The 57,671-nt window shown below is 39.5% G+C and carries 48 protein-coding genes (2 of these 48 running past the window's edge); 23 read left to right on the top strand and 25 right to left on the bottom strand.

The genetic code is table 11. The annotated features are described in order from the left end of the window. Together QQK09_RS11575 and QQK09_RS11570 are read right to left on the bottom strand one after the other, a co-directional pair. Positions 1-363 carry the 5' portion of an MATE family efflux transporter gene (locus QQK09_RS11575; RefSeq protein WP_284204303.1) on the bottom strand. Its footprint begins 981 nt before the window's first position, so the window shows 363 of its 1,344 coding nt (coding positions 1-363); the start codon lies at positions 361-363; the stop codon falls past the left edge of the window. Between the two features lie 199 nt (positions 364-562). Further along, positions 563-1,963 (bottom strand): MATE family efflux transporter, encoded by a 1,401-nt coding sequence (locus QQK09_RS11570; RefSeq protein WP_284204302.1) that lies wholly within the window; start codon positions 1,961-1,963, stop codon positions 563-565. 191 nt (positions 1,964-2,154) lie between these two features. Between QQK09_RS11570 and QQK09_RS11565 the strand changes: the two genes are divergently transcribed. After that, the gene (locus QQK09_RS11565; protein WP_284204301.1) at positions 2,155-3,021 is read left to right on the top strand and encodes a LysR substrate-binding domain-containing protein; all 867 of its coding nucleotides are present in this window, start codon (positions 2,155-2,157) and stop codon (positions 3,019-3,021) included. A gap of 79 nt (positions 3,022-3,100) precedes the next feature. Here QQK09_RS11565 and QQK09_RS11560 read toward each other — a convergent pair whose 3' ends face one another. Then, the gene (locus QQK09_RS11560) at positions 3,101-3,712 is read right to left on the bottom strand and encodes a MarC family protein (RefSeq protein WP_284204300.1); all 612 of its coding nucleotides are present in this window, start codon (positions 3,710-3,712) and stop codon (positions 3,101-3,103) included. A gap of 396 nt (positions 3,713-4,108) precedes the next feature. Between QQK09_RS11560 and QQK09_RS11555 the strand changes: the two genes are divergently transcribed. After that, positions 4,109-4,978 carry an SMP-30/gluconolactonase/LRE family protein gene (locus QQK09_RS11555; RefSeq protein WP_284204299.1) on the top strand — a complete coding sequence of 290 codons (870 nt, stop codon included), beginning with the start codon at positions 4,109-4,111 and terminating at the stop codon, positions 4,976-4,978. A 111-nt stretch (positions 4,979-5,089) separates the two neighbouring features. Here the strand turns inward: QQK09_RS11555 and QQK09_RS11550 are convergent, their stop codons facing one another. The 4 genes from QQK09_RS11550 to QQK09_RS11535 all read right to left on the bottom strand — a co-directional run bounded on the left by QQK09_RS11550 (position 5,090) and on the right by QQK09_RS11535 (position 9,554). Continuing rightward, positions 5,090-6,121 (bottom strand): HlyD family secretion protein, encoded by a 1,032-nt coding sequence (locus QQK09_RS11550; protein WP_284204298.1) that lies wholly within the window; start codon positions 6,119-6,121, stop codon positions 5,090-5,092. Beyond that, a complete protein-coding gene (locus tag QQK09_RS11545; protein WP_284204297.1) occupies positions 6,118-6,615 on the bottom strand; it encodes a magnesium transporter in 498 nt (165 codons plus the stop codon). The genes QQK09_RS11550 and QQK09_RS11545 overlap by 4 nt, the downstream gene beginning before the upstream one ends. A gap of 20 nt (positions 6,616-6,635) precedes the next feature. After that, the gene (locus QQK09_RS11540; RefSeq protein ID WP_284204296.1) at positions 6,636-7,730 is read right to left on the bottom strand and encodes an OmpP1/FadL family transporter; all 1,095 of its coding nucleotides are present in this window, start codon (positions 7,728-7,730) and stop codon (positions 6,636-6,638) included. Positions 7,731-7,982: 252 nt separating this feature from the next. Continuing rightward, positions 7,983-9,554 carry an arylsulfatase gene (locus QQK09_RS11535; RefSeq protein ID WP_284204295.1) on the bottom strand — a complete coding sequence of 524 codons (1,572 nt, stop codon included), beginning with the start codon at positions 9,552-9,554 and terminating at the stop codon, positions 7,983-7,985. A gap of 194 nt (positions 9,555-9,748) precedes the next feature. On the opposite strand from QQK09_RS11535, the gene QQK09_RS11530 reads away from it, so the two are divergent. The 7 genes from QQK09_RS11530 (at position 9,749) to QQK09_RS11500 (ending at position 17,474) form a co-directional block, all read left to right on the top strand. Further along, entirely contained in the window at positions 9,749-10,729 is a 981-nt protein-coding gene (locus tag QQK09_RS11530; RefSeq protein ID WP_284204294.1) for an AAA family ATPase, read from the top strand. A 6-nt stretch (positions 10,730-10,735) separates the two neighbouring features. Further along, positions 10,736-11,683, top strand: a complete 948-nt coding sequence (locus tag QQK09_RS11525) for a DUF58 domain-containing protein (protein ID WP_284204293.1) — start codon at positions 10,736-10,738, stop codon at positions 11,681-11,683. 2 nt (positions 11,684-11,685) lie between these two features. Then, the gene (locus tag QQK09_RS11520; RefSeq protein WP_284204292.1) at positions 11,686-12,246 is read left to right on the top strand and encodes a DUF4381 domain-containing protein; all 561 of its coding nucleotides are present in this window, start codon (positions 11,686-11,688) and stop codon (positions 12,244-12,246) included. A gap of 1 nt (position 12,247) precedes the next feature. After that, entirely contained in the window at positions 12,248-13,291 is a 1,044-nt protein-coding gene (locus QQK09_RS11515; RefSeq protein ID WP_284204291.1) for a vWA domain-containing protein, read from the top strand. Next, a complete protein-coding gene (locus QQK09_RS11510; protein ID WP_284204290.1) occupies positions 13,284-15,014 on the top strand; it encodes a VWA domain-containing protein in 1,731 nt (576 codons plus the stop codon). Before QQK09_RS11515 ends, QQK09_RS11510 begins: the two co-directional genes overlap by 8 nt. 1 nt (position 15,015) lies before the next feature. Then, on the top strand, positions 15,016-16,398 hold the full coding sequence (locus QQK09_RS11505; RefSeq protein ID WP_284204289.1) for a hypothetical protein: 1,383 nt from the start codon (positions 15,016-15,018) through the stop codon (positions 16,396-16,398). 164 nt (positions 16,399-16,562) lie between these two features. Continuing rightward, positions 16,563-17,474, top strand: coding sequence for a LysR substrate-binding domain-containing protein (locus QQK09_RS11500; protein ID WP_284204288.1), 912 nt, complete (start codon positions 16,563-16,565; stop codon positions 17,472-17,474). A gap of 53 nt (positions 17,475-17,527) precedes the next feature. Here QQK09_RS11500 and QQK09_RS11495 read toward each other — a convergent pair whose 3' ends face one another. Both QQK09_RS11495 and QQK09_RS11490 read right to left on the bottom strand, forming a co-directional pair. Further along, positions 17,528-18,544, bottom strand: coding sequence for a tetratricopeptide repeat protein (locus tag QQK09_RS11495; protein WP_284204287.1), 1,017 nt, complete (start codon positions 18,542-18,544; stop codon positions 17,528-17,530). Positions 18,545-18,632: 88 nt separating this feature from the next. Next, complete coding sequence (locus tag QQK09_RS11490) at positions 18,633-19,931, bottom strand: anaerobic sulfatase maturase (protein WP_284204286.1); 1,299 nt, start codon at positions 19,929-19,931, stop codon at positions 18,633-18,635. 204 nt (positions 19,932-20,135) lie between these two features. Here QQK09_RS11490 and QQK09_RS11485 point away from each other — a divergent pair, with 204 nt between their 5' ends. The 3 genes from QQK09_RS11485 (at position 20,136) to QQK09_RS11475 (ending at position 23,419) form a co-directional block, all read left to right on the top strand. Continuing rightward, positions 20,136-20,984, top strand: a complete 849-nt coding sequence (locus QQK09_RS11485) for a formylglycine-generating enzyme family protein (RefSeq protein WP_284204285.1) — start codon at positions 20,136-20,138, stop codon at positions 20,982-20,984. 77 nt (positions 20,985-21,061) lie between these two features. After that, on the top strand, positions 21,062-22,759 hold the full coding sequence (locus tag QQK09_RS11480; protein WP_284204284.1) for an alkaline phosphatase family protein: 1,698 nt from the start codon (positions 21,062-21,064) through the stop codon (positions 22,757-22,759). A 174-nt stretch (positions 22,760-22,933) separates the two neighbouring features. Next, positions 22,934-23,419 (top strand): VOC family protein, encoded by a 486-nt coding sequence (locus QQK09_RS11475; protein ID WP_284204283.1) that lies wholly within the window; start codon positions 22,934-22,936, stop codon positions 23,417-23,419. A 197-nt stretch (positions 23,420-23,616) separates the two neighbouring features. Here QQK09_RS11475 and yghU read toward each other — a convergent pair whose 3' ends face one another. The 4 genes from yghU to QQK09_RS11455 all read right to left on the bottom strand — a co-directional run bounded on the left by yghU (position 23,617) and on the right by QQK09_RS11455 (position 29,523). Further along, positions 23,617-24,483, bottom strand: coding sequence for a glutathione-dependent disulfide-bond oxidoreductase (yghU, locus tag QQK09_RS11470; protein ID WP_284204282.1), 867 nt, complete (start codon positions 24,481-24,483; stop codon positions 23,617-23,619). A gap of 48 nt (positions 24,484-24,531) precedes the next feature. Next, positions 24,532-25,209 (bottom strand): glutathione S-transferase family protein, encoded by a 678-nt coding sequence (locus tag QQK09_RS11465; protein ID WP_284204281.1) that lies wholly within the window; start codon positions 25,207-25,209, stop codon positions 24,532-24,534. 401 nt (positions 25,210-25,610) lie between these two features. Further along, positions 25,611-27,194: an isocitrate lyase gene (locus tag QQK09_RS11460; protein ID WP_284204280.1), complete on the bottom strand. Its 1,584-nt coding sequence runs from the start codon at positions 27,192-27,194 to the stop codon at positions 25,611-25,613. 139 nt (positions 27,195-27,333) lie between these two features. Further along, entirely contained in the window at positions 27,334-29,523 is a 2,190-nt protein-coding gene (locus QQK09_RS11455; RefSeq protein WP_284204279.1) for a malate synthase G, read from the bottom strand. A 169-nt stretch (positions 29,524-29,692) separates the two neighbouring features. On the opposite strand from QQK09_RS11455, the gene QQK09_RS11450 reads away from it, so the two are divergent. The 3 genes from QQK09_RS11450 to fbp (QQK09_RS11440) all read left to right on the top strand — a co-directional run bounded on the left by QQK09_RS11450 (position 29,693) and on the right by fbp (QQK09_RS11440) (position 33,656). Next, complete coding sequence (locus QQK09_RS11450; protein ID WP_284204278.1) at positions 29,693-31,201, top strand: DUF3612 domain-containing protein; 1,509 nt, start codon at positions 29,693-29,695, stop codon at positions 31,199-31,201. Positions 31,202-31,210: 9 nt separating this feature from the next. Then, positions 31,211-32,215: a class 1 fructose-bisphosphatase gene (gene fbp / locus QQK09_RS11445; protein ID WP_284204277.1), complete on the top strand. Its 1,005-nt coding sequence runs from the start codon at positions 31,211-31,213 to the stop codon at positions 32,213-32,215. A gap of 421 nt (positions 32,216-32,636) precedes the next feature. Continuing rightward, positions 32,637-33,656: a class 1 fructose-bisphosphatase gene (gene fbp, locus QQK09_RS11440; protein WP_284204276.1), complete on the top strand. Its 1,020-nt coding sequence runs from the start codon at positions 32,637-32,639 to the stop codon at positions 33,654-33,656. An 87-nt stretch (positions 33,657-33,743) separates the two neighbouring features. Here the strand turns inward: fbp (QQK09_RS11440) and QQK09_RS11435 are convergent, their stop codons facing one another. After that, positions 33,744-35,444: an AMP-binding protein gene (locus tag QQK09_RS11435; RefSeq protein WP_284204275.1), complete on the bottom strand. Its 1,701-nt coding sequence runs from the start codon at positions 35,442-35,444 to the stop codon at positions 33,744-33,746. A 32-nt stretch (positions 35,445-35,476) separates the two neighbouring features. Then, on the bottom strand, positions 35,477-36,091 hold the full coding sequence (rnt, locus tag QQK09_RS11430) for a ribonuclease T (RefSeq protein ID WP_284204274.1): 615 nt from the start codon (positions 36,089-36,091) through the stop codon (positions 35,477-35,479). A 117-nt stretch (positions 36,092-36,208) separates the two neighbouring features. Between rnt and QQK09_RS11425 the strand changes: the two genes are divergently transcribed. After that, the gene (locus QQK09_RS11425) at positions 36,209-37,078 is read left to right on the top strand and encodes a flagellar protein MotY (RefSeq protein ID WP_284204273.1); all 870 of its coding nucleotides are present in this window, start codon (positions 36,209-36,211) and stop codon (positions 37,076-37,078) included. 241 nt (positions 37,079-37,319) lie between these two features. Beyond that, on the top strand, positions 37,320-38,249 hold the full coding sequence (locus QQK09_RS11420) for a GGDEF domain-containing protein (protein ID WP_284204272.1): 930 nt from the start codon (positions 37,320-37,322) through the stop codon (positions 38,247-38,249). Between the two features lie 101 nt (positions 38,250-38,350). Here QQK09_RS11420 and QQK09_RS11415 read toward each other — a convergent pair whose 3' ends face one another. Both QQK09_RS11415 and QQK09_RS11410 read right to left on the bottom strand, forming a co-directional pair. Then, positions 38,351-38,683 (bottom strand): YajD family HNH nuclease, encoded by a 333-nt coding sequence (locus QQK09_RS11415; protein ID WP_284204271.1) that lies wholly within the window; start codon positions 38,681-38,683, stop codon positions 38,351-38,353. Positions 38,684-38,757: 74 nt separating this feature from the next. Further along, complete coding sequence (locus tag QQK09_RS11410) at positions 38,758-39,240, bottom strand: hypothetical protein (protein WP_284204270.1); 483 nt, start codon at positions 39,238-39,240, stop codon at positions 38,758-38,760. Positions 39,241-39,379: 139 nt separating this feature from the next. Here QQK09_RS11410 and QQK09_RS11405 point away from each other — a divergent pair, with 139 nt between their 5' ends. Both QQK09_RS11405 and QQK09_RS11400 read left to right on the top strand, forming a co-directional pair. Beyond that, positions 39,380-40,042, top strand: a complete 663-nt coding sequence (locus QQK09_RS11405; protein WP_284204269.1) for a DUF2913 family protein — start codon at positions 39,380-39,382, stop codon at positions 40,040-40,042. A gap of 16 nt (positions 40,043-40,058) precedes the next feature. Continuing rightward, positions 40,059-41,432, top strand: a complete 1,374-nt coding sequence (locus tag QQK09_RS11400) for a hypothetical protein (RefSeq protein WP_284204268.1) — start codon at positions 40,059-40,061, stop codon at positions 41,430-41,432. Here QQK09_RS11400 and QQK09_RS11395 read toward each other — a convergent pair. Genes QQK09_RS11395 through QQK09_RS11385 form a run of 3 tightly spaced genes read right to left on the bottom strand, consistent with a single transcriptional unit; the run spans position 41,422 to position 44,874 of the window. Then, positions 41,422-41,964 (bottom strand): NUDIX hydrolase, encoded by a 543-nt coding sequence (locus QQK09_RS11395; protein WP_284204267.1) that lies wholly within the window; start codon positions 41,962-41,964, stop codon positions 41,422-41,424. The two genes, QQK09_RS11400 and QQK09_RS11395, sit on opposite strands and share 11 nt — an antisense overlap. A 40-nt stretch (positions 41,965-42,004) precedes the next feature. After that, positions 42,005-42,691: a tRNA (adenine(22)-N(1))-methyltransferase gene (locus QQK09_RS11390; RefSeq protein WP_284204266.1), complete on the bottom strand. Its 687-nt coding sequence runs from the start codon at positions 42,689-42,691 to the stop codon at positions 42,005-42,007. Next, positions 42,691-44,874, bottom strand: coding sequence for a Tex family protein (locus QQK09_RS11385; protein WP_284204265.1), 2,184 nt, complete (start codon positions 44,872-44,874; stop codon positions 42,691-42,693). Before QQK09_RS11385 ends, QQK09_RS11390 begins: the two co-directional genes overlap by 1 nt. Positions 44,875-44,939: 65 nt before the next feature. Here QQK09_RS11385 and QQK09_RS11380 point away from each other — a divergent pair, with 65 nt between their 5' ends. Beyond that, positions 44,940-45,923 carry a Gfo/Idh/MocA family protein gene (locus QQK09_RS11380; RefSeq protein WP_284204264.1) on the top strand — a complete coding sequence of 328 codons (984 nt, stop codon included), beginning with the start codon at positions 44,940-44,942 and terminating at the stop codon, positions 45,921-45,923. 125 nt (positions 45,924-46,048) lie between these two features. Beyond that, the gene (locus QQK09_RS11375) at positions 46,049-47,413 is read left to right on the top strand and encodes a DUF3943 domain-containing protein (RefSeq protein ID WP_284204263.1); all 1,365 of its coding nucleotides are present in this window, start codon (positions 46,049-46,051) and stop codon (positions 47,411-47,413) included. 106 nt (positions 47,414-47,519) lie between these two features. Here QQK09_RS11375 and QQK09_RS11370 read toward each other — a convergent pair whose 3' ends face one another. Beyond that, positions 47,520-48,479, bottom strand: a complete 960-nt coding sequence (locus QQK09_RS11370) for a S49 family peptidase (RefSeq protein WP_284204262.1) — start codon at positions 48,477-48,479, stop codon at positions 47,520-47,522. A 61-nt stretch (positions 48,480-48,540) separates the two neighbouring features. Between QQK09_RS11370 and QQK09_RS11365 the strand changes: the two genes are divergently transcribed. Then, positions 48,541-49,401 (top strand): tetratricopeptide repeat protein, encoded by an 861-nt coding sequence (locus QQK09_RS11365; protein ID WP_284204261.1) that lies wholly within the window; start codon positions 48,541-48,543, stop codon positions 49,399-49,401. A gap of 174 nt (positions 49,402-49,575) precedes the next feature. Here QQK09_RS11365 and arcB read toward each other — a convergent pair whose 3' ends face one another. After that, positions 49,576-51,828 (bottom strand): aerobic respiration two-component sensor histidine kinase ArcB, encoded by a 2,253-nt coding sequence (gene arcB / locus QQK09_RS11360; protein ID WP_284204260.1) that lies wholly within the window; start codon positions 51,826-51,828, stop codon positions 49,576-49,578. A gap of 251 nt (positions 51,829-52,079) precedes the next feature. Between arcB and folE2 the strand changes: the two genes are divergently transcribed. Further along, positions 52,080-53,000, top strand: a complete 921-nt coding sequence (gene folE2, locus QQK09_RS11355; protein WP_284204259.1) for a GTP cyclohydrolase FolE2 — start codon at positions 52,080-52,082, stop codon at positions 52,998-53,000. 67 nt (positions 53,001-53,067) lie between these two features. Here folE2 and QQK09_RS11350 read toward each other — a convergent pair whose 3' ends face one another. The 3 genes from QQK09_RS11350 to tyrS all read right to left on the bottom strand — a co-directional run. After that, a complete protein-coding gene (locus tag QQK09_RS11350) occupies positions 53,068-55,590 on the bottom strand; it encodes a sensor domain-containing diguanylate cyclase (protein ID WP_284204258.1) in 2,523 nt (840 codons plus the stop codon). A gap of 288 nt (positions 55,591-55,878) precedes the next feature. Continuing rightward, a complete protein-coding gene (locus QQK09_RS11345) occupies positions 55,879-56,538 on the bottom strand; it encodes a hypothetical protein (protein ID WP_284204257.1) in 660 nt (219 codons plus the stop codon). 8 nt (positions 56,539-56,546) lie between these two features. Beyond that, positions 56,547-57,671 carry the 3' portion of a tyrosine--tRNA ligase gene (gene tyrS / locus QQK09_RS11340; RefSeq protein WP_284204256.1) on the bottom strand. Its footprint extends 147 nt past the window's final position, so 1,125 of the gene's 1,272 nt are visible here — the last part of the coding sequence; its start codon lies off the right edge, out of view; the stop codon is at positions 56,547-56,549.

Genomic DNA, 57,671 nt, shown 5'->3' with positions numbered 1-57,671 from the left:
ATCACTATCGGTGATCAACTCAATGAGCTGTTTCCCGACGGTAAAAATCAATACAATACCAATAATGGTAATGGTCGCATTAATAAAACGCCCTGAACGAAAGCCTCTACTGACCAGACCATTATTTTTTGCGCCAAAAGCTTGCGCGATAACAAGTTGTGTTCCGTTAGAAAAAGCAAATAACAATCCTAATATGATGCCGGCTATGCTTGCAGAAACCCCCATCGCAGCAAGTGATTCTTCGCCTAAAGGGGTAATTAATACCGTATCAATAACAAGAATGAGTTGTAATAAAATGGCATTCATCGCTATTGGCCATGCTAGACCGAATACTTTTTTTGTTGTGGGGGCTGTTGCAGTCATATTTTATCTCTGAGTCTCATATTTGAGCCATTTTAGCTTTTTGATAACATGGCTTATAGGCGTGTGTGTAAAGGTTGTAACATTAACGTTGGCTTTATTCACAAACTGGGAAATTAACGGCAATGTTTTTATATTCAATAATTTACTATGTCATAGACGCAAGTAAATCATTAATGAACGGCAAAATAACGGATTAAATTTATGCTAATATTTTTTTGTCTCCTTCAGGCACAGCTTGGGTCATTGCCACCTCTTTCTTTAACATAGGGGGAATAATCATCACGAAATAAACAATCGCAAACAACGCGGTGATGGTATTTGAGAAAAACATGGTATACCAAATCCCGTACTCCTCAACTGAAGGAAGAAATTGGTAGAAAAGCAGTATTCCTGGGATGCGAAGCCCCCAGAGACGAACGACATCAATTGCCAGTGAGAAAAGCGTTTTCTGAAAACTATTAAAAATGCCCTGTAAAGTGTGGAATATAGACCAAGCGATCACCGTCCAACCAACCAAACTGACATAATTAATCACATTTTGGTAAGTAACCGGATCATCTTCAGTAAGAAATTTTGCAATCGGGTATTTTATAACCTGAATGATAAGGGCAGCAGCAAAGCCAAATACCACTGAATAGATAATCCCTAATTTAATGGTCTCTCTGACTCTCTCAATTGAACCTCTTCCCCAGTTTTGAGCAATCAAGGGGATTAAGCCGCTACCGATCTCTTTGGCAGGACTAAATAACAATGAATGAATACGATTGCCAATGGCAAACGCAGCAACGGCTTGATGACCATATTGAACAATAAAAATATTAAGCACAACAAACCCAAATTGTGAACTTGCCTGTGATAAAGACAACGGCAACCCCACGGTTAATAACCTTTTCCAAATTTTAACTTTAGAAAATCTGGCAGGAGTGCGCCAATTCGGTTCAAATTCATGCTGCTCTTTTTTATAAAAGTAATAAACGATCGATATTTGAATCGCAGCTGTCAATAACGTCGCATAGGCGAGTCCATCAATTTCGAAATCAAACAGGTAAATAAATATCGCATTCATGATCGCGTTACAAAAAATACCAAAAATGGAGACAGCTGATATGATCTTCATTTTTCCTTGTGACTTAAAGAAACTAATATAGAGTTGAAACATCAACCTTAATGGGATGGAGAGAAATAGAATTCTTGAGTAGATGACCGATTGCTCATATAACTCATCTGAGAGCCCCACCGAACTCAAAATTGTAGGTAATAAAAAGAACCCCGGAATAGAAAAAAGAATAGATAACAGCAAAATAATAAATCTTAGCTGAGTTGCATAAGCTGAAGCTTCTTCATTCTCCTTTTGACCAAGCAGCGTTGCGGCAATGCTGACACCTCCCCTGATCATGCCCATACTTAATGCCTGTAGCATCATAAACAGGGGCGCGACAAACGCGATTGCTGCTACCTCTACGCTGCCTAATCGTGAAGCAAAAATCATATCCACGAAGCCATAGGAGGTAGTAACGAAACCAGATAACATCATTGGTGCAGTCATTTTGAAAATAAGTGCTTTAATCGGTTCTTTATGTAAATCTACTGCTGCTTTCATTTTCATCCTTGTTATTTACCAGCGCTATATTTCATTTTCTGCGTTTGTTTATAAATATTAATTGTTCCTAATTAACAATAAGAACTAAAAACACAGTTGCTATGACATTCACTTTTCAGTGACCATTATATTTATTTCAAATAGAATGATAATATAGCTAAAATGAAAATTACTTTTACCAGGTGGTAACAATGAAGTGGCAAGGTATTAATGAATTTGTGGCGGTAGCGGAAAAGCAAAGCTTCTCTTTAGCCGCTAAAAACCTAAAAATATCAACAGCTCAAGTTAGTCGTCAAATAACAGCCCTTGAAAAGCGTTTACAAATAAAATTGTTTTATCGCACTACCCGTAAAGTATCACTAACCCAAGAAGCACAACTATTTTATCAACATTGTCGTCACCTTTTAGATGACTTGGACAGCGCTGAACAAGCGATAACCAATCTTCAAAGCCACCCACAGGGAAAAATAAAACTTACCGCTCCAATGTCTTATGGGGAGCAAAAAATATTACCTTTAGTGAATGACTTTGTGGCGCTATACAAAGATATTGAAGTTGTGACAGAGTTAACCAGTCATCGCATTGATCTGATCGAGGGAGGCTTTGATATGGCAATACGGATGGGGCAACTACAAGACTCTAGCTTAATAGCGAGAAAACTGACTCAACGTGCTACCTATGTTTGTGCATCAGCGAGCTATTTACAAAAACATGGCCAAGTAGCGTTGATATCAGATTTAAAAAATCATAATTGTTTATTAGGAACGCATGATGCTTGGCGTTTTGTTGAACAGGGAAAGACCCGCAGCATTAAGGTTACGGGGAGCATTCGCTGCAATAGTGGTACTGGTTTGGTCGATGCCGCTTTGAAAGATATCGGCATCGTGCAACTGTCTGATTATTATTTGCAACCCTATATTAAATCAGGGCAATTAATACCCATACTCGAACAATTTAGAGAGCCAGAATCTGCTATTTGGGCGGTATATCCTCAAAATAGATACCTTTCACCCAAGATTCGCTTATTAATCGATTATCTCGCAGAGCATTTAAACTAATGAAGTCTTATCGATCCTGTTTCAAACCCAATAGATAATGCTTTATTTAACGCTCCTACCCTTATGAGCTTAATTGAAACTAAGAAAAGGTAGGTAACAGATCACGAATACCGTCAATAAACATCTGCACCGACATAATAAGCAGTAACATTCCCATTAACCGTTCTAATGCTGTCAACCCCTTCACTTTCAGAAGTTTGTAAAGGTTAGGAGAGAAAAGCAAAACCAGTGAGGCAAGTCCCCACGCCAATAACAATGAGATAAACAAACCACCGGTGTGATCTGCATTGGTTTTCGCTAAAACCAATAGCGTCGCTAACGCAGCTGGGCCTGCAATCATTGGCATTGCAATCGGCACGACTAAGGGTTCATCACCTTTTTTGGTAGCAAACATATCGCTGCCATTCGGGTCTGGAAATATCATTTTTAATGAAATAACGAAAAATATGATACCACCAGCAATGGTGATTGATTGTGTTTCAAGATGGAATAGACTTAGGAACTCCTCTCCAAAAAACATAAAAACCACTAAAATAAGCAATCCGATGAGCATCTCACGGATGATTATTTTTGAATGCTTCTTCTTATCTATATTTTTTAAAATACTAAGTAGCAAAGGAACATTGCCAAAGGGATCTAAAATGAAAAACAGTAAAACGGCCGTTGAAAATATCGGAAATGTAGTTTCCACCTGTATATTCCTTATACAATAAATAAGTGTTGTTATCCGTATTCGGCATTGTAATTTGTTATCAACAAAGTGCAATTTATTCCTCAGTTAGTCACCTCGTTAATATCTTGATCGAATACCTTTGGGTATCAAGTAACCACTCCTGTATAAGTAAATTAGACTTTATCTCTCATTAACGATGCTCAATGCCAAATTAAATAGATTTGTATCAATATACACAATAGATCCGCCAATAATAGTCTTTTGGTTTTTTACATAATTGCTATTATGTGGGGAATAATTACAAATATAAACAATGCGATAAGTGTCTTTCCTTGTCGAAACACAGCAAATCGAGAGCACGAATAGTATTCGAGTAATATCTATCAATCACCATAAAAATTAAGGTTTCACATTATGAATCTGCCTGACGTTCTATTTAACTATATTGGACAACTACCAGAGTGCCCAACCTGGGATGCAGCAACTAATACTTTGCTGTGGACAGACATTCTTGAACAACAGATACATCGCTTCTGCCCTGAATCAAAAAATCATACCGTGCTTTCTTTTAACGAAGAAGTAGGCTGTTTTGCACTAAGAGAAAAAGGTGGCTTTATTTTAGCAATGCGCACCGGTATTTTCTTAGCCGATGAACATGGTGCTATACAGTCTCAAGTATGTGACAACCCGAACAACCCTTTACTAGCCCGCTTTAATGATGGCGGCGTCGACCAAGATGGGCGATTTTATGCAGGCACTTATTGGACACGAAAACCATTTAATGGCGCACTACTCGTACGTGTCGATACAGATCTAACTCCTAAGGTTATCCAAAGTGATATTCTTGGTGCAAATGGGCTGGCATTTAGCCCAGATAAACAATGGATGTATACCTGTGACACACCAAATTATGTGATGTACAGAACACCAATGCTTGAAGATGGCGGGTTAGGTTTACGGGAAGTTTTCAAACGATTCCCACTTGGCCATGGTCGCCCCGATGGTGCAGCAGTTGATGTGGAAGGTTGTTATTGGACTGCACTGTTTGACGGTCACCGTATCGCACGTATTAGCCCAACGGGAGAAGTGTTAGAAGAGCATCAACTGCCTGTTCGCTGTCCAACAATGGTTTGCTTCGGCGGCGAAGATATGAAAACCCTTTATATCACCACGACACGTGAAAATATGAGTGAAAGTGAAGTTGAAGCACGTCCTTTATCTGGCGCATTATTTACCATGCGTACAAAAGTGGCAGGCATGGTTAAACCTAATTTTAAGGGATAAACCTAGTATTCATTAATGAATCACTACCACATACACTGTCATTGAAATAAACACTAACTTATACGGCTATAAGTTAGTGTTTGATTACTATTCGGTTAATAAGCGTTAAATTTATAAAGCACTAAAGTAGGATTTTAAGGCTTTTAAGCGCACGGTCGCACCGCCAATAATGTCCATAAACCCTAAAATAGGCAGTGGCTTTTCAGCGGATATCCAAGCAGAACCAGTTGCGCCAATCGGTACATTGTAACCTTCAGGCTCCACAAACTCGATAATCACAGTACGACCATGCGAGCCGGCATTATTGCCAACATGTTGCCTTACTTGCTGATCTGAAGCCCGATTAGTTACCATCGCTTCCCCAGTGCCCGCAGTCAAACTGTGTACACGCCCTCGAAATATCTCTCCAGGGAAAGCATCCACATAAAACTCAGCAAACTGCCCTATTTTAATGTAACTATAGGCTTGATCAGGAATACGCATCTCTAAGAACTTTTTACTGGTATCGTAAATGTGCAAATTACCTAAACGACTGCCATCAGCTAATGTCGTGATAGACATCTGGCCATCAAATGGGGCACGTACCGTTTTACGATCGTTATCCCACTTTGCTGCATTAATATCTGCTTTCAATTTATTAATATCAGCATTATTGACGATGATATTCGCTTCTGCGCTTTCGATTTTTGCAAGTAGATCATCGCGACTAGATTCGCTTGCATAATCATTTAATTTCGTTAATCGATTCAGATTTTTATAGTCATTTTTGATGGTTACATTTAATGATGCGATGGTCGCTTGTTTCGCATCAACCTGTGCCATTAATGCTTCAATTTTTTCATTACCATCAATAGAGACGAGCTGATAAATTAAATCGCCTTTTTTAACCACTTGGTTATGGACAACATGTACCGATTCAACTTGCTCACCGAATAATGGGCTTAACACCGCATGGGGAGCTTTAACGGTTGAGCTATCGGTTAAATCCGCTGGAGACCAAAAACGATGTGCTGTAAATAACATCGCGCAAAGAAAAAGACCAAACCCGACATAAATAACCGCATTGCGTAATGTCCATTGAATAACACCTGTTTTAACTAAAATCCAGATGATAAAAACATAAGGTAACATTATCTCCTTCATTGTTTATCTCCTCTGCGACCATTAGCAATAATCTCAGAAACCTTTTGTGCAAGTAAATCCCAGCGTGTAAAGGCAATAATAACGGCTACCACCCACCACGCTTTATGGATAAATAAACCACATAACGACAGAGCAAAAACCAGCTGTATTTGCTGACTAGAGATCGCCTTTGCTTTGTGCACGGCAACTTCATGTAACTCCCAGAGCAACCAAAGCAAGTAAGCAAATATCGACAACGTGATCACAAAAATAACGCCCATAAAAATTTCAGAGTCAAGTAGCCCTAAAATGGTTGGATACCCATCCACAAAATATTCTGCAGGGATCTGCTTGCCATGAATTGTTGCTAATGTTGAAATCAACACTGAGAAACCAATAAAAACAGCCAAATAAATAGATAGCTTAACTGTTTTCAGCAATCCGCTTGCGATCTTCTTCCTAAATGTTTTTGGAGGTGCTAATTGAGCAACCTCTTCAACTATTAACTCAGTCATAACTGACCCCTATTGATTAACTAAAAGCTTAATGACGCGGTAATAAAGTGGATACGGTTATTGTTGTACTTACCGTTTAACAACCCCATATCGGTTATTTCACCATCACCCAATGATTGGTACTGATAAGCCAAGCCAAGAGTCATCTCATTCTCAAGTTTTTTCTCTGCTCCTAAGCCCAAGCGCCATTGCGCATCGAGTGGTAATGCATGACCACGGTTTTCTGCACTTAGCGGACTGCTATCTGCACTAAAACCAGAGTGTAACCTCCAACTATTAAGCTGATAGCTAAACGCAATACCAGCGCCATAGGTATCATCATAACCCTTAGCAAATTGACTCCACTGTTGCCAGTTTGCATTGACCATTACATTTAAGTTGTTTGATATTTGATGTTGAACACCTAGCTCTACACTTTGCGGCCAATTAATTTCGCGGCTTAATTCCTTGTTGCCTACAGAGGTATCTAAGTCATATTGCACCCCATAGTTGTAAACTGCGCCGATGTGAGTACTTTCATTGATTTGATACAGTGAAGACAGGGAAAAAGAGGGACTCCAGTCATCTATATCTACTTCTTGCCCCCTCGCTAATTGAGTTTGTAATCCGCCATATTGTGCAATCACAGAACCACCCAAGGCGAAGCGATCATTTACTTGATAAGAAGCAGATGCACTGATGTTTAAAGTAGTGATGGTACTTGACTCAATACGCCCCAAGCCTGCAATACCATTATCATATTCCAGCCCTAAACCACCAGGTGAGTGCAGTGCAACACCACCGACCCATTGCTCATTAAAACGTTTCGCATAAGAGATATGCGGTATAACCAGCCCTTCGCTGCTATTTGTCGCACCTCGATTATCTCCTTCAAAATCACTGTTAATATCTAAGTACTGTAACCCAAACATAAAACTTGAATCTTCGATGCCCGATAGACCAGCTGCGTTGGCAACAACAGCCGAAGCATCACGATTATTGGTCACGTTACTGACACCCGCAGTAGCGGTACTTTGCGTTGTGCCAATTTGAGATAAACTGAGTCCACCAGCATAGCTAGCACTGGTCAGTATTAATAAGGAAACAGAAACAGGCGTGGTGATTTTATTAAACATTTTTAACCTACTTTTATGATCATTTTTGATGCGTTACTTTTATTATTCCCTGCGTTAAAACGGTGTACCGTTAACACCCCAGTGTCTGTTATCACGCTGCTATATACTCCATCACTAACGACTAAATAGTATGGTATAGGCAATAGTTGGTTATCAAAAACTAAGGGGAAATCAGGCATAACAAGGGGAGTACGACAATTGTAATTTTAACGAGGATATTGCAGGGTTCACAATATCCTCGCTATGACGTAATTACTTGATTACTTTTTGGCGAACTTGTTCAAGCTGCTGTAATTTACCTTGAAGCATATAAGTATTTTGATTGAAGTTACCAGGGTTCAATACTTGACTCTCTTGACGAGGGTAATCTGCTAATGTGCCAATAAACTCTTCTACTTGATTACCGACTGGAACAAATAACCACATGTTATCGGCCATCCAGCGTAGGTACATAGCGGACTCATGCGGTGCTTTTTCGAATGGGTCTGCACGTAAATGAACGACTTGTGGCCAGTTCGATTGGAAACGAACCGCATCGGTAATATTACCTTCCATTGTTGCAAACGACACTTTAAAGTCGCCAGTACGTACCGCGTTTAATTCAGCATTTGCTGAGAAATAAAGCATACCGTCACGTGGTCCCTGCTCCTCTTTACCTTCAAAGTAAGGCAGGAAGTTGTAGCCATCCATATGCACACGCCAGTTTTTACCATTATAGTTAGCGCCCTTTTCTGACTTTAATTTTTCAACAACGTTATCATCACCTGCAGCCGCCAATAATGTTGGTAACCAATCTTTATGTGACATTATGTCGTTAATTTTAGTACCAGGGTCAATCACACCAGGCCAACGAACTAATTGAGGAACACGCATCCCACCTTCAAAGGTTGTTCCTTTTTCACCGTGGAAGAAAGTTGCACCACCATCAGGCCATGACACCGTTTCTGCACCGTTATCGGTAGAGTAGATAACAATCGTATTATCAGTAATACCTAATGAATCGATTTTATCTAATAAAATACCAATGTGGTCATCATGTTCCATCATGCCATCCGCATAGATAGAGATGCCTGAAATGCCTTGGTACTTCTCTTGTAAACGTGTCCAAACATGCATACGTGTCGTGTTATGCCAGATAAAGAAAGGTTTTTTAGCATTAACCGCTTTCTCCATAAAGGCGAGCGACTCTTCTAAGAACTCTTCATCGGCATTTTCCATACGCTTACGCGTCATTGGACCCGTATCTTCAATCTTGCCATCAGCAGTTGATTTAATCACACCACGAGGGCCATATTTTTTAGCGAATTCAGCATCTTTCGGGTAGTAGTATGTCTCCGGCTCCTCTTCCGCGTTTAAGTGGTAAAGGTTACCGAAGAATTCATCAAAACCGTGTGCAGTAGGAAGATGTTTATCTTGATCACCCATGTGGTTTTTACCAAACTGCGCGGTCATATAACCTTGCTCTTTTAACAGATCAGCAATAGTGGGTGTCCAATCGGGAATACCCGCATCAGAGCCAGGCATACCGATTGTTAATAGGCCTGTACGAAATGGTTCTTGGCCAGTTAAGAATGCCGCACGACCTGCTGTACATGATTGCTGACCATAATGGTCCGTAAATAACGCCCCTTCGTTAGCAATACGGTCGATGTTAGGTGTGTGATAGCCCATCATGCCATTGTTGTATGCGCTGATATTAAAAATACCAACATCATCGCCCCAAATCGCAAGGATATTAGGTTTCTCTGCTGCGTTTGCAACCGTTGAGGCTGCGACCAAACCTGAACATAACGCCACTTTATTAAAACTAAATGATTGTGCCATACGTACTCCGATATATTTTTTTACAAAATTAAGAATTGATTTCTTAGACGTTTAGATTATATGGAGTAGGAAAAATTATTCACCGAATAGCGGGTATAACCTTTGGCTATACATAGTTATTAGTAAAATAGTTTAAGATACCTGAGTGTAAAGACCAATCAAAATATGGCTAAATCTATACTCCGGAGAAATAAATGAATAAGACGTTAGACAGCATCAATGCATTAATCAAGCAAGTTGAAAAATCTGTGATTGGGCAACCTCATGTCATTAAAGCATTAGTCATTGGTTTGCTCACCAAAGGGCACGTATTATTAGAAGGGTTACCTGGCACAGCTAAAACACGCTCTGTAAAATCACTTGCTGATACCATGAGTGCTTCTTTTGGACGCGTACAATTCACTCCGGATCTACTGCCTTCAGATATAACCGGTACCATTCAATATCAAGATAATAACGGCACACCACTATTAACCTTTCAGCAAGGGCCACTGTTTAATAACCTTGTTTTAGCGGATGAAATCAATCGTGCGCCAGCAAAGGTACAAGCGGCACTATTAGAGGCAATGGCTGAGAGTACTGTTACGGTAGGAGATACTAGCCATCAGCTCGATGAGATTTTTATGGTATTAGCGACTCAGAATCCCGTTGAACAAGAAGGTACCTACCCTTTACCTGAAGCGCAAATGGATCGCTTCATGATGAAAGTAAATGTTGATTACCCAGACGATGATGCTGAATTGGATATTATTCGTTTAGTCCGAACTGAAGAAAAATCAGCGCTTGTTGTTGAGCAAATGACACAACTAAAAATTGATCCAAAATTGTTTTTAACGGCACGTAAACAGGTAAGTGACATTGCCGTTTCCGCAGTCGTTGAAAGATATATGGTGGCATTGGTGATGGCAACTCGTCAGCCAAAACGCTACCCAGACTCCCCTTTAGCGAGCTGGATAAAAACCGGTTCGAGTCCTCGCGCGACGATCGCACTCGATAAATGCGCACGTGCACATGCATGGTTATCAGGTCGAGATCATGTTTTACCCGACGATGTGAGAAGCATTGCTCACTCGGTTTTATCTCATCGTATAACCTTAAGTTATGACGCGCTTGCTGATGATATCGATGGTAAAGAGGTGGTCAACACACTTTTAGATAATGTACTCATTGGGTAGCAGGTAATGAGCAGACTAACATTCAACGCCCAGAAACCGTCACCACTTGATGCACGATTACACGTCGATTATCGCCATTTAGTCAAACTCCAAGCATTGAGCCATTCATTTCGACTGTTACCCAAGTGGCAAGCGAAAAGCTTAATGTCAGGTCGCCATCATTCACAGTTTCGTGGCAGAGGCTTAAATTTCGAAGAGTTAAAGCATTATCAAATGGGCGACGATATCCGTAATTTAGATTGGAAAGTTACCCTTAGAACAGGGCAACCCCATGTACGTTTGTATAGCGAAGAGAAAGATCGCAATGTGATAATACTGGTTGATCAAGGCGCTAATATGTTCTTTTCATCCATCGATACCATGAAATCAGTCGTTGCAGCAGAAGTCGCGGCATTAATCTCATGGCGTGTATTACGTGAAGGCGATCGTATTGGTTTATTAATAAAAAACACAACAGAGCTGGCATGGTCAGAACCGATGCGAGGACAGCAGCACGCCTTGCATCTATTAAAAACGCTCAGTCAAAGTAATCAATCATTGAACGTAGCATCACAGGATCATATCACTTTCTCAGATAGCTTAATGACCTTAGCCAAACGCGATTTACGTCAATCAACCATCATTATATTAAGTGATTTTTTAACCCTAAATGAAGATGACATTAGCAAATTAAAAAACATTCAGCGCAGCAATGATCTATTAGCGATACGTATTTCAGATCCGATGGAACATCTCATTCCCAAACAGGGAACTTGGGTTATGGGAGATGGTGATTTTCAATTTAGCCTAGATCGACAACAACAAATTTCTCAAGTCAATCAGCACCTCTCTGCTACGGCAGCAGATAATGCAATGAAGCTAAATCATTTAATGGCACGCAACAATTTACCGCTTGTTGAATTAAGCACAGACGGCCATCACTTAAGCCAACTCAAACGCGCAATTGGAGCTTAACAATGCCGCATACACCTCCATCAACCTATATTTTACGTGACCTTATCGAGGTCCAGACCAGTGATGCAGTTTCATGGTGGCCGGGAATTGACCATCTACCAATAGGATGGTGGTATGTACTCACGTTGTTAAGCTTAATGAGCATAGTAATGGTGCTCATTACATTACGCCATGTTTGGAAAAATAGGTATCGCCGTGAAGCACTAACAGCACTTCAAATTATCATGTCTAATAAAAAAAATAGTCAGACGAAAGCAGAATCAGTCATTAATCAGACCGCGGCGGAACAACATTTTTATACCCTTAAACAGGTGTTATTTTATCTCGAGCCGCACTCTGCAACCTTAGCTGATAACGCTGTGTTAGTTCATTTGGATCGGTTAATTAAAAGCAACACATGGCAGAGTGAATTAGGACAGCGTTGGATCAATAGTTTATATAATCCGAATGTAAATTTAAGTCATGATGATATCCACCGCTTAAACAAACAAAGCCAACACTGGCTTAAGCATCATAAAAATCAATTTTCTTTTAAACCACTGCAATTATTGAAGGGGCAATAACATGTCTTCTCTTGAACTCACATATCCTTGGTTATTGTTATTGTTGCCTCTACCATTGCTGGTGATGCGTTTTAGCAATGCTTATAAAACCAAGAAAACTGCGTTGAAAGTTCCCTTTTTTAAGACTCTGATCGACACACTCAATGAGAAACCCAGTGAAGGTGCAAGCATGCTTAAAGCGAACTTGTGGCAACGAACCCTGTTGGTATTTACTTGGATCTGTTTAGTCTTCGCGATGACTAAACCAACCCAGTTAAGTGCGCCGCAATTACGCGAGCAATTAGGGCGTGATGTGATGATTGTTCTCGATTTATCGGGATCCATGAATGAAGCTGACTTCGTTGATAGCGAGGGTAATAAAAGTACACGCATTGACGCAGCTAAACACGTTTTGCAAGATTTTTCTGCGTCGCGACAAGGCGACCGCTTAGGATTAATTTTGTTTGCTGATGCTGCTTTCCTACAAACCCCTTTCACTGCAGATATCGCGGTATGGCAAACATTATTAGTACAATCGGATACCGGTATGGCAGGACAAAGTACCCATTTGGGGGATGCTGTAGGCCTGGCAATAAAAGTCTTTGAACAAGCCGAGCAAGATAAAAGCAATCAACAAAAAAACAGAGAAAAAGTAGTCATTTTATTAACCGACGGTAATGATACGGGCAGCTTTGTCAGCCCTATCGATGCTGCAAAAGTTGCAGCCGTAAAAGGTATCCGCGTACATGTTATTGCAATGGGAGACCCCGCAACGGTTGGCGAACAAGCATTAGATATGCAAACCATCGATCGAATTACCCAAGAAACAGGCGGGCAAACCTTTAAAGCACTCGATAAACAGCAATTAGACCAAGCGTACCAGACTATCTCTGAGCTTGAACCACAACTGTTCAACAGCACCAGTTATCAAATCACACACACCTTGCATCACTACTTGGTGATCGTCATTGTGTTGCTTTATTTATCCGCTTTTAGCCTGAGCTTATTAATACAAAAAATAAAGACACGTAAAACCAGTAAACATCAGGGAGAGCAACATGTTTGATTACTCTTTTGTCAGTTTATTGTCGGCAAATTTTCATTTTATTCGGCCCATGCTTTTATTACTCATTTTACCACTGGCACTCATTATTGCTGTACGCTGGCAGCGCAGTAATGGCGAACAATCTGAGCAAGTTTTACCCGAACATTTACACAAAGCGTTAACCGTTGGCGAGCTAGGCTGGCGAAAACGTCTGCCACTTAAACTACTCACAGTACTATTGTTACTTGCTATTGTCAGTAGCGCAGGGCCGACTTGGACACGTTATGACTCTCCTTTTAACGAAGATAAAGCAGCATTACTGGTAGTGGTTGACTTAAGTCAGTCGATGCTTGAAAAAGATGTCGCACCAAATCGTTTAATTCGCACTCAGCATAAAATAATAGACTTAATTGAGCAACGAGATGGTGGACGAACGGGGTTAATTGCTTATGCAGGCTCGGCACATGTGGTGATGCCATTAACAGCAGATAAGCAAGTATTTACCCCCTTTGTTAGTGCACTCTCTCCTGAAATAATGCCGATAGAGGGTAAACAAGCACAACAGGCGCTACCCCTGATCGATACATTATTATCAGAACAGAAAGGTGCGAGTATTTTATTAATCACCGATGGCATGGTGCCAACGGCGATTAATGCTTACCAAGATTATTTTAGTAACTCCCCCCACCAGCTCTTAATACTCGGTGTTGGCGATACACAGCGTGAAGCGACCCTGCCACTTGATGTCAGATCACTTCAAGAGTTAGCTAATAAAACCGATGCGAGCCTAAGATTAATCTCAGTGGATGACCAAGATGTGCAAGCCCTTGCAAAGCAGATTGCACGTCATATGGAAATTGCTAGCGATAGCATGATGCCTTGGCAAGATATGGGCTATTACCTGCTGTTTCCAATGTCGTTGTTACTGTTGTTATGGTTTAGAAAAGGTTGGTTGGTTAACTGGTCGGTAGTATTAGTCATTGCGGGTAATAGCCTATTGATGCCCACACCTGTTCATGCATCAGAGGGTGCTCTATTACAGCAACAAACAATGCCTGTTGAAGTACAACAACGGGAACAAAAAAATGCCACTCTCACTACAACAATATGGCAAACCACACAGCAAGCTTGGTTTGACCTATGGCTAACACCCGATCAGCAAGGGGATCGCGCCTTACATAAAAAACAGTATTTACAAGCCGCGCAACATTATCAAGACCCTTTTCTCAAAGGTATCGCCTATTATTATGCAGCTCAATTTAAAGCAGCCCAAATCAGTTTCATGCAACAGCCTACACCACAAAGCCTTTTATATGCCGGTAATGCACTCGCAAGGCAACGTGAATATATTGCGGCAAGAAACTTATTAGTTGATCTGGGTAAGCAGATGGATCAAGCACCACGTGAATCTGACGTTTTATTACGGGCAGATGTCAGCAATAACTTAGCAGCTATTCAGAAGATTATTGATGATATCAATCGTTATAGTGAGAGCCAGAAAGGCACAACAGATGGCCTTGAAGAGTCATTTGAATTAGATAAAGAGGATCCTATCACCTCCGATGGATTTGAAGAGATTGCACCACAAGAAGTACTGCATAAAGAAACCTTAAATGCTCGCGAAATATTGGGTAGTGAAGAGTTAGCCAATAAATGGTTAAACCGCGTTGAAGCGGATCCAACACGTTTTTTACAAGCTAAATTTTATTTACAGCTACAGTCACAATTCAGTGAGGATCAATAATATGAGACGTTCATTGCCCATCATTACTCAGCTTATTGCTCGTTTAACCCTGTGTATTTTAGTGTTATCAATAATGTTATTAAGCGCCCCAACAGCTTTGGCAATGACTATCAGTGATTTACACAAGCAGCAGTTATTAACTGTCGATACTTGGTTGACTACAGAAACGAGCTCAAATAAACCAAACTCAGATAAGTACAAGGATAACAATCAACTCAGCGCTGTCGTTGGTGAACAGATTATTTTAAATATAAAATTAGGAACTAACCGCTGGTTTACAGCAGGGACACAAATACCTGCGCTTGAGTTACCCAATGTAATGAGTCGTCAACGTGAACAGTTCTCAGTTAATACTACTCAACGAATAAAGGGTGAAACGTGGTATTTCCAATTATGGCAGATATCCTTATTAGCACAGGCACCGGGGTATTATGAAGTGCCCGCTTTGGATTTAAACATTGAAGTGATGTCACCTAAAAATAAAAAAACAGCAGGAAAAATTACCAGCCAAACACAACAATTTTCTGTTACGTTACCCGATGCTAGGCAAGTGAATAGCCCGTGGTTTAGTGCCTCTGATATTAATATCAAGCAGCAATGGCAACAATCGAATGTCACCTTACATGTTGGCGACAGTATTACACGTAGCATCACCATTCATGCCACCGATAGTTTGTCAGTATTATTACCAAACTCTTTACCACAACAAGCAAATGAACAATTGCAGACTTATCACTCACCTCCTCAACTTGAAGATACAGAGCAACGTGGTCATTATTTAGCAAAACGAACCGATCAACACACTTATATTCTGCAAAAAGGGGGAGAAATCACCTTACCTGATGTGACGATTCAATGGTGGGATACAAAAAATAATGAAATGAAACAACAGGTAATAAGTGGGCAACACCTAATGGTTCAACACACCTTCAGCTCTTGGTTAGCAGCTTATAGCAACGCCTTAATTATGATCACGATATTAGTCATCGCTTTAGTGCTACTTATTCTAGGGACAATAAAGCATTATCAGCACCACGTTAAACCACGTTGGTGGTTATATTTCAAAGCGGTCAACGCAAAAGCTTGGCCTCAACTACTGATCCTACTGTATCAAAAAGTGCGCCATAGCAATCAGCAGGTAACACTGAGTGAAGGTATCGAAAACCAACAGCAACACAACGTTATGGCTCTGCAAAAGCGTATTTGTCAGCCTATCCAAACTGATAAGCGACAAATTAAATTAGCATATCAATTGTGGTTTTCCGTTAACAATAAAGAGGACAAAAGCGGGTCGAAAAAGCGCAGGTCTATCTGGGCGATTTTGCTACCTCGCGCACTACCACAATTATCAAAAGAGATTAAAATAACCGACAATAAAGACTAAAAGATAATTAACGTAAGTTGATGCACATAGTTGTTCACTTTGTGACACTTACAACTTAGAAGTTAGTTGTTTTAACTCGCAAAATAGATCCGCTATTTACTGTGATTGGTATGTGTAAATAGTTTATGATTAGTGTGTTCATAGCTCACAGGCAGAAGCACAAAATGAAAAATACCGACTTAAATCTTATACCAATATTTGTAGCCATATATGAAGAGCGTAATTTATCCAAATCGGCAGAGCGTTTAGGCATCACCCAGCCTGCGGTAAGCAAAGCACTCAAGCGCTTACGTGATATTTATAATGACTCATTATTTTTACGTGATAGTAGCGCGATGCTGCCGACGCCGCGTGCAATGGATATTTATCCCGCAATGTCAGCTGCATTATCCAATTACACAAGCACCATTAATGTTAATGGCGGTTTTGATCCTGCAACCGCTGAACGCGTTTACTCTTTTGCGGTGATCTCAGGCCTTGGGCATACATTTTTACCCTTTGTGTTCAGCCACCTCCGAACGCTAGCCCCTAATATACATTTTGAAATCCACCCCAAATTTTCAAAAGACACTGAACTGGATTTGCGTTTACAACGCTATGATTTTGTTATTGATGCTGAGCATTTTTCCCCCTCTTTCATCAACACACACCACTTATTTGATGAAGAAATTGTGGCCATCATGAATAAAGATCATCCAAGAATTAATGATGAGATGACCTTAGCGCAATTCTTAGCTGAAGAGCACACCGTTGTTTCAGGGTGGCAAGTACGAAGTAGTATGATGAGTTCAGCCCATATATCAGAATTAAATTCTCGTAAAGTGGCCTATCGAAGTAGTGCGATTACTGAATGTCTGCCCATTGTTGAACAAACTGATCTGTTAGCTTTATGTTCAAAAGCAATAGTGGAAAAATATTTACCTATTTATGACGTTAAGTATTTTCCTCTCCCACTTGCAAAAAAACATCTGAGTATCAATCTCTATTGGCACCCTTCTAGAGACAATGATCCTGGGCATGCATGGCTTAAGGAGTTACTGATACAACAAGGTGTTTTATTTAAAAACAGTAAATAACATGCATAAAAATAGCAAAGCATGACAAGCGGTTACTTGCCATGCTTTAGCTGTTACTGACCTTGCTGTTGGCGTAAACCATCCACGACCTCTTGTGGAGCTATTTCAGCTAAGGCCGTAATACACTGCTCAGTGTTTTGATGTGCATTACGAATATAAATATCACACATGGCATATAAATTTTCCGGAGAACCAGAGATAAGGTAAGCTTTCTCAAATGATTTAATTGATTGTTCGATTTCTAATGGCTCCTGCAAAACACCATTTAGATACCAGTAATAAGCATTATCAGGGGCTAGCTCAGTCGCGATTTTCATCGATTCTGCTGCGACCTCCTTTTGCTGTAATCGAACTAATGCTAATGCTTTAGCATAATGTAATGTAGCGTCTTCATTATCAAATTGGATACCTTTTTCGAGAATATCTAATGTTTCCTGGTTTTTCCCTTGTGCGTAATAATTATGTGAAAAACTCAAAAATAACGCGACACTCTTTTGATCATAGGTTAATAGATTTTCATATATGGCTTGTGCTGATTGATAGCGAAACGTCCAACGATAAATATCTGCCAATAATAACTGCTGCGTATAAGATTGATCATCTATCAGCTGTGTAATTAATTCATCAGCTTGAGCACGCACATTTGCTTGTTGGCCCATTTGTAACTGCTCAAAATCTTTAAGCAGATGTATTATCGCTGCACTTCGAACCGATGATTCTTCAGCTGCTAATAAAGGAGAAACCATACGATAACGATGCGCTAACGGGTAAGGCGCCACAGCACCAATCGCTGCTTCGCGAATCATCGCATTCTCATCTTTAAGCCCACGAGCCGCTGCGACTAGGCTGTTTTGATTAGGGTGTTGGCTAATAAAATTTAAGGCTTGTACTCGATTTTCAATCGATTCATTACTATTTTGTGCAACAAAAGCCATGCTTTCTGGCGTAACATTCACATTATTTTCCTGTGTTTGTAACTCTTCAGCACCTAACGGTAAACTCATGCTTAGCATCAGTACAAAGGCTGAAGTAAGTAATCCTGATGCAAATGCGGGTAGACGAGGGTTCATAATACGTACCTTAAATATAGATCTAATAAATCAAGCGCGGATCAACGTTATAAATGGACCGCGGATTGTTAATAATTGCCAAATATTATTATTGCTCAGCCGCAGCCATCATCACTTTATCGTTATACTTGCCATGTGCGACGGGATGCCCTGTATGGCGTAAAATATGCGCAAGTGGCTTATCAATATGTGCAAAAAATTTCTTCCATCCTGCGCACAGATAGTTAAGGCCAGGTTCACCCGCTCGATTGCTAATAAAGCGATTTTTAGGGCACTCACCATAACAAGCGAATTGGTAATCGCATTGTTTACATTGTGAGTTCATATCACGTGATTTTGAAAAACCGAACGCTTGCTGCTGTTTTGAGAATGCCATTTTATCAAGTGGAGTCTCATTAATATTACCTATTTTATACTCAGGATAGACATAATGGTCACAGGCAAAAACATCACCATTAGGCTCTAACGCAAGTCCTTTACCGCACAGCTCGCCTAATGTGCATAATGGATTCTTATTACCCATCCACGCTTCAACACTGGCTTCAAAGTATTGCACCATCACCTTGCCAAAGTCATTCATGACCCATTCATTGAAAACGACAACTAAAAAATTCCCCCATGCTTCATCTGAAACACACCATGGCTCCATGATTGAGTCTTGATCACCTGGGATAAGGCGGTTATCACCTTGACGATATTGAATTTTTTCTGCATCGGTTTGTGGTGCATCTGTACGAAATGTTTTTTGCTCAACAATTGGAATAAATTGCATTTGTGGCGACTTAACCACATCACGTAGAAATCGATACACTTCAAGCGGGCTCTGCCCCGTGACATTATTGACACAGGTTAACGTCGCAAATCTAACCTTATATTTATGCAATAACGCCACACCGGCCATCACCTGTTTAAAGGTGCCACGCCCAGCACGATTAGTGCGATAAGTATTATGCATTAACTCAGGGCCATCAATACTCAAACCAACTAGAAAGTTATTAGCTTTTAAAAATTCACACCATTTATCGTTGAGTAACGTACCGTTAGTCTGTAAATCATTTGAGATAACCACACCCGGTGGACAATATTTGTGTTGAAACTCAACCACTTTTTTAAAATAATCAACTCCTAACAGTGTGGGTTCTCCGCCCTGCCAAGAAAAAATAATTTCAGGTGTGTTTTGCTGCTCTATGTATTGTTTAATGTATGTTTCAAGTAGTGCTTCATCCATTTCTGGCGAACACCCTTTTTTATAGGCTAATAGATCTTGTTTACTCAAGTAATAGCAATAATCACAGTCGATATTACACACCGCCCCGATAGGTTTAGCCATCACATGCATGCGCTTGGAAGCTTTACCATTAAACTGGACCGGTTTAATTAAATTCATATCATTACCTCTTAATTGCATTTACTGAGCAAGCCTTATTAATATTTTTATAGCCTGTTTCGATTAGGTTAAATTGTAAGCTATTCACCTCGCAGATTTAAGGGCAATTTAGCTATACCTAATATAACCAAAAGTTTGCTTATCAGATGCACAAAGCCGCCTATAATTGGCGTTCTAACAAATTGCTTATAAAAAGGGTTCACAATGAACACAGCTACTACCCATCATGATCAGCCCACAACCTCTTCATGGATAATAGGTAACAGTCGATTGATGATATTTAATCTATTGAGTGCAGTAACAATCTTATTGATCAGTGGCTGTAGCTCGCTGTCTCAGAAAACTTCAAACCACCCAGTGTCTGTTGCGATTATGCAAGAGATGGTATTAGTTGAAGGTGGAACATTTATGATGGGATCTGATTCAGAGACAGCAAAAAAATCTGAGCAGCCAGCACATGAAGTCAGTGTCGATAGTTTTTACATCGCTAAATATGAAGTAACTCAAGCTTTATTTGAGTCGGTAATGGGTGGTTCAAACAGTTTCTTTGTTGATCCAAACACCCCTGTTAATAACCTTAGTTGGCAACAAGCGGTTTATTTTGTTGAGCGCTTAAATGAATTAACAGGAGATAATTTCCGCTTGCCAACTGAAGCAGAGTGGGAGTTTGCAGCCACAGGAGGAAATCACTCTAAAGGTTATACATACAGCGGTTCAAACAATATTGATGATGTCGCATGGCATGCCGGAAACGCAAATAACCGCGCTCAACCAGTAGGCCTTAAGAAACCAAATGAACTTGGATTATATGATATGACGGGTAACGTGGGCGAATTTGTCATCGATCAATTTGATGAGTTATTTTATCGCTACTCACCAAAACACAATCCGAGTAATGCCCAGCATTCAGATGTTAACCTCACGCACAAAACCACACGTGGTAGCAGCTTTGCTTATGACGCCAATGAATCAGAAAATTTCCGTCGTGATTTTGCTAGCCAATCAATTTTAATGTCCGATTTAGGGCTACGTTTAGCAAAAGACGCTAATTAATGCCCAACTGTCTTATGGTTACTTCATTAGACACTTTTTTATAACTAATAATTACTTATTTTATTAAGGAATGGATCATGGATCAGCTGAAATTTCCAGTGTTAACGCTAGCCTGCGCTATCGCGAGTGTTAGCTCTTTTTCTGTATTAGCTAACCCTGCGACACCTAAGCTTGTAGTGCAAATTACCGTTGACGGATTACGTGGTGATCTACTGGATCGCTATAAACACAACTTCTCAGAGAAAGGTTTTAAGTACCTACTTAACGAGGGAACACATTATACCAATGCACATTTTCAACACAGTAATACCGAAACGATTGTTGGTCATGTTTCCCTTGCCACAGGCACCACACCAAGCGTCCATGGTATGGTTGGTAATGTGTGGTTTGACCGAACACTAGAGCGCTTAGTATATAATGTCGAAGATGCCGATTATCATATGCTTAACGCAGGCTCTGGTGTTGATAAAGCAACGGAGATAGACCCAACGCAAAAGACCGCATTAATGGACGGTCGCTCCCCCATTCCGATGCTGACCACCACCTTTGCAGATGAATTAATGTTATCAACCAATGGTCAATCGAAAGTTTTTTCCGTTTCTATTAAAGATCGCGGTGCCATTTCGCTTGCGGGTCATACAGGTAAAGCTTTTTGGTTTTCTAAAGCGCAGGGTGAGTTTGCCACCAGCAACTATTATTATAATCAATACCCACAGTGGGTAAATGATTGGAATGAGCAGCAACTAGCACAACAATATGCAGATAAAAGCTGGCAATTGAGCCTACCTAAGAGTGATTACACGTTAATAAACACCTCTCATGACCATAAAATTGAACTCGCTGGTTTTCATAACACCTTCCCCCACCCCTATGGCGAAGGTGATAGCAAATATTTCACCACCAAACTCACTTTAAGCCCTGCGGGTGACGAACTGACAGCTGATTTTGCTAAAAAGCTGATGGTAGAAGAGCAATTAGGCAAAGGCAAACACACCGACTTTTTAGCGGTAAGTTTTTCATCTAATGATTACGTGATACATATGTTTGGTGCTAATGGCCTCGAAACTGAAGATAATTTATTGCGATTAGATAAAACGTTAGCAGACTTTTTTAATCACCTGGATCAACAAGTCGGCTTAGAAAACACCTTAATTGTATTATCCGCAGATCATGGTGTACCAGAAATAGCGCCGCACGCACACGAGATTGGCTATCATGAAGCGGGTTATTTTGATGCTGATAATTTGCTAACGCTAGGCGTTAAGAAACGTTTAAAAGAGCAGTTTAATTTAGGTGAAGATGCTATCACACTGTTTTCAGATCCCTATATCTACTTAAATCGTGACTTAATTGCGAAGAAAAAGTTAGTACTTGCTGATGTACAAGCCGCGATTGCAGAAGAAGTGATGAAAGTAGAAGGCGTTGAGATGGCGATCACTAGCAGCAATATAGAAACAAACCGAGTACCGCAAAGTCGAGCAGGCCAATTAGTTATTAATAATCATCATCCACAACGCTCTGGTGACGTGTATATTGTTTTTGCACCACGCAAATATATTAATGACTTAGAGGGCTTAGTGATCGCATCAAAACATGGTTCTCCGTGGCGATACGATACACATGTGCCGATTATTTTTGCTGGTTACGATATTAAAGGGCAACGTATTGATCGTGAGGTTACCCCCTACGATATCGCCCCTACTCTTTCAAATAAACTACGTATCACCTTGCCGAGCGGCGCAACGGGTGACGTTCTTGAAGAGGTAAGTAAGTAAATAATAATTCAGGTAAGCCCGGCATGTTAGGTGTTGGGCTTTACAATCACAAACACGCATTAGATTACAAAAAATTTTCAAAATCATTCCATTTGATAATTTTAAATAACACACATTTCCCCATATACTTCTCCCATCAAAACAAACAAGCAACTAATTGAAAGAGAGATTATTATGAAAATGAGTCATGTAGGTATTATGGTTGGCGATATGGACCAAGCGGTAGAATTTTATACTAAAGCACTAGGTCTTGATATCGTAATGGGTAACTCTAAAGTGATTGAAGAGAAACAAACAGCTATTGGCAGAATGTGTATCGAAGTATTTGGTGAAGGCTTTAAGGGCTTTAATATCGCTCACCTAGTCACATCAGATGGTATCGGTTTTGAACTTTTTGAGATGGTTGATCGTGAACAACGCCATGTTGTTGATTTTACTAAAATTGGTATCTTCCATTACGCATTAGAAACAGATGACTTTGAAGGCGTGATTGAGAAAGTGACACAGTTTGGTGGTAAAGCACGTATGGATACAATGCGCTACCATCCAGAAGATGAAAACCGTCCTTACAAAATGGTTTACTTAGAAGACCCGTTTGGTAACTTGCTTGAGCTTTACTCACACACATATTCAGAAACATACTCTTCTGAATATGAATAAATCTATTATTGCAGCTTCTTAAGAGAGCGCTGAATAATTTAAAAAGCAGCCACTATCATTACGATAGGGCTGCTTTTTTATAGCATAGTTAATATAAGTATTGGTTTATAACAACCCGCATCAGTCTTTGATCTAGCTTGTTAGTTTAAACAAGAAAGAGAGAGCTAAATCCTAAACAGCACCGTGAGCTGACATATTTAACTATTTGATGGCTTTAGTTTCAGTACCTTATCAACATCAGCTTTACTATGACGCTCAGGCACTTGCTCCCATTCTTCCCCCCAGCTACGATTGATGATACTACCACGTTGCACCGCTTCTCTTTTTTCAAGCATTTTAGCCCAGCGCATAATTTGGGTATAACTTTCAACCTGCAAAAACTCTGCCGCATCATATAAAGCACCTAATACCAACTTCCCATACCACGGGAAAATAGCCATATCGGCAATACTATATTGCTCACCAGCCACATAGGTATTTTTAGCAAGTTGTTTATCTAACACATCTAACTGACGCTTTGCTTCCATCGCAAAACGGTTGATAGGATATTCAAACTTTTCATCTGCATATGCATAAAAATGGCCAAAACCTCCACCTAAAAAGGGAGCCGAACCTTGCGCCCAGAACAACCAGTTAAAGGTTTGTGTGCGTTCGTTACCCTGCTTTGGTAAAAATTGATCAAACTTTTCCGCTAAATGAACCAAAATAGACGCTGATTCAAATACCTTTATTTCATCATCATTGGAGTTATCCACTAAAGCTGGAATTTTAGAGTTTGGATTAACATCAACAAAGCCAGAAGAGAACTGATCTCCCTCACCAATATTAATCAAATAAGCATCGTATTCCGCTTCTTTGATGCCTAAAGCTAATAACTCCTCTAATAAAATAGTTACTTTTTGGCCATTAGGCGTACCTAATGAATACAGTTGTAATGGGTTGTTCCCAGTGGGACGCGGCTTTGCATGGGTTGCGCCTGAGACAGGGCGATTAATACTCGCCCATTTATTCCCGCCTTTTGTATTATCAACCCAAACTTTTGGTGGTGTGTATTGTTTGCTCATATTAACTCCATTAACGATTAAAATTAGTGCCTACCGTACTCGGTAAAATTACGACTCTGGGTAGTTTGATGGGAAAAAAGCACGCTTTGCTTGTTCATCAAACTCCTTTTTAAATTCGATACCCTCTGCAATCTGGCGAGCTTGCTCAACGGCAGGTCGACTATTAACACTTTCAAACCAACGCTTCAAATTAGGATAAGGGGTAAGACCCTCTTCGCCTAATACAACCGTGGCTTTATCAATCCATCCCCATGCCGAGATATCTACAATAGAGTATTCATCACCAACAATATAATCACGACCTACAAGGTGATCTTCTAAGACTTGATAGTGGCGTTGCGCCTCACGTAAATAACGATTAAGTGCATAATCGAGATTATCTGGTGCAGCATGTCTAAAGTGTACGGACTGCCCTGAAAAGGGGCCAAGACCTGAAGCAATAAACATTAACCATGAAAGCAACTCACCTTGGTGTTCAGGTTTACCCGCTAATTTACCCGTTTTCTGCGCTAGATAAAGCAAGATTGCATTTGAATCGAAAACACGAACGCCATCATCTTCAATAGCAGGGGTTTTGCCATTGGGGTTAATTAAGCGATATTCAGGCGAATGTTGCTCACCTTTTAATGGGTCTACAGGAATTAATTCATAAGCAAGGTCTGTCTCCTTTAGAAAAAGGGCAATCTTCATTGGGTTCGGTGCTGGATGGAAGTAAAACTTAATCATTGAAATCTCCTTATATGATGAAGCTTCATTCAAACACCTTTTGAACGATCGTTCAAGATATAGTTGTAAAATTGCTATTTTAATTGTTTATGAGTAATAACAATAAGGTATTACCCCCCTTATCGGTACCTTTTAGTTGCGTAATTTTTACGTAGCTTTGATGTCTACCCGTTCCCAACAAAAAATACTTTATTCAGATGCTAGTGACCTGCAGGGCAAGTCATAATTGTCCTTTTGATCAGCAAAATATTAGGGCTTGGTTTAACCAACAAAATGATAATAGACAACCAGTTAAGGGCTAACGGGTTAAAGGAGAGAGGTAAAGGTGAAAATAAAAAAACACCTACTTACAAAGTAAGAGGTGCTTTTATTTAACAACTTGTTTAAACCTATTTATTTTATCAGAATTGGTTCGACGTGTTTTTTGCACCACCCGCTTTCAGGGCATTCTCACCCGCGAAGTACTCTTTGTGATCATCACCCATGTCAGATCCTGACATATTTTGATGTTTTACACAGGCAATACCTTGACGAATCTCTTTACGCTGAACGCCTTCAACATAACCTAACATCGCTTGGTCACCAAAGTATTCTTTGGCAAGGTTATCGGTAGATAACGCAGCAGTATGGTAAGTAGGAAGCGTAATTAAATGATGGAAGATGTTTGCATCACGCGACGTATCTGACTGGAAGCTACGAATTTTATCGTCAGCTCTTGCCCCTAATTCCGTGTCATCGTATTCAACGTTCATTAAATCAGCACGTACATAGTTTGATACATCTTCACCCGCTTCAACCATTGCATCATAGGCTTGTTGGCGGAAGTTTAACGTCCAGTTAAATGATGGACTGTTGTTGTAAACAAGCTTAGCATTCGGAATCACTTTACGAACGCCGTCCATCATTGCAGTCACATCGGCAACGTTTGGTGTTGCTGTTTCAATCCAAAGTAGATCTGCACCCGCTTTAATCGCTTCGATACTGTCAAATACACAACGCTCAGGTCCCGTACCTTCTCGGAATTGGTATAAACCAGAAGGTAAACGCTTAGGGCGCACTAACTTACCATCACGATTGAAACATACATCCCCTTCAGCCATATCTGCTACGTCAATCTCTTCAACATCAAGGTAAGAGTTGTAAATATCACCTTGGTCACCAGGTTCTTTAACTACAGCGATCTCTTTGGTAAGACCGGCACCTTCAGAGTCAGTACGTGAAACGATAATACCATTGTCGATACCTAGCTCTAAGAACGCATGGCGTATGGCACGAATTTTGGCATGGAAATCAGCATGTGGCACCGTTACTTTACCGTCTTGATGTCCACACTGCTTTTCATCGGCGACTTGGTTTTCAACTTGAAGCGCACAAGCCCCCGCTTCAATCATCTGTTTTGCCATTAAGTATGTTGCTTCTGCGTTACCAAAACCAGCATCAATATCGGCAATAATAGGTACAACGTGTGTTACATGATTATCAATTTGATCTTGAATCGCTGCTTTATCACCTTCAGATGCAGCGTCTAATGCGCGGAAAAGACCACCCAATTCACGAGCATCAGCTTGACGTAAGAAGGTGTAAAGCTCTTCAACCAAAGCTGCTACCGTGGTTTTTTCATGCATAGACTGATCGGGTAATGGACCAAACTCACTGCGTAATGCTGCCACCATCCAACCTGATAAGTACAAGTAACGACGATCTGTTTTACCAGCAAAATGTTTCTTAATAGAAATCATTTTCTGTTGGCCAATAAAACCGTGCCAGCAACCAAGTGATTGTGTATACATAGAACTATCAGCATCAAAAGCGGCCATATCACGACGCATAATATCTGCTGTGTATTGTGCGATTTCTAAACCAGTCTTAAATTTATTCTGCACTCTCATTCGAGCGATAGACTCTGGATTGATAGTATCCCAAGCACTACCTGCATTTGCTTTAATTGCTTGAACCGCTTCTATTGCACTTTGATAATTAGACATAATAATCTCCATTCCATTATTGGTAGTATATAAAAAGCTAAATTAGCTGGTTGTTATAAATTTAAAACCGTTGTAAATTTCAATTACTTTTTAGTCATGGCCTTATGAGTATTTTCACTTGCCTGACTAAAAGTGAATATCATGATGAAACCTGTTGTTTCGCGAGTATCCGATACGCATGTAATAGTGGCTCTGTGTATCCGTTTGGTTGTGACTCACCTTCAAAAATAAGAGCTTGTGCCGCCTGAAAGGCGAGGCTTTGTTGACAATGTGGGCTCATACGGCGGTAACCCACAACCCCTTCGTTTTGCTTATCCACCACTTTCGCCATACGTGTCATCACGCTATCAACTTGTGCTTTAGTGCATACGTTATGGATTAACCAGTTACTAATATGCTGGCTTGATATACGTAATGTAGCTCTGTCCTCCATTAAACCAATATTGTTAATATCGGGTACCTTTGAACAACCAACCCCCATCTCTATCCAACGTACTACGTAGCCCAAAATGCCTTGAATATTGTTCTCCAGTTCACTGTTCACCTCTTGCTCAGTGAGTCGCATCGACGTTGGCATCACTGGCATGGTTAACATGTCACTCATCTTCGCTGGTGTACGCGCTAAAATATTTTTTTGCTCTGCAAACACATCAATCTGGTGATAGTGCAATGCATGTAACGTGGCTGCCGTCGGTGAAGGTACCCACGCAGTATTTGCACCTGATTTTGGATGGCCGATTTTATCTTTCATCATCTGGCTCATCTCATCTGGCATCGCCCACATCCCTTTACCAATTTGTGCTTTTCCAGAAAAACCACACTTCAGGCCTACTTCAACATTGTTATTCTCATAAGCACTGATCCAAGGTTCGAATTTAATCGCAGATTTAGGGTAAAACGCGCCTGCTGCCATACTGGTGTGAATCTCATCACCGGTTCTGTCCAAAAATCCAGTATTGATAAATACCACGCGAGATTTCGCTTCATGGATACACTGCTTAAGGTTTAAGGTGGTGCGACGCTCCTCATCCATAATGCCAACCTTGATGGTATTTTCTGGTAGCTTTAATATTTTCTCTACACGTGAAAACAGCTCACAGGTAAAACGTACCTCTTCCGGACCATGCATTTTAGGTTTAACAATATAGATACTGCCGGTGTGACTATTTCTAAAAGTATCATTGGCATTTTTTTGCAAATCTAAGCTACCAATCAATGAAGTAATCAATGCATCAACAATCCCCTCTGGCGCATTATTACACTCACTATCTTGAATTAAATTAGTGCCCATCAAGTGCCCTACATTACGTACCATCAGTAACGAACGCCCCGGTACACGGTACATTTCACCCGATTTTGCGGTATAGCAGCGGTCATAATTAAGATGACGTTCAAGTGTCTGGCCATTTTTAGTAAATGATGCAGATAGATCACCTTTCATCAAACCATACCAATTACGATAAGCAGCTACTTTGTCTTCACTATCAACAGCCGAAATGGAATCTTCGAAATCAATGATTGTGGTCAGTGCCGACTCTACTTGAATATCATCAATGCCAGCTTTGTCCGTTGACCCAATTTTACCGTGGCGGTCAATTTGTAAACCAATATGTAAGCCATTGTTTTTCAGTAATAGAAAACTAGGCTCACTTTTTGAACCGTCAAAGGCGATAAATTGACAGGCATTTTTTAAACCACTTTCACTGCCGTCGGGAAAGAAGGCGAGTAGGTGTTGGTAATAAACAAGATAACTTGATACCTCATGATGCGAACCATGATTCAGTGGAAAGTGTTGGTCTAAAAAATCCTTCGCTTTGTTAATAACAGCTTGTCCGCGTTGCTTATTAAATCCACCAGCGGTTGCAAATTCACCACTGTTTTCAATCACATCTGTACCGTAAAAAGCATCGTATAAACTGCCCCAACGAGCGTTAGCCGCATTCAATGCAAAACGTGCATTACTCACCGGTACTACTAATTGCGGACCCGCCATGGTTGATATTTCAGGATCAACATTGGTTGTTTCAATTTCAAAGTCATCAACATCAGGTGTTAGATAATTAATGCTTTGTAAAAACTCACGGTACGCGGTTGCTGCCGTTTCATTACCTGAATGAGGGTTGTCTCTATGCCATTGGTCAATCTGTGTTTGTAGCTCATGGCGTGTGCTTAATAATTCACTGTTCTTTTTTGAAAAATCACTGATCAAACAGTTAAAGTCATACCAGAAATTGACACTGCTTAATGTTGTTTGTGGCAAAATTTCATCATTGATAAACTGATAAAATGCAGGATTAATTGCACATTGTTTCTCTTGAGGTAAATTCATATTTTGCTCCTTGGTCACTGCCAATCGCTTTCTAATAAATAGCGTTCAAAAACCGCTCACCGCTCACTTTTCAAACTCTTTTTGTTTATTTGTTATTCAACGGTTGTAACTATAGAGAAAAAATTCATATAATTTCACAAAGGAAATTACACAGTGTAAATTTTACAAAATGAAAACTAAAAAAAGCTTGAGCAGACAGTCTCATTTTTTAGGGACAAAAATACGTAACCTTCGTAAACGTAACGGTTTAACACTGGAAGATCTCTCTGCGCGCTGTGTAAAATTAGAACCAGAATACGCGCCTTCAGTTTCTTACCTCTCGATGATTGAACGCGGAAAAAGAGTGCCTAGTGAAGAAATGCTGGTCGTCATCGCGAAGGTTTTTCAAAAAAGTAGCCAATGGTTTTTAGATGACGCACCTGAGGCAAATGATATTACCCCAGATAAAGGCAATCGAGGGGGGATAAAGGGGATGGCGCTCGAACCTAGCTTCCTGTTTTCAAATGAAATATTACAAATTGCTATTCCAGAAATGCTCTCTCAAACGGGCACATCAGGTCGACAGTTTGCACACCTGCTAATCCGCGCCCACCAAGAACACCATCAAAATCATTTTCCCGATTTAGAACGTGCAGCCGAAGAGGTTGGCTTAAAAAAAATGCCGCTTTACGTCGATGATTTAATGGAGATAAGTAAATCAAGAGGGCTAAAAATAAACTGGTTTACTCGTTTGCCTGAAGCAGAAAATGTCACCGATGCCAGCAACAAAGTGGTGACCTCCTACTTCCAACCCCCGCGTACTGTTTATTTGAATAAGATTTTAAAAAATAACATTACTCGCCTTAAATATGAGTTAGCAGTACATATTGGTCATAACGTTTTACACAATAGCGATGGTGAAAAGAGCATCATGGTCGCTGGCGACCAAACCCAATACGATATTCAAAAAGAACAACCGCCTTCCTCTAGCCAACTCGATGCACAAGATATTTTGCATGCTTGGCGTGATTTTGAATGTAGTTTTTTTGCTACCGCACTGCTTTGTCCGAAAGTCCCCTTTCGCCAACTACTTGACCGTGAGGGCTACGAGATAACAGTTTGTAAAAAAATAGAGGTCTCAGAGGCGGTGGTGATGCGACGTATGACCGCGGTATCGGCTTATCCTCATTGGCACTATTTTGATGCTTACGCACAGGGAAAATTAAAAGCGGTGTATCGTGGTAACGGTATCCCACTCCCCTGGGGAAATATGCGTGTTGTACGTGACCCTTGTCAGCACTGGTCAGTATTTCGTATGTTAAATCAAGCATCACAAGGAACGGCAGCGCAGTTTTCTATTTTAAATGAAAATGGCATCGCAAAAATATATTGCTGCGAATCAGTAAAAGTAAAGGATTTAAATAGTATCAGTCACGTATTGTGTACGGGTATTGAATTAAATCCTGCAATTTCAGCCCAGGGGCATGACGCCACTGCGTTAGTCAACGAGTTACAAAAACTCTGCGTTGAAAATGGGGGTACCAGTAAAATACCACCCAAAATTAAAAAAGTGCTCAATAGTGTGGCACGCATCCTCAATATCAATTGGATAAGTCGCGGCATCGAGCAGGAAGCACAACTAATTTGTGCTCGTGGTGCAGTTTGTCCAAGAATCCCAAGTTGTTATAGCAATCAATAAGGAAGAAGCATGATTACGTTAGGTGAGTATATTATTGAAAAACAGAACGATTTTCCGGAGGCAAGCGGTGAATTAAGCAGTTTACTAGGTGCTATTCGATTAGCAGCGAAAGTGGTCAATCGCGAAATAAATAAAGCGGGCATCGCTGATATTATTGGCACCACGGGTGTTGAAAATGTGCAAGGTGAAGTGCAACAGAAGATGGATCTGTACGCTAATGATAAATTTAAAACTGCATTAGAAGCACGTGGTGAAGTCTGTGGTATTGCATCGGAAGAGGAAGATGAATTTATCGCTTTCGATGATAAGCGTGGTTGTAACAGTAAATATGTTGTATTGATGGATCCATTAGATGGCTCTTCAAATATTGATGTTAACGTTTCTGTGGGCACCATTTTTTCAATCTACAAACGTATTAGTCCACTCGGTGCACCGGTTATTTTAGATGATTTTTTACAACCAGGTGACCAACAGGTAGCCGCAGGTTATGTTATTTATGGCTCATCGACGATGTTAGTTTATACAACGGGGAATGGGGTACATGGCTTTACCTGTGATCCCTCTTTAGGTGTATTCTATCTTTCTCACGAAAATATGACCATTCCTGAAGATGGCCAGATCTATTCGGTCAATGAAGGTAACTATCTGAAGTTTCCATTAGGTGTAAAAAAATATCTAAAATACTGTCAAGAGATAGATAGTGCGACCAATCGCCCTTATACCTCACGTTACATTGGCTCATTAGTCTCTGATTTCCATCGTAACTTATTAAAAGGTGGCATCTATATGTACCCCTCTACCGCTTCTGCCCCGAAAGGAAAATTACGTTTGCTGTATGAATGTAATCCGATGGCCTTTTTAATGGAGCAAGCAGGCGGAAAAGCATCAGATGGAGAGAAACGTATTATGGAAATAGTGCCAACTGAATTACATCAACGTGTCCCCTTCTTCTGTGGCAGCAACAACATGGTTGACGATGTACAATTGATGATGAAAAAACACACTGAGGTATAGTTGCCACATCGATTAAATGCCACTATTTAGTGGCATTTCTAAACGATTAGCAATACAAGACCGACCTATTTGTCCTACAATTAAAATGGTGACACTACTCTCAAATATCGTTCAAACAATTTTACAAAAGACAAAAACTCATTCCTGTCATTATTAAAGTACATTGAATTTATATTTTCAAGCCATAAAAATCATTAAAACGCTAGATCTCAAGCAAGTTAAACCTTACACTACAAAGGCGTACACACCTACGCACTAACTATCACTGTTAGATCATAAAAAATATCAAAAATAACTTTATGATCGCAATAGCAAGCCCCCACCAGAAATAGATGTTCTGATTATGCATCATGCATAATTTACTCTACAATAAAAATAAATCATTTGTATTACAATAACATATATGAGATTTGGAGAGAAAATGATCACACTAGGCGAGTTTATTATAGATAAACAGCAAGATTTTCCTGAAGCAAGTGGTGAATTAACACTGCTATTAAGTGCAATACAATTGGCGACAAAAGTTGTCAACCGTGAAATCAATAAAGCGGGCTTAGCAGATATCACTGGTAGTACCGGTGTAGAAAACGTTCAGGGTGAAGTTCAACAAAAGATGGACTTATACGCAAACGATAAATTCAAAGCTGCATTAGAAGCACGAGGTGAAGTCTGTGGTATCGCTTCAGAAGAGGAAGATGAATTTATCTCTTTCAACACGGAGCGAGGCTGTAACAGTAAATACGTTGTTTTAATGGATCCATTAGACGGCTCTTCAAATATTGATGTGAACGTATCAGTGGGGACTATATTTTCAATCTACAAGCGTAAAAGCCCAATCGGCACGCCTGTTGTATTAGAAGATTTTTTACAACCAGGTATTGAACAAGTTGCTGCAGGTTATGTGATTTATGGTTCATCAACTATGCTAGTTTATTCAACGGGTAATGGTGTACATGGCTTTACATGTGATCCCTCTCTTGGTGTTTTTTATCTTTCACATCAAAATATGCAAACACCTAAAGAGGGTAAAACTTACTCGATTAACGAAGGTAATTACCTTAAATTCCCTCAAGGTGTGAAAAAATACCTTAAATACTGCCAAGAGATTGATGAGTCAACACAGCGCCCATACACCTCTCGTTACATTGGTTCACTAGTGTCTGATTTTCACCGTAACCTATTAACAGGTGGGATTTACATCTACCCGTCTACGGCGTCAGCACCTGAGGGTAAACTACGCTTGTTGTATGAATGTAACCCGATTGCATTCTTAATGGAACAAGCAGGTGGTAAAGCGAGTGATGGGTTCCAGCGTATTCTAGAGATTCAACCTACTGAACTGCATCAGCGCATTCCTTTCTTCTGTGGAAGCAGTAACATGGTTGATACTGCAGAAGCGATGATGGAAGAGCATCAAGAAACATCTCTTAAAGCAAGTTAATCGTATTAGTTAAGTGAATATGGGGTAGTTCTCCAGAAACAAAAATGCCACACAAGTGTGGCATTTTTTATGTTTCGCTTTTACAGGTTAGATATGTAAAAAACGCTTTATTTTCTTGGTAGGTGTTTTAATAAAAGGTTCTGTTTGTTCAAATACAGATGCTATTTTTGAAAAGCTAGCAAGCTGACTATTTGCTTCATTTTTAATCTCTTCCAAAATCGTTAATATTTCCGTATGTAATGCTGAGTCACTGCTCTTTTGAATGTTATGTGTCTCATCAAAAAGGTCATAATCGATATGGATTTTAGCCACTACCCTACCGTCTAACTCATAAACTAACGAATCAGAAACAAGCACATTCTGATTTAAAACAGACTCAATTGATTCTGGGTAGATATTTTCACCACTTGCACCGATGATCACATTTTTACTACGTCCATTAATACTTAATACGCCGTTTTCATCCATACAACCGAGATCACCGGTATTAAACCAACCATCAGCATCTAACACTTCTTCAGTACGTGCTGTATCTTTATAATATCCCATCATCACATTTGGACCACGTACATGTAACTCTGCATCATGGCTCTCTTGCCCGTATTTAACAAAGCGATGCTCCATGCCTTCTACAATGACACCTGTAGTACCCATTTTCGTATTACCAGGAATCGCACCTGCAATAAGTGGTGCTGTTTCTGTTAGTCCATAACCGACTGCGTAAGGAAAGTTGGCTTCTTGTAAGAACTGCTCAACGAAAGGAGATAACTTTGCACCACCGATGCCAAAAAATCGCACTTCGCCACCAAAGCTTTCATGTAATTTTTTACCCGCAATTTTATTTAGTTTCTTACGTACAAAAGCAACATTATTATAAAGGTACTTGATAACGGCATTTTTATTGAAGCTTGCTTGCACCTTAGATTTATAAATCTTCTCAATGACCAAAGGGACACTTAAGATACAGGTTGGTTTTACCGTTGCCATTGCCTTTAAAATAATCTTTGGAGCGGGTGTTCTATTGATGTAATAAACAGAAGCACCATTAGAGAATGGCACTAAGAACCCTACTGAACATTCGAGTGTATGTGCAAGCGGCAAAATAGATAAAAAACGATCTTTTTCAGTGATGACGATTAAACCTTTTGCTTGTTTCATCTGAAAAACAAGGTTTCTATGCGATAACATCACCCCTTTTGACTGACCTGTTGTACCCGAAGTATAAATAATAACGGCAAGGTCATCTTCAGAAATAATGACATCGTTTACTTCTTTTTGTTGCTCAGGTTTTGTCAGTTTTGCTTTAAGCTGTGCAAATCGCTCACTACCTTTGGTCAATAACTCAGATTTTTTCGTATAGTCGTCTAATTGTGTAAATGTCTCTAATGAAATAACAAATTGCAGTGATGATGTAAAATCATCCTCTGAAATCTTATTAATCATCTTTTTAGAAACAAAGATCACTTTCGCTTCCGAGTGTTTCACAATGTGATGTATTTCATTACTGTGAAAATCAGGCAAAATAGGTACAGCGACTGCGCCCATACTGGTAATAGCCAAATAGGCGATTCCCCAGTGAGGCATATTTTCACTGCATATTGCGACTTTGTCCCCTTGCTCAATGCCAAGGGAAATCAATAACTCCTGTAACGTCTCCATTTTCTCTTTGGCTTGCGCGTAAGTGATCTCATCGCCATCCACATTGGCCACTAACGTGCATTCAGAAAATGCCGAAAAAGAGTGAGTTGTAATGTCTAATAATGTTTTTAAATTGCTATTTGATGGCATATTTACCTACTAATAAAAAAGATAAGTTAGATTTATACGGGCCAGCCGCCCAGAGCTTTAAATTTATTTACCATGTAAAAAAACAGCTCAGCGGTTACCTCGGTATCATACAATGCAGAGTGTGCTTCGTTATTATCATAGGCTATATTTGCTTGTTCACATGCTTTTGCTAATACAGTCTGCCCTAAAATAAGTCCTGCCATAGTGGCGGTATCGAATGTTGCAAAGGGATGAAACGGTACTCGTTTCAAGTTACAACGCTCTGTTGCTTTATTGATGAAGCCTTGGTCAAAGGCGGCATTATGAGCAACGATGATTGAGCGATTACAATCGTTTAATTTTTGATGTTTACGTACTAATTTAAAAATATCCGTTAATGCATCACGTTCATCGACAGCACCACGTAATGGGTTAAAGGGGTCGATTCCAGTAAACTCTAACGCTTTAGGGTCTAGATTTGCACCTTCAAAAGGCTGCACATGAAAATGAATTTTATCAGCACAATATAGATAACCTTGCTCATCCATTGCAGGAAATATTGCTGCAATCTCTAGTATTGCATCGGTCTGTGCAGTTAAACCAGACGTCTCAATATCAATAATAACCGGGTAAAAACCACGGAAGCGTTTGGCTAATAAATGTTCCATAAAATACTCATAATCAAAAATGAGGAAGGATTATGCCATAAAGTGCACTATTTTTACTAAAGAATGCGTGCACACTGCCGATAGTTTATCTATATAGCCTGATTGATGAGATGAATTATGAAAATACTGTTACTGGCGGCGCTACTTTTGTCTATAAATTGTACTTATGCTGCCAATAAAAATTACAATGCAAACCTCGAGAACTCATTATGGTATATCTCTAGCTCGACACCTATTCAATGTACCCTTGAACACCCGATCCCGCGTTACGGTCAAGCACACTTTGAAGCAAGAGCCAGTAAAAATATCAACTTAGACTTTATTCTGCACAGCAAAAGAGCATTACCAGAGACCCGTTTGGTGACGTTAAAGTCTGTGCCACCTCAATGGCACCCGGGCGCTGCAGCGCAGACTATTGGCCAAGTTAAATTTTATCAGCAGTTTGACGGTTATGTGACACGACAAAAAGCATGGCAAATGCTCAGCGAACTTGAAGACGGAAAAATCCCAACCTTCTATTTCCATGATTGGTACAACAAAGATCAAATAACCAGTGTAGGCCTCTCTTCGGTTAACTTTATGAAGAGTTATGATGATTTTAATAACTGCATTGATCAACTGCTTCCTTATAACTTTGACGATATTGCCTACAGCATCCTTAAATATAATAAAAATGGCGTGCAATTAACCTCTTTTTCCAAAAAACGCTTAAAGATGATTGGCGATTACATCAAACATGATGAAGCGATCAATGTAGTGCTAGTTTCTGGTTACTCTGATAGTTATGGGGCCAAACATCATAATTTACAACTCTCAGAGAAACGAGCAACGTCGGTGAAAGAATACCTCGCTAAAATTGGTCTTGATAATGAGCAAATTCAAGTGGCGGGTTATGGTGAAAAACATCATGTTGCCGATAACAGCACGGTACTTGGGCGCATGCAAAACCGCCGCGTGGTGATATCGATCGAAAGAGAGGATATTTAATCCCGAATAACGACATAACAATCGCGCAATCAATCAGCGCGATTGTTCGGGTATGATCATGGATATGAACAAGATTAAGTATTTATTCGCATTTTATCTCCCCGCCTCCTCGATTAAAACACTGCTATAAAGTACCAATCCAATGCTGTGCAAAACAAACTACTTCATTATATTTTTTTGCTAAATAACAGCCCTAAGCATGCCTATACTTTAAAATAACACTCTAAATTAGTAGGTTGATATGCCTTTAAATAAGCCTCCAATACACTTTGATTTATTAGATTTTTTTACACAAGATAATCCCTTATTGCAATTTACCTTTGATACCTTACCTGTGCCTATATTTTGTAAAGATATTAATGGCATTTATCTAGACTGTAATCGTACTTTTGAAGAATTTATAAAAATATCGAGACAACAACTAATCGGTCACAGTGTTTATGAGTTGTTTGATAAAGAGTTAGCCGATGCATATCAACATGCCGATCAACAGCTTTTCGATAACCCAGGTGTACAAATTTATGAGAAGCAGATCCGTACCAATTTGGGGGACACTGTTTTTGTTAAATTTCACAAAACCAGTTTTTGTGATGAAAAGGGCAATGTAGCGGGGTTAATCGGGGTTATTTTTGACATCACTGAACAAAAAGAGCTCGAACAAAAATTAATTAAAAATGCAACCTTTGATACCTTAACGGGTTTCTATAATCGTCGTCACGGGACAGAGTTCGCGATGGATAAAATGACCTTAGCGATCAAGAAAGAGATACAATTTGCTATTGTTATGATTGATATCGACCATTTTAAACGTGTAAATGATCAGCATGGCCATAGTGCGGGTGATACTGCATTACAACATTTAAGCGCTGTTATTGAGCAATTAATACAACCAGAGGAAGCGGTTGTACGTTGGGGTGGCGAAGAGTTTTTAATATTAATTAGTGCCCCCATAAAGCAGAGAAACTTTAGAAGGAAAGTCATAGAAAGGACAAACTATTTACGTGAAAGCATTTTCTCAAAGCCACTTTGTCTTGAACAAAACACCTTAACATTAACCGTCAGTTGTGGAGTGAGCTGTTATACAGAGCAATCATTACGGGAACTGATTAATGAGGCTGATGCGTTTTTATATCAAGCTAAGCATCAGGGGCGTAATCAAGTTTGTGGATAGTGTAAATAACAGCGCCTCCTAAATAATAGTTAACGCCTTTAACATGATTTACAGAGCACTATTTATAATAAATATAAGGTTCAATGCCCCGACGTAATGGGTTATTTTTTCATTTTACTCATTAGATCAGCAAAAGGGTTATAAGTGGCACTTGCTTGCAGATCATCCCCCGCTTCTACACTACTTCCGTATAAATCTGCCTGAGTGTATTTATCATGCTCATGATCATGACAATAGATACATAATAGTTCCCAGTTACTGCCATCAGCAGGGTTATTACTATGATCATGGTCCATATGATGCACTGTGAGCTCTTTTAAGTTTGAATACACAAATTCACGTGCACATTTGCCACATACCCAAGGAAATAACTTAAGCGCTTTATCACGATAATCATTCTCTACACTTTTATAATTACTAGGAATATAAGCCATTGGTTCTCTTCTCTTTAAATAATAACGATAATAGTCCGTAGTTTAGCGTTATCCATGCAGTGCGTAAAATAGATTTAAAAACGAAATCCATGCGCACCTAACATCGCGCCTAGAATTGTGATCAAACTGACCGACAACAATACTATATGCATAATATGTAAACGTTTAAATGTTTTTTTACTGTCGATTAATGCTTGCTTTCGAAACCATGCATGTAAAAACCAAGGTTCAAAAACAAATAGCACCAATGTAAAAGCAAACCAGACCAACACCATTAAGTGCATCCACCAAAATTCAGGCTGTAAAAATCGCCCCCAAATCCCCATCACCTCAATCATATAGATACCGGTAATAAAAGTGAGTATGGTGGTAAAACGTGCCTGAATCGCAAACTTCCCTTCCAGTTTTTCAAACAAAGCAAGTCTATTATTAATATCAGGAATCTGTTTTAGCGAAGGGATTAAAATCAGGGTGACAAAGGCAACACCACCAATCCATAAAACAATGGCAAAAATATGCAATGCGCGGGCAAGAGTAAAGCTGGTGAAAGGTTCCATCATATTTCCAATTTAACGGTCAGTAAATTTTATCCTACCATTTTGCTCAACTATTATTCTATGATCTTATTACTGATAATAGGATTATTCTTGTATACTGGAACTTATTTTTATAAGTTCAATTTTTAAGTAGGTCTTTATGGTTCTTTTTTCGCAAGAAATATACACATTAATTTCATCAGCACTCTCTGATCTTGAAGCATCACAAGCTTCTGGTCGCTCTCCTAAAAATTCATTAAGTGAAGCACATTTTTTAGGCGCTTGGGTAACAACAGCAATGAAGCAAAAACGTTTTGATACTATTACAGTACCAACGCTTAAAGCTTGGCAGAGTAAGGCACGTAGCCTAGGGAAAAATGCTGGTTTAAAGGATCAATTTAGCTACTTACAGGAATGTTACAACCAAGTCCTAGATGAAAATAAAAAAGTACAAGCTGTTAACTATTCACAGATAGAGACGCTAGTTAAACAACTTGAAGCTGAACAGTGGATGGTCAATACCGACCTTGTTGTTGGTAATAAACTAAATCGTCATAGCGGTGGCGCTGCTTCATTAATTATTTGTGAACAAGAGATGCTCACTCACTTTGACGAGCAAGGAATATTGATAAAACCAATTTCGTTGTATCTCCGTGGTGACCTACAAATTTTGGTTAAAATTGCATTTGCACAAAACCTACTGTTGCACAAGATCACAGACTATAAATCCAAAGTTAAGTATCATGGTGAATTCATTATCTACCCGAATAATGATGGCGATAAACTACCTGAATTTCCGATCCACGCCGTCATAGAGGAATAGCCATAAGGTGCCAACAATGGAACAAAGTTCGATTTTATCTGAGCAAGAGTTACAGATGTTGGCATCAGCTTCACACCAGCAACAATACAATACGCTCAGAATTTATAGCTACAACCGTAAAATTAAACTTGATGATAACCCGCTATACTTTTCCTACTCAATTGAACAACTCATTTTCATGCTTAAAATTAGCCCTCGTGGTGGCGCACTAATTCTCCCAGCGAGCATTGAGCTTGATTCAAAAACAGATCGCGATACCTTAATTAACCTATTAACTCATCGTACTGATATTCGCGTATTTTGGTTAGGCCCGTTACCGAGTATGGATACCAACTTACCTATTTTTGTTCATTGTGCAGATGAGCAAGAGCTGTATGAAAACATCTCGATTTGGAAAAAAGATATCAAATTGCAATTTACCAAATGGATAGCAGAATATCCTGTTGCGTTTATAACTGAAGATGGCAAACACAAAAAACTACATCAGGCTAATTTGAAGTCAATGGGACTTGCAAATATTTGCTATTTCAATAATAGCGCTGCACTTACAGAAATTAACAAACAGAAATTATTAATTATCGACCTTGAAGCTGTGGGTATCCAGCTTCTCGATATTTTAAAAGGGCTAAGTAATAGTGAAAAGTTTCCTATCATCATCATTTACGGGGATCTTGCGCGAAATGTATGCCATTCAACCTACACACTAGTAGAAACAAAAGGCTTTCCCGTATTAGCAAGCCTTCCTGAAATACCAGATAAAAAGAAATGGGAAAAACTTTTTTCAACACTTTTTTCAAGAGTTTATTTAAAACATTGGGTGGATGAAGAAAACATAGAAGTTGGCGCCCATAAAATATACAACCTTGATAATGATTCAGTGACTAGCCACTTTTGCCCCTATGGGATGACTAAAAGCCAGATTGCAGCATTACCAAAATCCCCCTCTATTCGCCATATTATCAGTGCCAAAAGTATCAAAGACTGGTATCCAGAAGGGTTACAACGCAGTATTCGTGAACCCCTTGCCGTTGAGTTGCATTGTAACCCGTATAATTTAGATATCTGTATTGAATACCCCGAGAACGTCTTACCTAACTCTCTGTTTTTTTCAACCTTAGTGATGGCACGCCTGGCACAATCAAAAGTATATTGGCTACTACAAAATGAAAACAACCTATTAAGTGATTTTCTTAAAAGCTTACCAATATCGGATATCATTTTATCTGAATCATTAAGCCTCAAGCTATTAACCGATGCACCGGATGCGCTGCTTGAATTTATCCAGCATGCACAGCTGCAACAGATTAATATTATTGCTAGCTTAACGCCTTCAACACGTACTAGGGAAGGCTTAGCATTGTATGGTATTGAATCTGTTCTTAGTATGTAAGGCAGTGTTGATTTGTCGGGATTAACTCTTTTTGAATAAGCTTTAAGAGGAACAGTTCACGCTCGACTGACATCCCTTTTTTATCGCTTTCAGCAATAATTTTTTCATTATGCTTTATCGCTTCAATAATGGGTAACCACACTACTTTCATTCCATTTTTGATTTCATAATCTTCTAAATTAGTTTCTCCAAGCTGCGCATCAATCTCACAACTAAAACAGTAAGATTTCATTTTCATGATATCGAAATCATCTTTATACCAAGGGCGTAGCTCCTCATATAATCCAAAGGGCTTAATATTATGGATATTTTTAGCACCTGTCTCTTCTAAAAGTTCTCGTTTAAAGCCTTCAATAATATCTTCACCTGTGTCTACACCGCCACCCGGCAAGGTGTAGTCATCGTAACGGGCAGTGTATAAAAGTAGAATTTTATCCTGCTTTAATACAATGGCACGTGTCGCGATACGTTCAAAGCTCGTCTGCTTAAGAGACTCAATATCGGGATGCACCGTTGATTTTAATAAACGCATGGGGAGTTAGCCTTTAGTCAATAGTATAAAAAAGGGGCGATTATAGTATTAACTGTTGATAGGCGCTAATGATTTGATCAACTTCAGTGTTTGGATTTTTGGCCATACGTTGGTAGTGTGCGAGTGTTTGCTGCAAGTAATTTTGATGATCACTATTTTCAAAATCCCACATTTTATTACCTACTAGCGATATTTGCGCTGCATTCACATGAGGCTCGCTATTGTTAATATGCAACACTTCATAATAACGCTTATTTTCAGCAACAATAAATTCATCGATAAGAGCGCATTGATGGTTGGCAAGAAATGCCCTTAATTGATAGTTATGGTGAACGGGTGACAGAACAAACTCAATATTCATTGTTGCGGATAACGGCAGTAATTTACTCAAAAAGTCTATCAATAATTGCCCGCCGACACCGGCAATGATTATTAAGTGCTTCTGCGTTGGGTAATCAAGTAAAGGCAATTGTGCAACATCCAAGCAATGCACTTGCCACTGTTTATCACCACGATAGAAACGTTTGAGCTTGCTCTCTATCTGCTCCAGCAATTGCGGCACAATATCCACAAAATGCTGCGTTTCTGCTTTGCCTTTCTCAAGTAACTGAAATCCTAATAATCCATGATCGCAGCAACAATCCCATATATGGTCATACTCATCATTTACGATCGATTCAATGGCAGTTAAGCGCTTCCCTAACTTCACTTTACTGAACTCTTCCATTACAACGACTCACTGCGCATCGATAAAGCAATCCGTTTTCGCTGTAGATCAACTTCTAATACCTTCACTGAGACTATCTGTCCAGCTTTCACGATTTGAGTCGGATCAGAGACAAACTTATCGGCTAAATGGGAGATGTGTACTAAGCCATCTTGGTGTACGCCAATATCGACAAAAGCACCAAAGTTAGTCACATTAGAGATAACGCCCTGCAACGTTAATCCCACCTCTAAATCAGTTATTTTATTAATTCCTTTAGCATAACTAACCGTTTTAAACTCGGGACGAGGGTCACGATTAGGCTTTCTTAGTTCCTGCTTTATTCCATCAATGGTTAATAAACCAAACTGCGTATCCACCAGCGCTTTATTATCTACCTCTTCTAATAAGTTAGTTTGATTGAGTAAGCTCGCGACCGCTACGTTTAACTGTTTAGCCATTTTATTAACCAGATAATAGCTCTCAGGGTGTACCGCGGTATTATCAAGAGGGTTAGCAGCTTCAGTGATACGCAAGAATCCCGCACTTTGCTCAAAAGCTTTATTACCTAGACGTGCGACTTTTTTTAGCTCATTGCGTGAATGAAATAGACCGTTTTGATCGCGATGTGCAATAATATTTTCTGCAATGCGACTGTTTAACCCCGCTACAAAACTCAGTAGTGGTGCAGAAGCGCTATTAAGATCTACCCCAACCGCATTAACACAGTCTTCAACCACTGCCTGTAAACGCTGGCTTAATTGAGTTTGATTAACATCATGCTGATAAAGCCCAACACCAATCGCTTTCGCATCGATTTTCACTAACTCAGCAAGCGGATCTTGTAAACGTCTGGCGATGGAAACGGCACCTCGAATAGAAACGTCTAATTCAGGCAGTTCATGACTAGCAAGCTCAGACGCAGAGTAGACCGAAGCCCCTGCTTCACTGACAATCAATTGTTTCAAATCGAACCCACTGTTTTCAATACACTCACTGATAAACTGTTCACTCTCACGCGATGCGGTACCGTTACCAATAGCAACAAGGTCAACACGATGCTGCTTTAATAATGAGATAACCTGCTGCTTTGCACTATCCCACTGTTTCTGTGGTGCATGCGGGTAGATGGTTGCACTACAAAGGTATTTACCCGTTGCATCAATAACAGCTATTTTACAGCCACTCCGAAAGCCTGGATCAAAACCTAAAACCACTTTACGCCCAGCAGGTGCACTCATTAACAGATCTTTAAGATTGGTGGCAAACAGTTGGATAGCCTCATCATAGGCTTTCTCTTTCAACGCACTGCTTATCTGCGTTTCAAGCATCGTTAGTAATTTAGATTTCCACGCTTTTTTAATCACCTCAGCGCGCCAGTTCGAAGTGCTTACCCCTTTTAATGAGAACCCCAAATGAGAAGCGATGATAACTTCACAATAAGAGGTTTTAATACTTTTATCTTGGTGCGGATCAGCTTCAAATTTCACACGTAAAAAACCTTCACTTTTACCACGGAGAATCGCCAGCAATCGATGTGGTAAAATACGTTTTACTGGCTCACTATAATCAAAGTAATCTTTAAACTTCAGTGCTTCTTGCTCTTTGCCTTTAACCACTGAAACCTTAATATTTGCATTATTGATGAGCTGATTTTTCAGCTTACTCAATAATGGGATATCAACCGCCAAGCGTTCAATAATAATCTGCATCGCACCCGCGACAACTTCATCACTACTACTAAAAGCATGACAGATATAAGCTTTGCTCAAACGAATTTTATCGGATTCTGGTTGAAACCATAGTTTATCAGCAAAGGGTTCCAGCCCGGCTTGAATCGCAAGCTGCGCTTTATTAATGCGTTTACTTTTAAAAGGCAGATATAACTGCTCTAGTTCCGTTTTACTGACACTCTGGTTTAGTTGCTGAGCTAGTTGAGCACAGAGTTTCCCTGATTCAGTTAATGCTTTGAGAATGGCGCTGCGTCGCGTTTCTAATTCCCGTAGGTAAGATAAACGCGTTTCTAATGCTCGTAGTTGAGTATCATCAAGCCCTTTGGTCATCTCTTTACGGTAACGCGCAATAAATGGCACCGTATTGCCCTCATCATAAAGTGAGATAAAAGTATTAACTTGCTGCTCAGAAATAGTGAGTTCATTTGCAAGTTGCTTATTTAATTCTTTATTTAATGCTGGCTTATTCATATTTTTATTCTTATCATCACTTTATTTTTATTTATTGAATAGATAAATCACCGAAAGGCGTTAACATGATTAACTTTGCAGTCATTGGCACTAACTGGATCACAGAAAAATTTGTCAATGCTACACGCGTTGAAAAACAGTTATCACTACGTGCAGTTTACTCCCGCACTTTACAAAGCGCACAGCTTTTTGGTGATAAATTTTCTGTAACTACTTGTTACGATAGCCTTGCTCTACTTGCACAGGATGTAAATGTAGAAGCTGTTTATATTGCTAGCCCAAATTCATTACACTTTGAGCAATCAATGCAGATGCTTAAAGCAGGTAAACATGTGATTTGTGAAAAACCCCTCGCTTCCAATGCACAACAAGTTGAGTTGCTATTCCAAACGGCGATTGAAAATAACGTGATCCTTTTCGAGGCTTACATGACAGCGCACCTACCTAATTTTAAACAGATTCAAGATAATCTTCATAAATTAGGCCCGTTGCGTAAAGCACATATTCATTATTGCCAATACTCTTCACGCTACCCCGCTTATTTAGCCGGTAACAACCCTAATACCTTTAATCCCAGTTTTTCTAACGGCTCTATCATGGATATTGGTTATTACTGTATCGCCTTTAGTGTCGCACTATTTGGGCGCCCTCTCAGCATTCAAGCAAGCGCATTTCTGCTTGACTCTGGTGTTGACGGTTGTGGCACTGCCATACTGAACTACGGCACATTCAGCATTACTATCGATCATTCCAAAGTCAGCGATTCACAACTCAGTAATGAAATCCAAGGTGAACAAGGGTCATTACACATTGAACATGTCGCGCAATGTGAAAAAGTAACGCTATTTCAGCCACAACAAGATAAAAACGTTGATGTAAGTATTAAAAGAAATGACAACAGCATGGTTTATGAAGCACAGTTTTTTGCTCAGCAAATATTAGATAAAAAAATTGATGATGTAGCAATGCAACGCGCTAAAATAACCTCCGCGGTAATTACTGAAATAAGAGCATTGACCGGAGTGGTATTTCCGGCAGATAGCATTTAAAAAGAGAAACTTACATTATATCATTGCGTAAGATTGCATCTTACTCTAAGTTTAAACATCACATAACTATTAAATTAAAATCACCTGGTATCGCCGTGACTCCAAAATTACACCAAGCAACAATAATGGCCATGATAGTGCTATCTTCACCAATCACATTGGCCGAAGATATTACTGATCAGCAACCTTTAACTGAAATGCGCATTGAGATATACCAAAAACATGCCACTAACTCTGCATGGGAAGAAAAAGAGGTCGCACCTGACTTTTACGACAGCCCCTATCAGGTGTCACTTTTTAGTCCCCAAAATGGCGAGGATTCAGATAGATTATTATCCCAAACCTATTCCATTTTTGGGTTAGGTTTAGGTGTCATTGCCGTGCTTGCTGTGATGCCTGAATCAATCACTAACTGGGAAAAAAACGATTTAGACTTGATAAATAAGTGGACCGATAACGTTAAATCTGGCCCGGTTTGGGACAGAGATGATGCGATTCTAAACTATGTCATGCACCCCTATTTTGGTGGGGTTTATTACCAATCGGCACGAAAATCTGGTTATCGTCAATGGGATGCATTTATCTACTCAACAATGATGTCTACCTTTTTCTGGGAATACGGGGTTGAAGCCTTTGCCGAGGTGCCTTCAATACAAGACCTAGTAGTAACTCCGGTGTTAGGTTGGGCATATGGTGAATGGGCCTATACCACTGAGCGAGATATTTGGCTTAATGGTGGCACGGTTTTAGGCTCTGAGTCCCTAGGTAATACAGCACTGTTTTTCTTAGATCCTGTGGATTCTATCGGCAGAAATTTTAACTACCTCGTGGGTAAAGATATTATTAAAGCTGGGACGGGTTATTTCACCTTTCAAGAAACACCTCTTCCTTATGGTAATGAAAAAGAAAATCAGGTTGGTCTAAAAGTTAGTTACATTTTTGGTGATGATGATAGTCCTGCATTAGCGGGTATCAGTGGTAAACGCGTAGTTAGCTCTCGTTATGAAACACGTACAGAGGATCCTGTTGATACCGGGATTATCGGTTTATCAGTCGGCGCTGCTTGGGTAAATTTAGATGATGAGTGGGCTAAAAAAAGTGCCTTGGGATCTCAGTGGACTTTAGGTCTCTATTTTACACCTCAATTTTCTACCCGTCTCAGCTACACACGTGCGATCGCACATAGCGATGGTGTCGGTGATAATATTGTTTATGAAAATTATGGTGTTGATGGTCAATATTATTTCAACAGTAGCAAAGACTTACGCCCTTTTATTACCGCGGGTTTAGGTGAGATGATCCGTGATGAAGATAATGATCAAACACGCTTTGTTGTTAATGCAGGACTCGGTTTGCATTATAAAATTAATAATAACTGGGCGATTCAGGGAGATTGGCGTAGTTTTTATAGTACTCGCACAAAAACCAATGAAAACCATTTAGCGAGTTCAATTATCTACCGTTTTGGAAAAGGTGAGTGGTCACTTTAATTACTTTTATTTAACAGCTTAGGGTGCAAATAGATGATATGGATAATATTCAATCCACATCATCTATTACCTAACTAATGGCCTAACTAGTGACTTAAATAGTCACTTAGTTAAGGGTTAAGCTATTGCCCTGTGTTGTCATTTTATTTGCTAGACCACTACCAATCGAGATACCGAGTTTTTCAATTACTTTTGTTAATGCAGACTCTTGCAGTGTGTAATCAACAATATCTTCTGCACCGATAATATCGCGCGCGACGAAACCAGGGCTACCTAAGCCATCAATTAACCCTAATTTCAATGCTTGTTCACCATTCCAGATGAGGCCTGAATAGAGCTTTTCATTTTTTTCAGCATCAGCAATTCGATCACCACGTCCCTCTTGTACAACATTAATAAACTGTTGGTGAGTCACGTCTAATACCTGCTGCCAAAACTCAGCTTCAGCCTCTTTCTCAGGTGAAAAGGGGTCTAAGAATGCTTTATGCTCTCCCGAAGTAAAATGACGACGCTTAACCCCAACCTTTTCCATCAGATCAACAAATCCAAAACTTGAAGCGGTTACCCCGATTGAACCGACTAAACTGGCTTTGTCTGCATAAATTTCATCAGCCCCAGCAGCCATATAATACCCGCCTGATGCACCTAACTCAGCAATCACTGCATACAGTTTTTTGTCCGGATATAAGCCACGAAGGCGCTTTATTTCATCATAAACATAACCCGCCTGTACCGGACTACCACCAGGGCTATTAATCACCAGCATCACCGCTTCACTATTTTCATTTTTAAAAGCGGCGCGTAACCCTGTCACAATACTATTAGCATTCGCTTCTTGATCAGCTGCAATCACCCCATTCACACGTACCATTGCTGTATGCGTTTGCTCGGAAGCTGACTCTCCACTCGGTACCGAATTTACAATTAATACCAGCGCTACAAAGAGATAACTGAACGTTAACACTTTAAAAAATATTCCCCAACGACGTGCTTTTTTTTGTTCTGCAAATGTTTCTTTAATTATTCCTTTAACCCACTGATCTTCTGCTTTATTAGTTTCGCTCATTGTCCTATCCTACACTAGAATTTAAGTTGTTAATGATTGTAACAAACTAGAGGAATACACCTTGCACAAATTAATAGTTTTTATCTTTTTATGTTTCACAACCAGTGTACTTTGGGCTAATGGCAATCCAGAAACCGAGACCAGTAATAAAAACCAAGGTTTTTTTGAAAAACCCTTGGTTGAGCGCTATGTATTAGATGAACTCAAATCGTTACGCCATGATTTTCAAGACTTAGAGCGACGCCTGACTATCGATATAACAGAGAGGGAACTCGATGTAGCAGATAAATCACTCGGTTATGCCTCTAATACAGTGACCTATTTTTTCTATATTATCGCAGGAGTTGCCTCCCTTATTGCGATGATTGGTTGGCAATCACTACGTGAAATTCGTGAAAATACTAAAAAGACAGCCAATCAACAACTAAAACAGATCTCTGAGCAATATGAGAAAAAATTCCAAACGTTAGAAACAGATTTACGCCGTAAGACCCGACGTATTGCCGATAACCATATTGAAATTGAAAAAATTAATGAAATTCACAACTTATGGCTGCGTGCACAAAAGGGGCAAACACCCGCACAAAAAATGGAAGCTTACGATGAAATTTTAAAGATTCGTCCTGGTGATTTAGAGGCGCTAACTTCAAAAGCCGATACAGCAATGGAGATGCGTGAGTTTCACTGGGCATTGAGTATTTGTAACCGCGTACTAGAAGTTGATGATAAGAACGAAAATGCGCTTTATCAACGCGCTTGTGCCTATGCATGCTTAGGTGTTGAAGAACAAGCGATTTATGACTTAACACAAGCTATTGATGGTCGCCCTGCACTTAAAGAGCTCGCCGCTGAAGAGGCAGACTTTGAAAACCTTAAGGGTAATGAAAAATTTGAGCTATTGATTTCAGGAGAGCATGGGTAAAACAAGGCTCATAGTGTCGAGTAGCGAGTATCGATGTTTGCTACTCGTAGCTCCCCCCCGTATTTAATCTATGCAACGGGGGGCATATCCCTGTTCATACTAATAACGACCAACTAACGACTGCCTTTGACCTTACTAGCAGCCAAAAGTTGATAGCTAACAACTGTTTTATTCTTATTGTTTAACCAACCACTTCTTCAATTCTACGAGATCACTTTCATAATTTGCACGCATCAGTTCAACCCAATCGTCAATATTATCCCACCAAGCTGGTAAGTCTGGTGATTGCACTTTTTGAGCAAGTTGCTGAATACGTTTTAACCCTACCGAGCCTGCAGCACCTTTAATTTTATGTGCTTCGCTAACAATTCCTTTTTGATCTTTCGCGACCATGTTGGATTCTAATACCTGCATATAATCAGGCATCATTTTCGCAAACAACGCAATATTATCGAGCATAACGGAAGTTGGAAGAAACTCTAATAACTCAATCAGCATCGTTGTATCAAAGAGTGCTTCAACGGATTCAGTTGGCGTACTCTTAATGACAACCCCTTTCACCTCGGTAGGTGAAGACTGCTCAGTGAAGAAGTGTTTAATCATATTATTAAAGGAAGTCACCGTCAGTGGTTTCCCTAACGCATCATCCATTCCTTTATTAATGAAGGACTCTTTATTAGTAAAAACATTTGCTGTTAACGCTACAATAGGAGGCAGCTGTTGGTGACGCTGACGAAGTAACGAGGTTATCTGATAGCCATCCATATCTGGCAATTGAATATCCATCAAAATAAGCTGATATTGATTATTAGCTACTTTTTCTAAGGCCTGCTCGCCATTTTCAGCAACATCTACTTGATGACCTAATTTTGTTAATAAGGCCTTTGCAACCACCACATTTAAAGCAATATCTTCCACCATCAAGATAGAAATCGAAGGTAAGTCGATCGCTTTGGTTATATTGGCACTATTTTCATCAGGCCACTTAATGGGTAAAGAGAGCTTAAATGTGCTGCCTTTATCAAGTTCACTGTCGACGGTTATTCGTCCTTGCATTGCATCAACAATACTTTTGGAAACTGCAAGACCAATCCCTGTGCCCGTAGCATGACGATTGCCCTTTACTTGATAATACATCGCAAAGATTTTTTCTAACTGATCAGCAGGAATACCGATACCGGAATCTTGTATTTCAAAACAGAGCAGTGCTTGCTCATTTTCATCCTGCTCACAAAAACAACGAATACTCACGGTTCCTGACTCGGTAAACTTAACCGCATTGGTCACAAAGTTCCATAATACTTGGCGTAGGCGAGTATTATCTGCCTCAATGTAGGTTGGTAACGTCCCCAGTTGCTCAAACGTTAAAGTTAGCCCTTTTTGCTCTGTCTGGATAAAAGCGAGACTTTCTAGATCACTAATAAAATCAATCATATTGATGTTGTTAGTGACTAAATTTAAACGCCTCCGATCGAGTTTATCAAGGTCAACGATATCATTGAAAATATTACCTAAGGTAATCGCGCTCATATGAATCGTTTTTAAATGCTTAATTTGCTCTGCCGTTAACTGCTCATCAAGCAACATACGACTTAGACCAACAATACCATTAAGTGGTGTACGAAGCTCATGACTAATAGTTGAAATAAATGTCGTTTTATCACGACTCGCTTTCTCTAATGACTCTTGATGTTTTTTACGATCGGTAATATCACGGCCAAAACCGATCACTCCGACACAAATATGTTGTGCATTGTAAAGTGGTAAAGCACGCACTTCAAAAAAAGCACGACGCCCATTGGGATAGTTCAACCAATGCTCATGAATCTGTTCCTGCTCAGTCTCCTGCGCTCTTTGATCACGCGTAACGACTTCTTGTGCATAGCTTTCGGGATAAATATCAAAGGGGGTGAGACCGATCAATTCGACTTCACTCCGCCCAGTCACAAGTTCCATTGCTTTATTGCAACTGACAAAGGCCCCTTTTAGATCTCGATGGAAAAAAAGATCTGATGAGGTATTTAAAAAAGAGCGTAAAAGAATAGTATGCTCCTCTAATAGGCGCTGCCCTTTTTTACGCTCAATGATTTCAAACTCAAGCTCGCGTGTTTTTTGCTGATCTTTAGCGAGCAGCTCTTGTAAACGCTCAACCGTGTTATCTAATCGTTGCCGTGCATCTTCGAGATCGCCCACCACTACGGTTAAGAAATACACCGCCCAAGGTGTTATCAGCATTCCAAGAATAAATGATCGAGAGATATTGGCAATATCCAGCGGATCATTAAAGTATTGTCCAAGTAATATCTGCAATATTGAATCGGCACTAATAATGGCAATCGCCAATAACAGACTAAAACGAAATGCACCTAACCGTTTTAACAGCGATACATAATAATGGACCCAAGTTTTTAAATTAAAAATGCTCACGATAGGCTCAACTAAGTTAGTGAAAAGTAAATTGTATGGGATATTTATTTTAAAGATGATGAATATACACATATTAGTGATTAATTTTTAGTTTCCCAATGAATATTACTCTTTAAAGCTCAATAAGTAAGCGATATCAGTAATCATTGATAATCCTTTTCATTTGGTGGTTTTTAATTGTTACGAAGACGTTTATAATGCTTCGCCTCAATTTACTAATTTTAATATCCTGTTGAAGGGAGTTTTTTCTCATGGCAATGCCAGATATCGCAAATAGCGCACAAGCTCAAACCGAAGGTACACTTGATCGCGTTGGAATGAGCAACATTGAATTACCACTAATGGTACAAACGGATGACTGTGCGCCACAACAAGTTAGCGCTAGCGCTGAACTGTTTGTGAACCTTGGTGATGCACAAGCAAAGGGCATTCACATGTCTCGTTTGTACCTTCAACTTGATCAGTTATCAACTGAGTCAGAGTTAACATTAGAAACGCTTACTACATTGCTCGAAGGGTTTATCGAAAGCCACCATGAGCTGAGCCAACAAGCATTTGTAAAGTTTTCATTTGACTATCACCTACGACGTAAATCACTGATCAGTGAAAAACGTGGTTGGAAAGCTTACCCTGTCGTCATTATTGGTCAACTTATAAACGGTGAGTTTAACTTTGAACTCCAGGTTAACGTGCCTTATTCATCTACCTGCCCTTGTTCAGCAGCACTTGCTCGCCAACTAATTCAAGATACTTTTGCACAGCAATACGCAGAACAAGATAATATTGAAAAAGATGAAATTTTAGCGTGGTTAGGCTCTACACAAGGCATTGTTGCAACACCGCATAGCCAACGAAGTGTTGTTGAAGTAAAAGTTAAGCTTAATGCAGATAACAATAGCTTCCCAGTTATTGAGCTCATTGATCTGATAGAAGATACGCTTAAGACACCTGTTCAAGCAGCAGTAAAACGTGAAGATGAGCAAGAATTTGCACGCCTAAATGGTCAGAACCTCATGTTCTGTGAAGATGCAGCGCGTCAACTTCAGTATGCATTACACCCACAGGTTAAATTTGATGATTTTTGGTTACGTGTTAACCATTATGAAAGCTTACATGCACATGATGCCGTTTCAATTACTACTAAAGGCATTGCAGGCGGGTATCAACCATAACGCTTAGTTGTTTAAAAATGAAAAAGGGAGCTCATTGAGCTCCCTTTTTTATGATTAAAGCTAAACATTAATTGTGTACACTAATTTGGTCGCGCCCAGAGATTTTCGCATCATACAAAGCCGCATCAGCTTCAGCTACTAACATTTTCATGGTATTAAGATCACTCGGGAAAATACTTGATAACCCCATACTGACAGTAATATAACGGCTTACTTCAGAATAAAGATGCTCGACTTGGGTTTGATGAACGGCCTCTTGAAGTTTTTCAACCGCGCGCAATACCTTAGTTGCATTGCCGCCTTTAATAATAACCACAAATTCTTCTCCCCCGTAACGTGCAGCTAAACAGCCCATCTTACTCGCGGTTTCATGTAATGCTAAGGCAATCAACTTCAGTGCCTCATCGCCCATCTGGTGGCCATAGTTATCGTTATAGGGTTTGAAATAATCAATGTCACACATCACCACCGAGAGCATCTCTTGTTCACTACTTGTCTCTTGCCATAAGCGTTCAAAGTGCTCATCAAAAGCACGTCGATTGGCGATATTTGTGAGCGGGTCGTGGAGCATCTTTTGCTCAAAATGAGAAGCATCAGAGTTAAGTTTTTCTTCGGTCAATTTATGCGCGGTAATATCACGAGCCATGATAATAATACCTTTTGAATGACTTTGTTCATCATTAAAAGGAGCCTTATGTACTTCATACCACGTTTTCTTATCACCGCTAAAGATTAAATCTTCAAAAGTAAGGGGCTCTCCAGACTCGAGGACTTCTTGATTTTGACGAGCAGCCCAATCAGCACGATCTGACGATAAAAGATCACGTTGCAAACGGCCAATAATTTCATCTGGTGTTGAATTTAATAGTTTTGCGAATGATTTATTTGCGCTAATAATTCTACCTTCATCATCTAACAAACAGATTGGGTCATAACTCGCATCGAAAACAGTAGACAATAATAGGCTTTGTTTACTTAACTCTTTTTCTGTCTCTTTACGCTGTAAATTTTCATCTTTTAACTGTTTACTGAGGTTATGCAATGCGGTGATGTCATTATCAATGGTCAGAATTGCAAAAATAATTCCTTTATCATTATAAAGTGGTACTTTAGTAATATTCACTAAACTCATATCAATAGATTTTTTCTGACTAACCCACTCTTGAGTATTGTAAGTTTCTCCTTTCCAAACGGCAGATTCCTGCAGCTTCTGTTTTTTAAGCATTTCAATCGGTAACATATCAGCAGCACTCCGTCCCGTTGCATGACTCACGGTCGTATGATTTGCCTCTGCCCATGCAGTATTACAGCCAATAATGCTTCCTTTCGGGGATTTGAAAGCAATTTGCTCAGGAATAGAATCCAAAACTTTACGTAACAACTCTCGCTCTTCGATCAATTTTTGTTCTGCACTAAGCAATGCAGTGACATCTTTAAGATGGCATAACCAAGCAGTTTTACGCTGGTAATGGATACGCTTAGCTGAAATTTCAATATCATGAAATGTATTATTTACTAGTAGGCGCATTAGGCCATTATCAATAACAGTTTGATGACTTGCTTTGTTAATAAAGCGAGATAATAGCAATTGATTTTCTGCTTCTTCAAAGATGAATTTTTTATTCTTCTTTTTAAACGGAAATAATGACTTCACTTCATCATTAAGATAAAAAAGTGTGTTGCCATCAAGTGCAAAAATAGCCAGTGGATAGGGAGAAGAGTCTAAGACATCTTTAAATTGACGATCTTTTTTACGTTTTGAACGACTAAAAATAATAAACAACAGTAGCACAGCAAAAACAATAGCAATATTACGTGCCATATCTACAGAAGTTCCCCACCAAGGTTCATTTAACGCAAGAAAAAACGGGGCGACATCATTAGTTAACGAAAACTGGTTTCCCCATTGAAGCCATTCGAGCAGAACTTGTTGTTCAGCAGGTAGGTAAACAAAAAGCGAGTTGGTGTCACCCTCTATAGAAGTGCTTTTCAAAAACTGGGTTAACAAAGTATCCATCAAGCTGCTTTTTTCTGGACCAATGTTAAACATAACTATTGCTTCAATTTTATTATTAAAAAGATCTAACAATAATTCCAATAACCCAGGGTATTGCTGATAATTTATATTGTTATTACCTACAATAAGTTGTTGTGCTTCAGGTAATAACCCGCCAACAATAATACTCTTTTTTCTCTCAATTAAAGCTTGGGACATTTTTTCAGCCAGAGGCGAAAAATAATAAAAATCAGCGCTGACATTTATCAAGCCCAGTTTATTGATTGTATTATCGGTAATGAGAGGAGGCGTTAAACCGCTATAAACAGCAGGGCTATTTTCTGACAATAGATGATGTAAATCCTGCTCAGAATAAAGGTCAAACTCTACAGCAATACCCGTTTTTGATGACCAGCTCTGCCAATATTGTCCATACAGTCCCAGTGCTTCATTATTTGAATTAATACCAGAATAAGGGAGGTTTTGCTCTAAATAAACATTAATTTTCTGTGGTTTAGTCGATTCTTTTAACACTGCAAAAGAGGAAGCAGAGCAGCATAGGAGTAGGATAAGGTATAAAAACCGTTTAAACATTATAAAGAATCCAAAATAGATCAGAGCCATTAACTTTAGCCCACTGTGTAAGGAAAGGTAATTTTATAATAGGCGTTACTTGCTAGCCTTCACATTTTCCTGATTAATTAATACCAATTTAACCAAATAGTTGGCAGGTGTTACTTATTTAGTTTTCTTAAACATATTCTATTGTTATCAGAAAATGAACCAAAGAGAAAAAATAAGTAATCGATATTAACTTCGGCATAAAAAAGGTCACTATAAAGTGACCGTCTCAATAATATTAGTCGTTATCGGCATCGCAAACTAAAAAGTAAACACCACATCAAACGAAAAATCTAAATCATCATCAATATGCGCAACGAATGAAAATGCTTCCGAAAGTTGCACACCAGCATCGAATGTAACTTCCCACTCGTTGAGCTCATAACCTTGCATCGCATAGGTATACGTAGGTGTTACGCCAACCCAAAACATATGGTCAATACTATAACGCGTTGTTGCATCTAGCTTAACGTAGGTTGTCGTTTTTATATCTTCTCCCCAAATCATACCAACATCTAATTTAGGGTAAACATTTAACTGATTACCCATTAATGGGATTTTAGTAAAAATTCCGACTGAAGTATCGTTATGATCGTCAATTTTCCAATTATCACGACTCCAGGTACTTTCAAGCGCAAAACCTGTCTCCGTATTCGCATTAATGACCATGTAATCTACATTATAGTATTCAAGGTCATTCATCGCTTCAACGGTAAATTTATGCTTATACAGCCCGTTTAAGTATCCACCATAGGTTGCAGATAGATTCACACCATCATTACCTGCAGCAATAGAAACACTTGAGTATACCGCTCGTGGATCACTCAAGTCAGGCCAATCTTCTGTACTTTGTTGTACATTAGCGAGCAAAGGTGCACTGCACAGAGAGAGTGCTGTTATTGCTATTTTTTTAATTGTCATTTTTATTTCTATTTCCATATGTACAAGTTGAACAAACGCTTACCACGTTTAATGACAGTATACTTTCCAAACAATGCATCTGATTTTTGCAGTACCATTTCACTGTCTGACGCTTTTTCACCATTAATACTTACAGCACCATTTTTGATAAACTCTCGCGCCATTTTATTTGATTTAGCTAATTCACAGCTAGTAAGCAATTCCACTAAGCTTTTTTCAGATTCAACAACTTCCGTCGTTGGTAGACCGTCCTGTGCAAGTTGCGCAAGATCAGACTCGCTAAGTGCACTTAAATCACCAGAAAATAGCGCTTCTGTAATACGCTCTGAAGAAGCAAGTCCCTCTTCACCATGTACGATACGTGTCACTTCTCTTGCTAGGATCGCTTGACCTTCTGGACGCCCTTTAATCTCTTTATCTTTAGCTTCAATCGCTTCAATCTCTTCCACGGATAGAAAAGTAAAGTAACGTAGGAACTTGTAAACATCTGCATCTAACGTAGTGATCCAGAACTGGTAGAATGCATAAGGTGATGTTTTAGTTGCATCTAACCAGATTGTACCCGATTCTGTTTTGCCAAATTTAGTGCCATCTGCTTTGGTTACCAAGGGTAGTGTTAAACCAAATACTTTCTCTTGATTCATACGGCGTGTTAGGTCAATACCACCAGTGATATTACCCCACTGGTCAGAACCACCAATTTGTAAAGAACAACCATTCATCTTATTAAGCGCTGCATAATCGTATGATTGTAATAACATGTAGCTAAATTCTGTGAAAGAGATACCAGCACCTTCACGGTCGATACGTTGTTTTACAGACTCTTTTTGAATCATCGCATTCACGCTGAAATGTTTACCTACATCACGTAAAAATGAGATTGCATCCATTTTACTAATCCAATCAAGGTTATTAACCACCTCAGCTGAATTTTCTTTATCGCCAAATTCAATAAATGCACTTACCTGAGTTCTGATTTTATTCACCCAGTTTTCAACGACGTCGTCAGTATTTAATTTACGTTCAGCCGCTTTAAAGCTTGGGTCACCAATCAAACCAGTAGCACCACCTACTAAAGCAAGCGGCTTATGACCTGCATCTTGAAAACGTTTAAGAGTTAGTAGCGGTACTAA

The organism is Psychromonas marina (assembly GCF_030161115.1).
Taxonomy (GTDB): Bacteria; Pseudomonadota; Gammaproteobacteria; order Enterobacterales; family Psychromonadaceae; genus Psychromonas; species Psychromonas marina.
Note: the sequence above shows the minus strand (reverse complement) of the source record. Positions and strands in the feature narration are given on the sequence as shown.

What these genes read in the sequence shown, in the direction of transcription:
- QQK09_RS11570 (WP_284204302.1), bottom strand. Translation starts at nt 1,963, where the DNA reads ATGAAAGCAGCAGTAGATTTACATAAAGAACCGATTAAAGCACTTATT.
- QQK09_RS11565 (WP_284204301.1), top strand. Translation starts at nt 2,155, where the DNA reads ATGAAGTGGCAAGGTATTAATGAATTTGTGGCGGTAGCGGAAAAGCAA.
- QQK09_RS11555 (WP_284204299.1), top strand. Translation starts at nt 4,109, where the DNA reads ATGAATCTGCCTGACGTTCTATTTAACTATATTGGACAACTACCAGAG.
- QQK09_RS11550 (WP_284204298.1), bottom strand. Translation starts at nt 6,121, where the DNA reads ATGAAGGAGATAATGTTACCTTATGTTTTTATCATCTGGATTTTAGTT.
- QQK09_RS11545 (WP_284204297.1), bottom strand. Translation starts at nt 6,615, where the DNA reads ATGACTGAGTTAATAGTTGAAGAGGTTGCTCAATTAGCACCTCCAAAA.
- QQK09_RS11540 (WP_284204296.1), bottom strand. Translation starts at nt 7,730, where the DNA reads ATGTTTAATAAAATCACCACGCCTGTTTCTGTTTCCTTATTAATACTG.
- QQK09_RS11535 (WP_284204295.1), bottom strand. Translation starts at nt 9,554, where the DNA reads ATGGCACAATCATTTAGTTTTAATAAAGTGGCGTTATGTTCAGGTTTG.
- QQK09_RS11530 (WP_284204294.1), top strand. Translation starts at nt 9,749, where the DNA reads ATGAATAAGACGTTAGACAGCATCAATGCATTAATCAAGCAAGTTGAA.
- QQK09_RS11525 (WP_284204293.1), top strand. Translation starts at nt 10,736, where the DNA reads ATGAGCAGACTAACATTCAACGCCCAGAAACCGTCACCACTTGATGCA.
- QQK09_RS11520 (WP_284204292.1), top strand. Translation starts at nt 11,686, where the DNA reads ATGCCGCATACACCTCCATCAACCTATATTTTACGTGACCTTATCGAG.
- QQK09_RS11515 (WP_284204291.1), top strand. Translation starts at nt 12,248, where the DNA reads ATGTCTTCTCTTGAACTCACATATCCTTGGTTATTGTTATTGTTGCCT.
- QQK09_RS11510 (WP_284204290.1), top strand. Translation starts at nt 13,284, where the DNA reads ATGTTTGATTACTCTTTTGTCAGTTTATTGTCGGCAAATTTTCATTTT.
- QQK09_RS11505 (WP_284204289.1), top strand. Translation starts at nt 15,016, where the DNA reads ATGAGACGTTCATTGCCCATCATTACTCAGCTTATTGCTCGTTTAACC.
- QQK09_RS11500 (WP_284204288.1), top strand. Translation starts at nt 16,563, where the DNA reads ATGAAAAATACCGACTTAAATCTTATACCAATATTTGTAGCCATATAT.
- QQK09_RS11495 (WP_284204287.1), bottom strand. Translation starts at nt 18,544, where the DNA reads ATGAACCCTCGTCTACCCGCATTTGCATCAGGATTACTTACTTCAGCC.
- QQK09_RS11490 (WP_284204286.1), bottom strand. Translation starts at nt 19,931, where the DNA reads ATGAATTTAATTAAACCGGTCCAGTTTAATGGTAAAGCTTCCAAGCGC.
- QQK09_RS11485 (WP_284204285.1), top strand. Translation starts at nt 20,136, where the DNA reads ATGAACACAGCTACTACCCATCATGATCAGCCCACAACCTCTTCATGG.
- QQK09_RS11480 (WP_284204284.1), top strand. Translation starts at nt 21,062, where the DNA reads ATGGATCAGCTGAAATTTCCAGTGTTAACGCTAGCCTGCGCTATCGCG.
- QQK09_RS11475 (WP_284204283.1), top strand. Translation starts at nt 22,934, where the DNA reads ATGAAAATGAGTCATGTAGGTATTATGGTTGGCGATATGGACCAAGCG.
- yghU (WP_284204282.1), bottom strand. Translation starts at nt 24,483, where the DNA reads ATGAGCAAACAATACACACCACCAAAAGTTTGGGTTGATAATACAAAA.
- QQK09_RS11465 (WP_284204281.1), bottom strand. Translation starts at nt 25,209, where the DNA reads ATGATTAAGTTTTACTTCCATCCAGCACCGAACCCAATGAAGATTGCC.
- QQK09_RS11460 (WP_284204280.1), bottom strand. Translation starts at nt 27,194, where the DNA reads ATGTCTAATTATCAAAGTGCAATAGAAGCGGTTCAAGCAATTAAAGCA.
- QQK09_RS11455 (WP_284204279.1), bottom strand. Translation starts at nt 29,523, where the DNA reads ATGAATTTACCTCAAGAGAAACAATGTGCAATTAATCCTGCATTTTAT.
- QQK09_RS11450 (WP_284204278.1), top strand. Translation starts at nt 29,693, where the DNA reads ATGAAAACTAAAAAAAGCTTGAGCAGACAGTCTCATTTTTTAGGGACA.
- fbp (WP_284204277.1), top strand. Translation starts at nt 31,211, where the DNA reads ATGATTACGTTAGGTGAGTATATTATTGAAAAACAGAACGATTTTCCG.
- fbp (WP_284204276.1), top strand. Translation starts at nt 32,637, where the DNA reads ATGATCACACTAGGCGAGTTTATTATAGATAAACAGCAAGATTTTCCT.
- QQK09_RS11435 (WP_284204275.1), bottom strand. Translation starts at nt 35,444, where the DNA reads ATGCCATCAAATAGCAATTTAAAAACATTATTAGACATTACAACTCAC.
- rnt (WP_284204274.1), bottom strand. Translation starts at nt 36,091, where the DNA reads ATGGAACATTTATTAGCCAAACGCTTCCGTGGTTTTTACCCGGTTATT.
- QQK09_RS11425 (WP_284204273.1), top strand. Translation starts at nt 36,209, where the DNA reads ATGAAAATACTGTTACTGGCGGCGCTACTTTTGTCTATAAATTGTACT.
- QQK09_RS11420 (WP_284204272.1), top strand. Translation starts at nt 37,320, where the DNA reads ATGCCTTTAAATAAGCCTCCAATACACTTTGATTTATTAGATTTTTTT.
- QQK09_RS11415 (WP_284204271.1), bottom strand. Translation starts at nt 38,683, where the DNA reads ATGGCTTATATTCCTAGTAATTATAAAAGTGTAGAGAATGATTATCGT.
- QQK09_RS11410 (WP_284204270.1), bottom strand. Translation starts at nt 39,240, where the DNA reads ATGGAACCTTTCACCAGCTTTACTCTTGCCCGCGCATTGCATATTTTT.
- QQK09_RS11405 (WP_284204269.1), top strand. Translation starts at nt 39,380, where the DNA reads ATGGTTCTTTTTTCGCAAGAAATATACACATTAATTTCATCAGCACTC.
- QQK09_RS11400 (WP_284204268.1), top strand. Translation starts at nt 40,059, where the DNA reads ATGGAACAAAGTTCGATTTTATCTGAGCAAGAGTTACAGATGTTGGCA.
- QQK09_RS11395 (WP_284204267.1), bottom strand. Translation starts at nt 41,964, where the DNA reads ATGCGTTTATTAAAATCAACGGTGCATCCCGATATTGAGTCTCTTAAG.
- QQK09_RS11390 (WP_284204266.1), bottom strand. Translation starts at nt 42,691, where the DNA reads ATGGAAGAGTTCAGTAAAGTGAAGTTAGGGAAGCGCTTAACTGCCATT.
- QQK09_RS11385 (WP_284204265.1), bottom strand. Translation starts at nt 44,874, where the DNA reads ATGAATAAGCCAGCATTAAATAAAGAATTAAATAAGCAACTTGCAAAT.
- QQK09_RS11380 (WP_284204264.1), top strand. Translation starts at nt 44,940, where the DNA reads ATGATTAACTTTGCAGTCATTGGCACTAACTGGATCACAGAAAAATTT.
- QQK09_RS11375 (WP_284204263.1), top strand. Translation starts at nt 46,049, where the DNA reads ATGGCCATGATAGTGCTATCTTCACCAATCACATTGGCCGAAGATATT.
- QQK09_RS11370 (WP_284204262.1), bottom strand. Translation starts at nt 48,479, where the DNA reads ATGAGCGAAACTAATAAAGCAGAAGATCAGTGGGTTAAAGGAATAATT.
- folE2 (WP_284204259.1), top strand. Translation starts at nt 52,080, where the DNA reads ATGGCAATGCCAGATATCGCAAATAGCGCACAAGCTCAAACCGAAGGT.
- QQK09_RS11350 (WP_284204258.1), bottom strand. Translation starts at nt 55,590, where the DNA reads ATGTTTAAACGGTTTTTATACCTTATCCTACTCCTATGCTGCTCTGCT.
- QQK09_RS11345 (WP_284204257.1), bottom strand. Translation starts at nt 56,538, where the DNA reads ATGACAATTAAAAAAATAGCAATAACAGCACTCTCTCTGTGCAGTGCA.